The 57671-nt window shown below is 73.4% G+C and carries 33 protein-coding genes (2 of these 33 running past the window's edge); 18 read left to right on the forward strand and 15 right to left on the reverse strand.

Annotated features, from left to right (window positions below; translation table 11 throughout):
* The 3 genes in view from ACZ4SV_RS34445 to ACZ4SV_RS34455 are tightly spaced (at most 55 nt apart) and all read right to left on the reverse strand, a layout consistent with a single transcriptional unit that may run on beyond the window.
* Positions 1–2318, reverse strand: the 5' portion of a protein-coding gene (locus ACZ4SV_RS34445) for a non-ribosomal peptide synthetase (protein WP_468010236.1). The gene continues 1012 nt to the left of window position 1, outside the view; the window shows 2318 of its 3330 coding nt (coding positions 1–2318); its start codon is at positions 2316–2318; its stop codon lies beyond the left edge, outside the window.
* A 55-nt stretch (positions 2319–2373) separates the two neighbouring features.
* The gene (locus tag ACZ4SV_RS34450) at positions 2374–4146 is read right to left on the reverse strand and encodes an acyl-CoA dehydrogenase family protein (RefSeq protein WP_468010239.1); all 1773 of its coding nucleotides are present in this window, start codon (positions 4144–4146) and stop codon (positions 2374–2376) included.
* 35 nt (positions 4147–4181) lie between these two features.
* On the reverse strand, positions 4182–10184 hold the full coding sequence (locus ACZ4SV_RS34455) for a type I polyketide synthase (RefSeq protein ID WP_468010242.1): 6003 nt from the start codon (positions 10182–10184) through the stop codon (positions 4182–4184).
* A gap of 560 nt (positions 10185–10744) precedes the next feature.
* Here ACZ4SV_RS34455 and ACZ4SV_RS34460 point away from each other — a divergent pair.
* From ACZ4SV_RS34460 to ACZ4SV_RS34475, 4 genes are all read left to right on the forward strand, one after another.
* Complete coding sequence (locus ACZ4SV_RS34460; RefSeq protein WP_468010246.1) at positions 10745–12535, forward strand: asparagine synthetase B family protein; 1791 nt, start codon at positions 10745–10747, stop codon at positions 12533–12535.
* 521 nt (positions 12536–13056) lie between these two features.
* Positions 13057–19155: an amino acid adenylation domain-containing protein gene (locus tag ACZ4SV_RS34465; protein ID WP_468010249.1), complete on the forward strand. Its 6099-nt coding sequence runs from the start codon at positions 13057–13059 to the stop codon at positions 19153–19155.
* Between the two features lie 58 nt (positions 19156–19213).
* The gene (locus tag ACZ4SV_RS34470; protein WP_468010253.1) at positions 19214–19978 is read left to right on the forward strand and encodes a thioesterase II family protein; all 765 of its coding nucleotides are present in this window, start codon (positions 19214–19216) and stop codon (positions 19976–19978) included.
* A gap of 1 nt (position 19979) precedes the next feature.
* Entirely contained in the window at positions 19980–21131 is a 1152-nt protein-coding gene (locus ACZ4SV_RS34475) for an LLM class flavin-dependent oxidoreductase (protein ID WP_468010257.1), read from the forward strand.
* Position 21132: 1 nt separating this feature from the next.
* Here the strand turns inward: ACZ4SV_RS34475 and ACZ4SV_RS34480 are convergent, their stop codons facing one another.
* Positions 21133–21762 (reverse strand): DinB family protein, encoded by a 630-nt coding sequence (locus ACZ4SV_RS34480; RefSeq protein WP_468010260.1) that lies wholly within the window; start codon positions 21760–21762, stop codon positions 21133–21135.
* Positions 21763–21951: 189 nt separating this feature from the next.
* On the opposite strand from ACZ4SV_RS34480, the gene ACZ4SV_RS34485 reads away from it, so the two are divergent.
* Entirely contained in the window at positions 21952–22338 is a 387-nt protein-coding gene (locus ACZ4SV_RS34485; protein ID WP_468010264.1) for a VOC family protein, read from the forward strand.
* Between the two features lie 103 nt (positions 22339–22441).
* The gene (locus ACZ4SV_RS34490; protein ID WP_468010268.1) at positions 22442–23455 is read left to right on the forward strand and encodes a 2-hydroxyacid dehydrogenase; all 1014 of its coding nucleotides are present in this window, start codon (positions 22442–22444) and stop codon (positions 23453–23455) included.
* A gap of 23 nt (positions 23456–23478) precedes the next feature.
* On the opposite strand, the gene ACZ4SV_RS34495 is transcribed toward ACZ4SV_RS34490, so the two are convergent.
* From ACZ4SV_RS34495 to ACZ4SV_RS34525, 7 genes are all read right to left on the reverse strand, one after another.
* Positions 23479–24582 (reverse strand): sensor histidine kinase, encoded by a 1104-nt coding sequence (locus ACZ4SV_RS34495; RefSeq protein WP_468010272.1) that lies wholly within the window; start codon positions 24580–24582, stop codon positions 23479–23481.
* Positions 24579–25232, reverse strand: coding sequence for a response regulator (locus ACZ4SV_RS34500; protein WP_397936024.1), 654 nt, complete (start codon positions 25230–25232; stop codon positions 24579–24581). Before ACZ4SV_RS34500 ends, ACZ4SV_RS34495 begins: the two co-directional genes overlap by 4 nt.
* 140 nt (positions 25233–25372) lie before the next feature.
* Positions 25373–26032, reverse strand: coding sequence for a histidine phosphatase family protein (locus ACZ4SV_RS34505; RefSeq protein ID WP_468010278.1), 660 nt, complete (start codon positions 26030–26032; stop codon positions 25373–25375).
* A 268-nt stretch (positions 26033–26300) separates the two neighbouring features.
* Positions 26301–27485 carry a lanthionine synthetase LanC family protein gene (locus ACZ4SV_RS34510; RefSeq protein WP_468010281.1) on the reverse strand — a complete coding sequence of 395 codons (1185 nt, stop codon included), beginning with the start codon at positions 27483–27485 and terminating at the stop codon, positions 26301–26303.
* A gap of 70 nt (positions 27486–27555) precedes the next feature.
* Complete coding sequence (locus tag ACZ4SV_RS34515) at positions 27556–27708, reverse strand: hypothetical protein (RefSeq protein WP_468010283.1); 153 nt, start codon at positions 27706–27708, stop codon at positions 27556–27558.
* 17 nt (positions 27709–27725) lie between these two features.
* Complete coding sequence (locus tag ACZ4SV_RS34520) at positions 27726–30374, reverse strand: lantibiotic dehydratase (RefSeq protein ID WP_468010287.1); 2649 nt, start codon at positions 30372–30374, stop codon at positions 27726–27728.
* Between the two features lie 2 nt (positions 30375–30376).
* A complete protein-coding gene (locus ACZ4SV_RS34525) occupies positions 30377–31345 on the reverse strand; it encodes a thiopeptide-type bacteriocin biosynthesis protein (protein WP_468010290.1) in 969 nt (322 codons plus the stop codon).
* 313 nt (positions 31346–31658) lie between these two features.
* On the opposite strand from ACZ4SV_RS34525, the gene ACZ4SV_RS34530 reads away from it, so the two are divergent.
* The 4 genes from ACZ4SV_RS34530 to ACZ4SV_RS34545 all read left to right on the forward strand — a co-directional run bounded on the left by ACZ4SV_RS34530 (position 31659) and on the right by ACZ4SV_RS34545 (position 35821).
* A complete protein-coding gene (locus ACZ4SV_RS34530) occupies positions 31659–32300 on the forward strand; it encodes a CatB-related O-acetyltransferase (protein ID WP_468010294.1) in 642 nt (213 codons plus the stop codon).
* A 244-nt stretch (positions 32301–32544) separates the two neighbouring features.
* Positions 32545–33243: a tectonin domain-containing protein gene (locus ACZ4SV_RS34535; protein ID WP_397946493.1), complete on the forward strand. Its 699-nt coding sequence runs from the start codon at positions 32545–32547 to the stop codon at positions 33241–33243.
* An 809-nt stretch (positions 33244–34052) separates the two neighbouring features.
* Positions 34053–35018, forward strand: a complete 966-nt coding sequence (locus tag ACZ4SV_RS34540) for a dihydroxyacetone kinase subunit DhaK (protein WP_468010301.1) — start codon at positions 34053–34055, stop codon at positions 35016–35018.
* 29 nt (positions 35019–35047) lie between these two features.
* Entirely contained in the window at positions 35048–35821 is a 774-nt protein-coding gene (locus ACZ4SV_RS34545; RefSeq protein WP_468010304.1) for a DAK2 domain-containing protein, read from the forward strand.
* 819 nt (positions 35822–36640) lie between these two features.
* Here ACZ4SV_RS34545 and ACZ4SV_RS34550 read toward each other — a convergent pair.
* Together ACZ4SV_RS34550 and ACZ4SV_RS34555 are read right to left on the reverse strand one after the other, a co-directional pair.
* A complete protein-coding gene (locus ACZ4SV_RS34550; protein ID WP_468010308.1) occupies positions 36641–37390 on the reverse strand; it encodes an HAD family hydrolase in 750 nt (249 codons plus the stop codon).
* 237 nt (positions 37391–37627) lie between these two features.
* Positions 37628–38644: a ScbA/BarX family gamma-butyrolactone biosynthesis protein gene (locus tag ACZ4SV_RS34555; RefSeq protein WP_468010313.1), complete on the reverse strand. Its 1017-nt coding sequence runs from the start codon at positions 38642–38644 to the stop codon at positions 37628–37630.
* A 112-nt stretch (positions 38645–38756) separates the two neighbouring features.
* Between ACZ4SV_RS34555 and ACZ4SV_RS34560 the strand changes: the two genes are divergently transcribed.
* The 6 genes from ACZ4SV_RS34560 to ACZ4SV_RS34585 all read left to right on the forward strand — a co-directional run bounded on the left by ACZ4SV_RS34560 (position 38757) and on the right by ACZ4SV_RS34585 (position 54817).
* Positions 38757–39443, forward strand: coding sequence for a ScbR family autoregulator-binding transcription factor (locus ACZ4SV_RS34560; RefSeq protein WP_365942242.1), 687 nt, complete (start codon positions 38757–38759; stop codon positions 39441–39443).
* Between the two features lie 363 nt (positions 39444–39806).
* Positions 39807–40661, forward strand: a complete 855-nt coding sequence (locus ACZ4SV_RS34565; protein ID WP_468010319.1) for a MerR family transcriptional regulator — start codon at positions 39807–39809, stop codon at positions 40659–40661.
* A 160-nt stretch (positions 40662–40821) separates the two neighbouring features.
* The gene (locus tag ACZ4SV_RS34570) at positions 40822–42633 is read left to right on the forward strand and encodes an acyl-CoA dehydrogenase family protein (protein WP_468010323.1); all 1812 of its coding nucleotides are present in this window, start codon (positions 40822–40824) and stop codon (positions 42631–42633) included.
* 726 nt (positions 42634–43359) lie between these two features.
* Positions 43360–47748, forward strand: coding sequence for a LamG-like jellyroll fold domain-containing protein (locus tag ACZ4SV_RS34575; RefSeq protein WP_468010327.1), 4389 nt, complete (start codon positions 43360–43362; stop codon positions 47746–47748).
* A 151-nt stretch (positions 47749–47899) separates the two neighbouring features.
* On the forward strand, positions 47900–54268 hold the full coding sequence (locus tag ACZ4SV_RS34580) for an RHS repeat-associated core domain-containing protein (protein WP_468010330.1): 6369 nt from the start codon (positions 47900–47902) through the stop codon (positions 54266–54268).
* A 108-nt stretch (positions 54269–54376) separates the two neighbouring features.
* Positions 54377–54817, forward strand: a complete 441-nt coding sequence (locus tag ACZ4SV_RS34585; protein ID WP_468010334.1) for a hypothetical protein — start codon at positions 54377–54379, stop codon at positions 54815–54817.
* Positions 54818–54859: 42 nt separating this feature from the next.
* On the opposite strand, the gene ACZ4SV_RS34590 is transcribed toward ACZ4SV_RS34585, so the two are convergent.
* Positions 54860–55258 carry a nuclear transport factor 2 family protein gene (locus ACZ4SV_RS34590; protein WP_468010338.1) on the reverse strand — a complete coding sequence of 133 codons (399 nt, stop codon included), beginning with the start codon at positions 55256–55258 and terminating at the stop codon, positions 54860–54862.
* A 98-nt stretch (positions 55259–55356) separates the two neighbouring features.
* On the opposite strand from ACZ4SV_RS34590, the gene ACZ4SV_RS34595 reads away from it, so the two are divergent.
* A complete protein-coding gene (locus ACZ4SV_RS34595; RefSeq protein ID WP_468010342.1) occupies positions 55357–55980 on the forward strand; it encodes a TetR/AcrR family transcriptional regulator in 624 nt (207 codons plus the stop codon).
* 119 nt (positions 55981–56099) lie between these two features.
* The gene (locus tag ACZ4SV_RS34600) at positions 56100–56798 is read left to right on the forward strand and encodes a hypothetical protein (RefSeq protein WP_468010345.1); all 699 of its coding nucleotides are present in this window, start codon (positions 56100–56102) and stop codon (positions 56796–56798) included.
* A gap of 14 nt (positions 56799–56812) precedes the next feature.
* Here ACZ4SV_RS34600 and ACZ4SV_RS34605 read toward each other — a convergent pair whose 3' ends face one another.
* Positions 56813–57671, reverse strand: the 3' portion of a protein-coding gene (locus ACZ4SV_RS34605) for a LysR family transcriptional regulator (protein ID WP_468010349.1). 104 nt of this gene lie beyond the right edge of the window; the window shows 859 of its 963 coding nt (coding positions 105–963); its start codon lies beyond the right edge, outside the window — the gene reads right to left on this strand; it ends in the stop codon at positions 56813–56815.

The following is a 57671-nucleotide window of genomic DNA, read 5'->3' on the forward strand; positions in this document are numbered from 1 at the left end:
GGAGGCGTCCTCGTCAGGGCGGCGGCACCGACGATGAGCTGGCGCAGCCTCGGCAGTGCCGCCCCGGACGCCCACAGTGCCTCCGCGAGCGGGGTGGCGAGCAGGACGACGGAGACCCGCCGCCGGGTGAGCCAGTCCGCCAGGTCGTCGGCGGCCGGTGCTCCCTCGTGGGGGACGACGCAGCCGCCGGAGGCGAGGGCCGACCACACGTCCCACTGGGTGGCGTCGAAGGCGACTCCCAGGAGCTGCCCGGTCCGGTCCTCGGGTCCCAGGCCGAACGACTCCCGGCCCCACGAGACGAGCTGGGCCAGGCCGCGGTGGCGGACGACGACGCCCTTCGGCCTGCCCGTCGTACCGGAGGTGTAGACGATGTACGCCGCCGCCTGCGCCGAGGCCAGGTGCGGGCCGACGGCGTCCGTGCCCGTCGCCGGCCGGTCCTCTCCCGGCCGGTCCTCTCCTGGCCGGCCGGCCACGGCACCCGGCACGTCCAGGACCGGGAGGCCGGCCGTGGCGGGGTGCGCCGCGCCGGAGGGGCCGTCGGCGATCACGGCGCACGCGCCCAGGTCGTCGAGCAGCTCGCCCACCCGGGCCGCCGGGGCGTCCGGGTCCAGCGGACAGAAGGCGGCGCCCGCGTACCAGGCGGCGAGCATCGCGACGACGAGGTCCTCGCCCCGGCGCAGCAGCAGGGCCACCACCGGGTCGTCGGCCGGGCACAGCGGCCGCAGGCGCGCGGCGAGGGCCAGGGCGCGCCGGTGCAGTCCGGCGTAGGTGAGGACGCCGCGCGCGGTGTCCACGGCCGGGGCGTCGGGCGTCTCGCGGATCCAGCGGCCGAGCAGTTCCGGGACGGTGGTCTCCGGGCCGGCCTCGCCGCCGTTCTCCCAGGCGTCCAGGCGGGCGAGTTCCGCGGCGTCGTCCGCCACCAGGTCGAGGGTGTCGAGACGGCTGCCGAGGGACTCCGGGAGCCGGGCCAGCAGCCGCCCGAACAGCGCCGCCAGCCGGGCGACGTCGGCCCGGTGGGCCTGGTCGCCGCGGTAGGAGAAGGCCGCCTCCAGGGTGTCACCGGAGACCGTCAGCACCACGGTCAGGCCGAACTTGGCCCGGTAGCCGGCGTCCTGCGCGGACAGCGGCAGCCTGACCAGCGTGCTCCCGCCCAGCGCGGGCGGCTCGGCGGGGACGGTCTCCAGGCTCAGGGTCACCCCGGCGTACGGGACGTGGCCGGGCCGGCGCGGCGGGTTCAGCCGCTCCACCACCTTCTCGAAGGGGATGCCGCTGTGCTGGTACGCCTCCAGGACTTCGTCGCGCAGACCGACGAGCAGGTCCCGCAGCGTCGCGTCGGCGGCGGGGCGCGAGCGCAGCGCCACCGTGTTGAGGCACGGCCCGATCAGCCCCGCGAAGCGCGGGTCGTCGCGCTGCGCGAGCGGGGCACCGAAGACGACGTCGTCCCGGCCGGTCCAGCGGTGCAGAACGGCGGCCAGCGCCGTCGCCGCGAGCTGGTACAAGGTGCAGACCTGCTCCTGCTGGACGCGGCGCAGCCGGGCGGCCAGGCCCGCGGGCAGGGGAACGGTCACGGTGCCGTTGCCCTCCGGGTCCGGTCCGCAGGGCGAGAGGTCCAGGTGGGCGGGCGCCCCGGCGAGGTGGTCGGTCCAGTACGCCAGCTCGGCGGCCCGCTGCCCGGCGTCGCCGCCGTCCTGCGCGGCGACGAAATCCCGGTACTGCGCGCGGCCGTCGCTTCTGCCGGGCACCGCCGGGTCCGGGCCGTGCCCGGGCGCCGGGCCGCCGCCGGACGCCTCCGCGTAGCAGTCGGCCAGCTCGCGCAGGAAGATCGGGGCGGACTCGCCGTCCCACACCAGGTGGTGCAGGCGGACGAAGAGCACCTGTCCCCGGGGGCCGCCCGTCTCCAGCAGCGCCGCGGTCAGCAGCCGGCCCGACGCCGGGTCGAACGGTTCGTCGGCGGCCCGGCCGAGCCACGCGTGCAGCGCGTCCTTGGGGGAGTCCTCCGCGCGCAGGTCGACCTGGTCCACCCGGGGGCTCCAGGGCGCGCCGATCCGCTGCCGCAGGGTGCCGTCCCGCTCCTCGAACCGGGTGCGCAGGATCTCGAACCGTGCCACCAGCAGCGCGAAGGCCCGCCGCAGGGTGTCCGCGTCGAGCGGCGGGCCGGCCACCCGCCAGGCCAGCGGCACGTTGTACGTGGCGGCGGCGTCCATCCGCTCCGCGAGCCAGATCCGCTGCTGGAACGCCGAGGCCGGGACCACCACCTCCTCGTCCGGCTCCGGGGCGCCGGACGGGCGGCCCTGGGTGGTGTGGTCGGGGACCGTCATGGCAACTGCTCCTTCGTCGAGTACGTGTCGGCCCGGCGGGTGCCGCCGCTCCCTCTCAGAGCAGGTCCTCGGAGAGCGGGTGGGGGCCGGTGGCCGAGAGCCAGCCCGTGCTCTGCCCGGCGTAGTCGGCGCCCTCCTCGTCGGAGGCGGCGTCCCGGAGCTGACGCAGGTGCCCGGCCACGCGGTGCCGGGCCGCCTCGCAGTACAGGTCGGCCAGGTGCTGGCCGTCCTCGGCCGCCGGCGCGGCGGTCCGGGTCATGCCGGAGGCGCGGGCCAGGACGACCGCCATGGTGAACAGTTCGGCGGAGATCCGGGAGAGCAGGACCAGCACGCGCTGGCGGGCGGCGAGCGCGGACCGGTCCGGATGGCGGCGGGCCAGCTCCCGGCAGGTCAGCCCGAACCGGTGGGTCTCCCCGACGACCGCCGCGAGATGGGCGCGGTTGCGGTCGGTCAGGTCGGCGTCCAGGAGGCTCGCGTCCGGCGCGGCCGGGGCCTGGGGTTCGTCGGGCTCCGGGTAGTAGTACGACAGGATGTTGCGGCCCGCGAGCCAGTAGTCGATCAGGAAGTCCACGCCGCCGGAGATCCGCATGTTCCGCACGTCGCGGACGGCCTGTTCCACCGGCAGCGCCGGTGCCCCGCGGCGCTTCTTGCTCGCCGCCGTCTCGTAACCCTCCGCCGCCAGCAGGGAGAGGGTACGGTCGGCCACGCGGCCGGCGACGACGGAGGCGATGTTCTTCGCGACGTTCTGCTCGAACGCCGTGTTGCGGCCCAGGTCCTGGTCCTCGTTGAGCAGGGCGGCGCGGGCGACGCTCTCCACGGCGAAGGTCTCCGCGAGCGTGTCGGCGAGTCGGCGCTGGATCTCGTCGTACTCCCCGAGCGGGCGCCCGTCCACGACCCGGCGGCTGACGAACTCCCGTGACCACCGGCAGCACAGCTTCGCCACGGCCAGCGACGGCGCCACGATCATGTGCAGCCGGCCCCGGGTGACGAGCCGGGAGACGGCGGGGGTCAGGCGGGCCTGCCCGTTCCCCTCCTCCAGGAGCCGGTGCTCGGCGGGCACCCGGACCTTGTCCAGGGTGATCCAGCCGTTGGGGAAGCCGCGGATGCCGGAGAACTCGTGCCACTGCCCGCGCGAGAACCCCGGGGTGTCGGCCTCCACGAAGAAGACCTGGTTGGTGACGGTGCCGTTCTCCCGGACGGTCGCGGTGACGCTGAACAGGGTGCCGAGGGGCGCGTGCCCCACGAAGATCTTGTGGCCGTCGAGCACGTACGCCGACCCGCCGTCGACCGGCACGGCGGTGGTGGCCCGGTGCTGGTTGGCGGCGCCGCCGGGCTCGGTGTCCGCGGTGCCGGACAGGCCGCCCAGCTTCTGGTGGCGGTGCAGCAGGTCCTTCAGCGGCCCGTCCGCCACCACCGGCCAGAAGGCGGGCGTGCCGACCGAGTTCTCGATGCCCATCACCAGGGCGACCGGGAAGCAGTGGCTCGCGGCGGCCTGTACGACCCGGAACACGTTGAAGTGCGACAGGCCCAGGCCGCCGAGCGACGGGTCGAGCTGCAGGCTCAGATAGCCCCGGGACCGCAACAGCGGGTACAGACTCTCGGGCAGCCGTCCCGAGGCCTCCACCTCGGCCGGGTCGACGTGTTCGCGCAGGAAGGCCCCCAGACCGGCGACGGCCTGGTCCCCGGCCGCGCGGTCGGCCGCGTCCTGTTCGGCGAAGGGGTGGACCAGATCCCAGCGGAAGCGGCCCTGGTACAGCTCCTCCAGGAAGCTGGGGCGGTCGGGGTCGGAGGAGAAGTTGCGCGGCTGGGCGGGACGTTGCTGCACCATGGGCAAGCCAATCGGGGTGGGGGGCGGGGAGTACGTCAGCGGCCGGAGGCCGGCGGCGCCAGGGCCTCGTCGATCGCGGCGGCGAGCGCGGGTACGTGCCGGCTGCCCAGGATGCTGTGGTGGTCGCCCGGCAGGGGGCGCACGGTCACCCCGGCGCCGTACAGCGGGGCGAGGCGCCGGCCCAGCCGCGTACGCCGGTCCTGGTCGGTGCCGGCCTTGAGCAGCAGCAGCGGTGCGCGGACCGGCCGGGGACGGTGGCGCAGCATGGCCCTGATGCTGGTGTTGTGCAGCCGTACGTAGTCCGGCACACCGGCGGTGAAGCGCAGCCCGGCCAGCTCCCGCACCCGGGGCAGCTCGCCCTCGGGCCGGTCCGGCACCAGGCGCCGGGCGCGGGGGCCGCGGAACCGGGCCTCCCACTGCAGGCCCAGGCTGGGCACCAGCCAGTGCGGCAGGGCGCCGACCGGCAGGCCGCCGGTGGCGGGCAGGAAGCCGTCGATGCCCACAAGGAGCTCCACCGACTCGCCCATCGTCTCCAGCAGGCGGGTCATCTCGTGGGCGACCATCGCTCCGTACGACCAGCCGCCCAGCAGGTACGGCCCGGTGCGCTGCACCTGCCGCAACACGGTGACGTGGTGCGCGGCGATGTCCTCCAGGCGGGCCAGCGGACGGCGGTGGTCGTCGAGGCCGGGCGCGTCCAGGCCGTAGACCGGCCGGCTGCCGTCGAGATGGCCGGCGAGCTGCCGGTAGCAGAGGGTGCTGCCGGTGGCCGGTGCCACCAGGAACAGCGGGCGGCCCGAGTCGGCCGCGCGGAGCAGCGTGAGGTGGTCGGGCAGGTGGGCGGGCGCGGCGTCGGCAGGCGCCGCCGGTGCCGTGGTGCCGGGGGCGCGGTGCTGTCCCGCGGCGGGGACGCGCTGCCGGACGGTGCTGACCAGCGCGGCGAAGGTGAGGTCGTGCGGCAGCGACGTGACGGGCACGTCGTGCCCCAGCCGGTGGCCGATCAGTCCGCTGAGCTGCACGAGCATCAGCGAGTCTCCGCCGAGCCGGTGGAAGTCGGCGTCGTCGCCCGCCGTGGGCGTGCCCAGCACCTCGCACCACAGGGCGGCCAGGTCCGCGGCGAGACCGTCCGTGCCGGCCGTGCCGGCCGTGCTGTCCGCGCCGTCCACGCCCGACGCGTCAACCGTGCCGGACGGTCCGGCCGGGGTCTGCGCGGCCGGTGTGACCTGTGCGGCCGGTGCCGGTGCCGGTGTTGGCGCCGGTGCCGTGAGCCCGGCGTCCGCAGCCGGGGCCGTCTGCTCCGCCTCGGGTGCGGGCGGGCCGTCCGGCAGCCGCAGGCGTCCGGGCGGCGGGTCCAGGGCGAGCAGACGCGCCAGCCGGCCGGGATCGACGCGGGGCACCTCCAGGTGCCCCCAGGCGGGGCTGTCCGGGGAGGGATCCAGACCGCGGCGCAGCCGCTCGCCCTCCCAGGAGTCGGGGTCCTCGGTGACCACCCAGGCGGGGGCGCGGCCGGGCTGCCGCTCGTGCACCTCCCGCCACCGGTCCGCGCCGGCATGGCCGGTGGCCGGCAGGTAGATCAACCCGTCGTCTCCTGGCGCCTGTTCGGGTCCGGGGCCGGCCGCGAAGACCACCAGGTGGTCACTGGTGAGGCTGGCGTCCACCGCCTTGACGTCGGTGAATCCGGCGTCGTCGATCGCGCGCAGCCAGGTGGGCGCGTCGAGGTGGATGGAGTCGGTGCGCAGCTCGTCACCGAAGTCCCACCAGCCCGGCGCCAGACCCCACATGACATGGGACCAGCGGGCGATCTCCGTGACCTCGACCAGACCCAGCCGGCCGCCGGGCCGCAGCAGCCCGGCGAGCCGGCGCAGCGCGGTGGGGACCGACTCGGCCACGTGGACGACGTTGTACCCGAGCACCAAGTCGTAACTGCCGAGCACAAGTTGCTCCTCGACCGGGTCCGTGCCGATGTCGTAGGTGGAGAACCGCAGGTCGGTCAGACCGAGTTCGGCCGCGCGCGCCTCGGCACGCCGGACGATCAGCGGACTGACGTCGGTGATGTGGTACTCGATGTTCCGCCGGCCGGGCCACTCGGTCAGCAGGGGCCAGGTCAGCCGGCCGGCTCCCGCGCCGATCTCCAGGACGCGCACCGTGCGGCCGGTCTCCTCGGCTCCGGCGGTCGCGGTGCGCACGACGTCGCGCAGGGCCTCCAGCGCGGCGGCGCAGTCGTCCAGCGGAATCCGGTTGTCACGCAGGCAGTCGTCGAGGAACCCGGTGTCGGCGTCGGGGTAGAGCACCGAGACGGGGGTGCGGCGACCGGCGAAGACGTCGGGGTAGGCGGCGGTGACATGGCGCAGCATCCGCTTCAGGCCCGGGAGTTCGTCCAGCCCGGAGCCGACGGCCAGCGCCGCGGCCAGCGAGGCGGTGAGGGTGCCGGCGGCCTGCCAGTGGTCGCCGTCCCGCGACAGCCAGCCCTCCTGCTCCAGTACGCGCAGGCAGAAGTCGGTCAGTGCGGGCAGGCGCCGGCCGGGATCGATGCGCCGGCGCAGCTCCTCGTCCGTCATCCGCCGGCCGTCCGTGAGGCCGGTCATCGCCACGATCTGCTGTCCGGTCAGCCCGGCGCAGTACAGATCCAGTGTCCGGCTCAGCTCGGTCCGCCGGGTGAGCGGTGTGGTCCGGCTGGTCCAGGCCACACCGTCCGCGGCGGCGTGCACCGGTGCGGTGAGATCGGGCAGCGGCGCGGCCTCGACGTACTCCCGTACCGGCAGGCCCTGTTCGGCCAGGTCGGCGGCCAGCGCGGCGGCGCGCGGGTGGCCGTCGCCGACCACGGTCCAGGCCGGGGGCGCGCCGTCCGCCGCGGCGGCGGAGAGCGGCAGGGGCCGCGGTGCGAGATCCCACCAGACCCCGCCGCGCCAGGCGTGCGCGCCGGCCTCGGGGCCGGGCAGCCGGGGCGGTGCGGCGCCGTCGCCGAGGTCGAGCAGGGCGACGGGCTGTCCGGTCCGGGAGTGGTGCGCGGCCCAGGCGTCCCAGTCGGGGGCGGCGGCCGCCGGGGCGCTGGTCAGCACGTCGGTCAGTCCGCGGCCCGCGACGAACAGGGGGGCGCCGAGCCGCCCGGCGGTCTCGGCCGCTTCGGCGAGCACCGGGGCGACACCCGGCGCGTCCGGGCCGGGCAGCGCTTCCCGCTCCGGTGGGACGGCGATCACCAGGGGGCGCCGACCGGCCCGGACCGCGAAGTCGCCGGCCGCCGCCGCGAGGGCACCGGGCCGCCAGGCGACCGAGGTGACCCCGTGACCGGACAGGGCCGGGCCGAGCCCGGCGGAGTCTCCGGCCAGCAGCACCTCGTAGGCGTCGGGACGGGTGGCGGAGGCCTGCGTCCACACCGGGGTGACGGCCTGCGGAGTGCCGTGCGAGGCGGACGGGGCCGCGGTCGGCGGGGCCGCCGGCGGACGGAGCGGTGCCGCGGGCGGGGCCGGCACGGCGGTACGGGCCAGCGGGTGGGGCGGCAGGGAGCAGATCCGTCCGGCGCGCACGGGCGGCAGGGACTCCCACTCCACGTCCACCCCTTCCTCCCACAGCCGCGCGAGACCGCCGAGCAGGGTCCTGCGCTCGTCGGACGGGGAGCGGCCCAGAAGCGGGACGGCGACGAGGTCCGCCGACCGGCGGACCGCCTCCCGGGTCAGCGAGTCCCCGGGACCCAGCTCCACCAGGACCGGCGCGCCGCCCTCGGCGAGCGTGCGCATCCCGAGGTCCAGCCGGATGGTGCCGGTGAGCTGCCGGGCCCAGTAGTCGGGGTCCTGCGCCTGCCCAGGGGCCGTCCGCTCGCCGGTGAGCCCGGAGATCCACGTCCCGTGCGGTGTCTTCCCCGGCACGTCGGCCACGGCCTTGCGCAGGTCCTCGGCGGCGGTCGCCATCAGCGGGGAGTGGAAGGCGTGCGCGGTCGGAAGGAGCCGGCTCGCGGTGCCGGCGGCCTGCCGGCCCGCGGCGAACGCCTCGATCCGCTCCGCAGGGCCGGACACGACGACGTAACCGGACCCCACCGTGGCGAGCGACAGGCTGTCGTCCAGCAGCGGCGCCACCTCGTCGAGCGGTGCGCGCACCACGAGCATCCGGCCGGGCGGCGCCTGGTGCATCGCGCTCGCCCGCGCGTGGACGAGGTCCAGGGCGTCCTGCCAGTCCCAGCCGCCGGCGACCGTGGCGGCGACGTACTCGCCGACGCTGTGACCCAGCGAGGACTCCGGGGTGACGCCCCAGGCGGACAGCTGCCGGGCCAGCGCGTAGCCGTACACGAACAGGCCGAGCTGCTGGTGGCGGGTGTCGAGGAACCAGTCGGGGGAGGTGCCGGGGTCCAGCGCCGGTGCCAGGTCGATGTCGTGGCGGGCGCGGACGTGGGCCCGGCAGGTCTCGAAGACCTCGCGGAAGACCGGGAGCAGTGCGTGGGCGGCCCGTCCGTGACCGGCTTGCAGGGCGCCCTGCCCCGGGAAGAGGAAGGCCATCCGGGGGGTTTCCGCGGCCTGGGTGGTCCGGTCGCCGCCCCGCAGCAGCGCGGCGGCCTCGGCGGCGGTCCCGGCGACGACCGACAGGCGGTACGGGAAGCGCCGGCGCGCGGCCAGGGTCCGTGCCGCGTCCGCCGGCCGGGGCGCGTCGGCCGCGCCGAACCGGTCGGCCAGCCGGGTGCGCATCGTGTGCAGCGCCTCGGGCGTGGCGGCGGACAGGCAGAGGGCGTGTGTCCCGTCGGTCTCCCCGGGGTCGCCCGGCTCGGTGCGGGGCGGTTCCTCCAGGACGAGGTGGGCGTTGGTACCGCCGATGCCGAAGGAGCTGACGCCGGCGAGCCGGGCGCCGGTCTGCTCCCAGGGCCGGTACTCGGTGCTGACCCGGAACGGTGACGCGTCGAGGTCCAGGGCCGGGTTGGGGCGGGAGAAGTGCGGGGTCGGGACGAAGACGCGGTGGTGCAGCATGAGCGAGGTCTTGATCAGGCCGGCGATGCCCGCCGCGGCGCCCGCGTGGCCGATGTTGGCCTTCACGGTGCCGAGCAGGCAGGGACCGGTGCGGGAGCCCTCGCTCTCGGCGGCGAACGCCGCGGTCAGCGCGGCCGCCTCGACCGGGTCCCCGACGGGTGTGCCGGTGCCGTGCGCCTCCACGTAGCCGATCTCGTCGGAGGAGACGCCCGCCCGGGCCAGCGCCATCCTGATCACGTCCCGCTGCCCCGCCACCGAGGGCGCCGTGTAACCGACCTTCTCCCGGCCGTCGTTGTTCACCGCCGAGCCCCGGATCACCGCGATGATCCGGTCGCCGTTCTCCAGCGCGTCGGTGAGACGTTTCAGCACGACGACGCCGACCCCGCCGCTGTTGACGGTGCCCGAGGCGTCGGCATCGAAGGCGCGGCAGCGGCCGTCCGCGGAGAGGATCGACCCCTCCTGGTGGAGGTGACCGCCGACCTGCGGCAGGTGGAGCGTGGCGGCCCCGGCGAGAGCCACGTCGCACTCGTGGCCGAGCAGCGCCTGGCACGCCTGGTGGACCGCCACCAGCCCGGTCGAGCAGGCGGTCTGCACAGTGATCGCCGGGCCGCGCAGGTCGAGTTTGTAAGCGGCCCGGGTGGCCAGGAAGTCCTTCTCCCGCCCGATCAGACGCTGAGTGGCCGTGGCGGTGTCGACGCGGCCCGCCGGCGGCGCGGGCGTGTGGTCACCGCCCGCGAACAGGGCGGTCCACCTCCCCGACCGGTCGGGGTCGATGCCCGCGTCGTCCAGGGCCTGTGCGGCGCACTCCAGGAAGACGCGGTGCTGCGGGTCCATCGTCGCCGCCTCGGCGGCGCTGTATCCGAAGAACTCCCGGTCGAAGAGTTCACCGTCGGGCACCACTCCGCGCGCGGGAACGAACCGGGGATCCGTGACGAGCGCGGCGTCGATTCCGGCCGCGTCGAGTGCGGGCCGGTCGAAGCGGCTGATGCTGTCGATGCCCGCGCAGAGGTTTCTCCAGTACTCCTCGAAATTGTGAGCACCGGGGAATCGGCAACTCAACCCGACTATGGCGACAGAGTTCTCCTGCGTCATCGGATCTCCGTAAGCTATGCGGCGTACCTGTTCGTCGCGCCCGCGCGCCGCCAGAACCATGCGGCGCATTACTTATCGCCCCGTTGAGTGATCAAGTATTGCAAGATCCGAACCTGTGTCAACCCCGAGGAACCTCCGCTCGCGCGCTATTGCCTCGGCATTACGGCGGTCACTTCCCGGAGTCTTACGGCAATCTTTCCCTGTTGTTTGCCGACACTGGATCAGGTTCAGGTTTGTGAGTTTCCCCAGGTGAACTGTCGTCATTGTCCGGAATGCAGTACTGCGTGCTGAAGGATGGCGTGTTCCCTTGTGGGGGCACATGGGGGACCGAGGGTCGATTGGCGGCGTCTCGGTGTTCGCCTCGACCTGGGCACATTTAATGTTTCCGCAACATCGCCGATGGGTGACCGGGTTAGATTGCCGTGAGGTTCCAAAGGGTGACGGCCCGGGCCCGGCGCTCAATGAGGCGGTCATCGAAAAAGCTGGCATACATGGCAGGTGTAGCGGACATCATTCGAAGCGGGGAATTATGTGAGGCTGTATGACGTCGCGAGGTTTCAATGTCTAGTTTTGCCGGATGGTCGGCTCGTTCCACGGCTGAGATACGCGAAGCGGACTTCCACCGCGTACGGACGGATCTCGCCGTGCGCGGCAGAGCCGGACACGGGATATGGCGGCACGAGCGTGCCGCCCTTGTGCAGACGGTCGGCCCCACCTGGACCGGGCCGAAGGGGCCGGCCGTGCTCGAGCGGGCCGGGGCCCCGCCGGTGGCCGTGGTCTTCGACGGCCACCTCGCCAACGCCACCGGCCTCGCGGCCTCGCTGGCGCTGCGCCCGGGGTACTCGCCCTCGGAACTGGTGGCCCACGCCTACCTCAGGTGGGGGCGGGCCGCCGTCGAGCGGTTCCAGGGCGACTTCGCGTTCGCCGTGCTGGACGCCGACAGGGTGCTGCTCGGACGCGACCGCCTCGGCATCAAGCCGCTCAGCTATCTGGAGACCGAGAACGGCCTGCTGTTCTCCTCCGACCTCGCCACTCTCGCGCGGCACCCCTGGGCCCGGCCCAGGCTCACCGCGGACGGCCTGAGCGCGTTGATCACGCAACTGCGCCCGCCGGGACGCGGGGTGCTCGCGGACGTGCGCGAGGTGGTGCCGGGAACCACGGTCGAGTTCCGGGCCGGCGGTGCCGGCTCCGAGGCGCGGTACTGGTCGCTGCAGGATCCGCCGGAGGCCGTACCGGACCGCCCCGTCGAGCAGGTCAGAGAGCTGCTGGACGATGCCGTGCGCCGTGCGCTGGGCGACGCCGAGCCCGCCGTGCTGCTGTCCGGAGGACTGGACTCCAGTGTGCTGACCGGCCTCGCCGCCGGCCTCGCGAAACGCCCCCCGCGGACCTTCACGGTCGTGTTCGACCAGACCGGTGTCCCGGTTCCGGACCGGCCGTACGCACAGGAGGTCGTCGACTTCCTCGGGTGCGAGCACCACGAGGCCGAGATCGACCCCCGCGAGCTCTCCGCACCCGGTCTGCTGGCCGAGGTGGCCGCGGCCAAGGACCACCCGACCCCGTTCGGCGACAAGAACATCACGCCGTACGTCTTCGGACGCCGGGTCGCGGAGGCGGTGCCGGTGGTGCTCAGCGGGGAAGGCGCGGACGCGGTGTTCACCGGGCTCGGCGGGGATCCCGACCCCACCCGCACCCTGACATCGTTTCCCTGGATCGAGCGTTCCCGGCGTTTCGGGCTGCCGTACGGCATCGGTGCCGGGCTGTTCGACGCCGGTCTGCTCACCGCCATCGACGTGTCCGGCTGGATCGACTCGCTGTTCCGCGAGGCCGTCGCCGAGGTACGGCACCCGCCGGGCGCGTCCCGCACCGACCGCCTCGCCCGCGAGATCGATCACCTGACGATCACCCGGCTGCTGGAGCAGACGGTGCTGCACTCGGAGCGGATCTCGACGGCGGCCGGGCTGGAGGTGCGCTTCCCGTTCGCCGACCCCGAGGTGGTGTCGGCCGTGTACCACTTGCCGGCGCGGGAGAAGTCCTTCGACGGCAGGGAGAAGAGCCTGCTCCGCGCCCTCGGGCACCACCTGGTCCCGGAGTCGGTGCGCACCCGGCCGAAGGTGCCCTACCCGATCACCTATGACAGGTACTACAAATCCGCTCTCGTGCACCGCCTCCGGGCGCTGCTGGACGACTCGGCGGCCCCGGTGCACGCGCTGCTGGACCGACGTGCCGCCGTCGCTGTCGTCGACGATCCGAGCCGGCTCGACCGTGGCGGCTGGCTCGGCCGCGCGGACGCCGAGATGGTGCTGCAGCTCGACGCGTGGCTCAGGCGGCTGCACGTGCGGATCGAGCTGTGATCCAGCGGTGGAAGGAACGGGTCCAGGGGTGATCCGGCGGCGGAACGGGCGAAGAGGGTGAGACGGGAAACCACGGGACGTCCACCGCTCCCTGGCCCGTGCGGGCTTCCCGGAAGAGTTCCGTGCCGGCTTCCCGGAAGAACCCCGACCGGATAAGCCGCCGCCCGCCGCCCGCCGCCCGCCGCCCGCCGCCCGCCGCCCGCCGCCCGCCGCCCGCCGGAACCCGAACACGCCCACGCACCACTCGCCGACGCGGCGCCGCCCACACCGTCCGGGCAGCGCGCCCGGAGACCCGCCGCTTCGGCCGTACCCGTCTGCCCCCGGCCCCGCTCCTCGCCCGCGCGAGGAGAGCCACCGATACCGGCACCCCGGGGCCGGCAGACGTCTCCCGTTCTCGCGCGCGGCAGCGCGCGACGTCCCCCACATCCGGCTGTCCCACCACGGACCGACCTGACTGCGCCGCACCGGACAAGCACCGGGGCGGCGAAGAAGAAGCCGGACACGACGGAAATGAGGCACTTGTGAGTGACCCGAAGCAGGTCCCGCTCTCGGTCGGGCAGGAAGCCATCTGGGTCGCGTGGAAACGTGACCCGGCTGCCTGGACGAACATCATCCCGACGCCGTTCGAAGTGACCGGCTCGCTCGACGTGGCACGCCTGCGTGCGGCGGTCGGAGAGATCGGCGAACTCTACCCCCAGCTCCGGGGCCGGGTGCTGGCCACACCGGGCGGCCTGGTCCTGGACCGTTCGGGCGGCCCGGAGATCCCGGTGACGGAGACGGCGACGGACCTCCCCAGGGACGAGGCCGTACGCCGAAGCTGGCAACGGCCGTTCAACCTGCGCCGCGGACCGCTCGCCCGGGTGGAGCTGCTGCGGGGCGCGGACTTCACCGTCCTGGTCCTGGCCGTGCACCACCTGGTGTTCGACGGCGCGTCGATCCTCGTGCTCCTGGAAGCGCTGAGCAAGACGTACGCGGGTGCCGCCCCGGTCGTCCCCGACCACGGCGCACTGGTGCACTACGCCGAGCGCTCGCACGCGCTGGCCGACGGTCCGGAAGGCGAACCCGACCGGGAGTACTGGCGGGAGACGCTGGGCGGGCAGGATCTCGACTTCCGGCTGCCGCCGAGCGTCGACGAGACGCAGTACACGGTGCTGGAGGAGCTGATACCCGCGGAACTCGCCGCCCGGCTGCGCTCACGCGCCACCGAGATCGGCGTCTCCTACACCTCGGTGCTCCTGGGCAGCTACTTCGCGTTGCTGCGCCGCTACGGCGGAGGCGCGGACGTCCTGTCGTTCGTGCCCTACCACGGCCGGTCCTCGGCGTCGCTGCGCGAACTCGTCTGGGACTTCGTGAACCCCCTGCCGATCCTGGACCGGCCCACGGCGGACGACACCTACGCCTCGCTGTCGCGCCGGGTCCACGGCCGTGTGCGGGACGCCGTCGCGCACGGCAACCTGCCCCTGCCGGCGATCATCCGGGCGGCCGGCCTCACCGGGCCGGAAGCGGGCGCGCGCACCCACCAGACGGTGTTCCAGGTCTGGAACGCCGGCCTGCGGACCGGGGTCGACGTGCAGGATCTGCCCCTGCACCACGGCGGACACCGGGCGTCGCTGCGGCTGCTCGGCATGGAGAGCTCCGCCGGTTTCCTGCTGGCGACGATGGTGCGCGAGGACAGCGCCGGCACCCATGTGCTGTGGAAGGACCCGACCGGAGCCGTCGGCCCCACCCGCGTAGCCGAACTCGCCCACGACTACCGGTCCATACTCGAAGCGGTCGCCGAGAACCCCGACTCGCCGCTGATCGACGTCCGGCGGGACGTGCAGGCGGACCCCGAGCCCGTCGCACAGACCCGGCCCGGCCCCGCCCAACAGAGGGCCGCCGACGAGTCGGTGGCGGAGATGGCCGGTCTCTGGGCCGAAGTGCTCGGCGTGCGGGAGATCGACCCGGAAGACTCGTTCTTCGAGCTGGGGGGCCACTCGCTGCTGGCGGAGAAGCTGGTGCTGGCGGTCAACAAGCGCTACGGCGCCGAGGCGGCGTCGATCCGGACCCTGTTCGACCACCCCCGGCTGCACGACTTCACGTCGGTGGTGGCTCCGGCCGCCGCCCCGCAGGAGACGGACGACCCGCCGGCCGGGGACACCGTGCCGCCCGAGCCGGACCGTGCCGCCCCGGGGACAGCGTCCGCCGTCCTCGTCCGGCCCGCCTCCCCGCACCAGCAGCGCATGTGGTTCGTGGACCGGTTCGAGAACGGCGAGATCTATCCGGCGGCGCCGACCTACCACAACCTCAGGCTCGTCCTGCGGCTCCCCGAGACCCCCGAACGGTCCCGGCTGGACGCCGCCGTCACGGCGGTCGTGCGGGCGCACGAGGCACTGCGCACCACGTTCGACCACGTGGACGGCCAGGTGGTGCAGCGCATCCACGCGAGCGTCCCGGTGCGCGCCGAGTGGCTGCCCGCCGGCACCGGCCCGGACGCGCTGCGCGCGGCCGCCACCGCACCGTTCGACCTGGTCGGCGGCCCGCTGCTGCGCGTCACCGTGCTGCCGCACGAGGACGGCTCGGCCTGGCTGGCGCTGACCGCCCACCAGGCCGTCGCGGACGACCACTCGCTGCGGCTCCTCGCCCGGCAGCTCCTCGGCGACACCCCCGAACCCAGCAGCTTCAGCACCTGGCACGAGGGGACACCGCACGAGGCACGGCGCGCGGACATCGAGGCACGCGCCGCCGTGCTCAGCCCGCCGGCCGAACCCCTGCGCCTGCCCGAACGGCGCCGCCGCGACGCCGTCCACGTCTACGAGGAGGCCACGGCCGGCTTCTCCGTCCCGGCGGACACAGCGGTCGACGCGCTCGCCGAACGGCTCGGCGTCGCCCCCACCGACGTGCTGCTGGCCGCCTTCACCGCCGTCCTCGGCTGGTACACCGGACAGACCGACCTGGTGCTGGGCCTGACCCACCCGGGACGCCACGACGCCGACCGCCACGTCGTCGGCCCCCTGTCCAACCTGCTGCCGCTCCGCTTCGAGGCGCGGCCGGACACCGCCTTCGGCCACCTGGCGACCGCGGTCGCGGCCGAGCGCGCGCACGCCCAGCGGCACGAGCACGCACCCTTCGACGAACTGGTCCGCCGGATCGACCCGGTCAAGGACATGAGCCGCACCGCCCTGTTCGACGTGCTCGTCACGGTCCTCGACGGAACCGGACCGCAGGAGGAGACCGGCCTCGCGGGCGGCTACGGCAAGTACGACCTGCACCTCGTGCTGCGCGCGGAAGACGGCGGCCACCGGGGCGTCCTCGTCTTCAACGGCCGCTACTTCGACCACGACCAGATCGCCGCCCTCGCGGAGCACTTCACGGCGGTCCTGCGGCAGCTCGCGAAGCAGCCGCACACCGCGCTCGGCGACCTCGACCCGCTGACCGACGACGAACGCCACACCCAGCTGGCGGTCTGGAACGCCACCGGCGCCGCGTACCCGGAGACCACCGTCCACGAACTGGTCCGGCAGACCGCCGGGCGCCGGCCCGAGGCCGTGGCGCTGACGCACGAAGGCACGGAGATCACCTACGGACAGCTCCTCGCCCGCTCCGAGCGGCTCGCCAAGGTCCTCCTCGAACGCGGCGTGCAGCCCGGCGAACTCGTCGCCCTGCTGCTGCCGCGCGGGCCACGGCAGATCGAGGCCATCCTCGCCGTGCTGTTCGCGGGGGCCGCGTACCTGCCGGTCGACCCGGCGGGGCCGGCGGAGCGGGCGGCCTTCATCCTGGAGGACTCCGGGACCCGGTTCGCGGTGACCCCGGACGGCGCCGGCCTCCCCGGGTTCCCGGGGACCGTCGTCGCCGCCGACGCCGAACCCGGCACCGACCCCGCCCTGCCTGCGGTGGCCGCCGACGCGCCCGCCTACTGCATCTACACCTCCGGCACCACCGGGAAGCCGAAGGGCGTGGTGATCACCCACCGGAACCTGGTGCGGCTCGTCACCAACGAGCGCTTCCCGTTCGCGTTCGGACCGAACGACGTGTGGACGATGTTCCACTCCTACGCCTTCGACTTCTCCGTCTGGGAGGTCTTCGGCGCCCTCGTGCACGGCGGCAGGCTGGTGCTCGTGACCGAGGAGCAGACCCGCGACCCGGAGCAGTTCTGGGCGCTGCTGCAACGCGAAGGGGTCACCGTGCTCAACCAGACCCCGAGCGCGTTCGGCCGTATCGCGGACCGGGAACCGTCGACGCCCACGGGGCTCAACCGGCTGCGGTACGTGATCTTCGGAGGCGAGGCCCTGCGTCCGGCGCTGCTGGGCGACTGGCTCGAACGCCGCCCGCACGTACGGCTGGTGAACATGTACGGCATCACCGAGACCACGGTGCACGCCAGCATCCACACCGTCACCCGGGCGGACGCCGACGCGGACGCCAGCGTCATCGGCCGGCCGATCCCCACCACCCGGCTGCTGCTCCTGGACCGCCTCACGGGCCGTCGGCTGCTGCCGGTCGGCGCGGTCGGTGAGATCCACGTCGGCGGCGACGGAGTCGCGGGCGGCTACGCCGGCCGGCCCGAGCTGACCGCGCGGCGGTTCGTCGACTCGCCGTTCGGCGACGGGAAGCTGTTCCGCAGCGGCGACCTGGCCCGGTACCGGCCGGACGGCACCCTGGAGTTCATCGGCCGGGCCGACGACCAGGTGCAACTGCGCGGATACCGCATCGAACCCGGCGAGGTGCGCGCCGCGCTGCTCGAACACCCGCAGGTCCACGACGCCGCGGTGCTGGCCGAACCGGACCGCCTCATCGGGGTCGTGGCCACCACCGCCCCGCTCACCCGGCGCGACCTCTACGACCACCTGGCCACCAAGGTGCCCGGCTACATGATCCCGGGCGAGTTCCGCACCGTCCCGGAGATCCCGTTGACGCCCAACGGAAAAGTGGACGGGGAAGCGCTGCGCCGCCGGCCGGGGACACCTCCGGCCGAACCGGCGGCCGCGGAGCCGGCCGGCACCGGCAGCGGCACGGCGGCGGTCCTCGGGCGGCTGTGGTCCGAACTGCTCCGTGTCTCCGCCGTGCAGCCCGACGACTCGTTCTTCGCGCTGGGCGGGCACTCGATGAACGCGGTCTCGCTGATCGCACGGATCCAGCAGCACTTCGGTGTGAAACTGCCGATGCGCGCCTTGTTCGAGCACCCCCGCCTGGGCGACCTCGCCGCGCTCGTCGACCGCGAACTCGGCGACCGCGCCCCCGCCGTCACTCCGCTGCCGGCGGCGGCCGCCGACGAACCCGGCGACCGCGCGCCCGTCGTCACCGGGCACGCGGCGACGGCAGCCGACGCGCTGCCGGCGGCCGGCCCGCTCCAGCGACAGCTCTGGCTCGCGGAGCAGGTCGAGGAGCGCTCCCGCAACACGGTCCTGCTGTCCTGGAAGGCCGAGGGGCCACTCGACCTGGCGGTGCTGAACCGTGCGCTGGCCGAACTGGTCGCGGGACACGAGATCCTGCGCACCGCGTTCGTGACGGACGGCGGCGTGCTGCGCCAAGCCGTCCGGGAGCCGTGGCGGCCCCGCATCGAGCTGGTCTTCGTCGCCGACCCCGCCGAGCCGGACGAGGAACTGGCCCAATGGCTCGACGAGACCGCGGAGCAGCCCTTCGACCTGGAGTCCGGGCGTCTGCTGCGGTTCGCCGTGGCGGACCTCGGACCCCACGGGCACGCGCTGCTGGTGTGCGCACACCACCTCGTCATCGACGGGGAATCGGTCCCGACACTGCTGTCGGAACTCGACCGCTACTACCGTGCCGTAGCCGACGGAGTCCCCGCCGAGCCGCCGCGCACCCAGTACCGCGAGTTCGTCGCAGCGGGCGAAGCGGCACGCGGCGGCGAACGGCACCGCCGTGACCTCGACTTCTGGCGCGCACGGCTCGACGGCGCCGGCAGCACGGTGGAGTTCCCCGAACCGCCGGTGCCGCCCGAGCCGGACGGGGCGGTCACGGTGCCGCTGCCGGCCGGCCTGGGACAGCGGCTGCGGCACCTCCAGACCCGCTCCTCGGTGTCCTGGTTCATGGTGGTGGGCGCCGCGCTGGTGACCGCGGTGCACCGCTGGACCGGCCAGTCGGCTCTGACGGTGGGCGTCCCCGCCGTCCAGCCGGAGCGGGGCGCCTTCCCGGACCTGCTCGGCCCCTCCCTGAACACCGTCGTGCTGCGGTCCGACGTGACCGCCGGCACCTCGCTCGGCGACGTACTGACCGCGCTGAGGACCGAGACGCTCGACGCGTTCGCCCACGCCGGCGCCCCGTTCGAGGACGTCCTGGCGGAGCTGGCCCCGGCGCGACAGGCAGGACGCTCGCCCTACACCGATGTCACGCTGAACATGAATCTGCGCAGCGACCGCAAGGCGGAGCTGGGCGGCACGCGTCTGCGGCCGGTCTTCCTGGACCGGCTCGGTGCCAGGGAGGCCAAGACGGGCATCACCCTGACCGTGGCCGAAGAGGACGGCGAGCTGGCCGCCGTGCTGTCCTACCAGGGGACGCGGGTCTCGGCGAAGCAGGCCGGCGTGCTGGCCGCGGCGGTCGGCGACCTGCTCGCCGGCCTGGCGGACGCCCCGGAGCGGGCCCTGGCCGACCCCGTCGACCCGCACCGGCCGTGGCGGTGAGCGGCGAGGTGACACGGGCGTGCCGCGCGACCCGGCCCCCCGAGAGACGAGACGCGTCATGAGCGGACCACGCAGCGCCTGGATCATCGGAAAACCTCTGGCGGACCGCCCTGTGGTCACCCTGTACTGCTTCCCGCACTCGGGCGCGCTCGTCAGCGAGTTCGTCCGGTGGGGCGCGCGGCTCCCCGGGGTGCAGGTCTACGGCATCTGCCCGCCGGGGCGGGGCCCCCGCTCGCGCGAGCGGGAGCCGGACACCGTCGCGGAGTTCGTCAGGGATCTGGTGGACGAGACGGAGTTCGCCGAGCCGGCCGTGTTCTTCGGACACAGTCTCGGCGCCCTGACCGCGTACGAGACGATCCGGGAACTGCGCGCCCGCGGCAAGCCGCTGCCCCGCAGGCTGATCGCCTCGGCGCACGCCGCCCCGCAGCTCGGACGCACGGCCACCGGGCTCTCGGGCCTCAGCGGCCCGCGGCTCATGGCGGAGATCGAGGCCCGCTACGGCGCGCTGCCACCCCACGTGACCGCCAACCCCGAGCTGACCGCCCTGGTCGTGCAGGCGTTCCGCGCCGACTTGCGGCTGCTCGACTCCTACCGCCACCAACCCGGTGATCCGCTCCCGGTGCCCATCGAGGTCTTCGGGGGCGAACAGGACACCTCGGTGCCGCCCGGCACCCTCCTGGCCTGGCGGCACCGGACGGCCGGGGACTTCACCGCCCGGTGGTTCACCGGGGACCACTTCTACTTCCGGCACGCACCGGAACCGGTGTACGCGGCGCTCCGGAACGCACTGCTCCGACCTCTCCCCTCGAAAGCGGGCCTTTGACATGACGACAGACGCCCAGATCCGCCTCCACTGGTACCTGCCGAGCTCCGGGGAGACCCGGCAGTTCCGGCAGGGCGGCACCAACGTCGTGCTGCCCGACCGGGGCTCCGCCGGACCCGGCGGCTTCCGCGCACCGACACTGTCCTACCTGACGGAGATCGCCCTGGCGGTGGAGGAGGCCGGGTGCACCTCGGTGCTCGTCCCGACCGGGTCCTCCTGCGAGGACCCCTGGATCGTCTCCTCCGTGCTCCTGGCGCACACCCGCACCCTGCGGTTCCTGGTGGCGCTGCACCCCCGCACCCAGCACCCGCTGCTGACCGCGCACCACGCGGCGACCTTCCAGCGGCTCGCCGGCCACGACCGCCTGGCGCTGAACGTGGTGACCGGTGAACCGGGCTGGGAGGCACGCCGTTACGGCGACCACGGCGACAAGGCCGTGCAGTACGCCCGCACCGAGGAGTTCCTGCGGGTCGTCCGGCCCCTGCTGGCGGGCGAGTCGGTGGACCACAGCGGGGAGTACTTCGCGACGCAGGACGCCTCCGTGACGGCCCCGGGGCGCGACCTGCCCGCGGAGCCGCCGGAGATCTGGTTCGGCGGGTCCTCGGAGTACGCCCGGCCGGTCGCCGCCCGGCACGCCGATGTCTATCTGAGCTGGCTCGAACCGCTGGACATGATCGTGGAGAAGATGAAATGGCTGGCCGAGGCGGTGCCCGAAGGCCGCCCGGCACCACGGTTCGGCCTGCGCGCCTGGCTGCTCAGCCGGGACACCACCGAGCAGGCGTTCGCGGACGCCGAGCGGCACCTCGCCGGCATCGACCCGGCCCACGCGGCACAGGCCCGCGCACTGCTGGGCGCCCGAGGCTCGGTCGGCCAGGCCAGGGGCCAGAGCCTCCTCGACGGAGCCAGCATCGAGGACCCGGACAGTCTCCACGTGGCGCCCAATCTCTGGGGCGGCTTCGGGCTCCTGGCCGGAGGCTCGGCGCTGGCGTTCGTCGGCAGCCACGCGGAGGTCGCCGACCGGCTGGAGGAGTACCGCGAGATCGGCGTCAGCGAATTCATCCTCTCCGGGTTCCCGAACCTGGAGGAGGCCCACTGGCTCTCGGACGGCCTGGCCCCGGAGCTGCGCAGGCGGGGACTGCTGGCATCGAGGTGACTCACTCGACGGCCTGGGAGCGGGCCCGGTAGAGGTCGCGCAGCAGGGCGATCTCGGCCCCGTGGTGCAGCAGTTCCTGGTTGACCCACCACACGACGCCGATGAAGGGCTCCTCCGGGTCGCTGCCGTGTGGGTAGCCGCAGTACCCGACCGTGTCGAGCGCCGCGTCGTCGGCGCCCAGCAACGCCGTCCGCCAGGCCGCCGCCCCGGCGTCGAAGGCGGCCACCGCCGCCGCCGCGCCGCCGGGGACGGGAACGTCGTCCCGGGTCAGCCGGTGGCCGCCGGCGGTGTGCTCGGCGCGCAGCGTCAGCATCTCGCCGAGGTGGCTCAGGCGCCACGCGAGGGTGGTGAACGGCGGCGGCCAGGGATGCGGGTAGGCGGCGGCGTCGCGTCCCCACTCACCGGCGCCCGCCAGGAAGGTGGCGCGCGGCCCCGGCCCGTCCGCGCGCCGCCGTACCGACCAGCAGTCCGGCACCGGCTCCCACAGGTACTCCGCGTCGGTCAGGGGAGCGACCGGGGTGTCCGTCCCGTCGCCGCTGTCCATGACGGGACCCGTCAGCCGGCGGGTGAGGCGCTCGCGGGCGAAGTCGAACTGTTCCAGCAGCGGCAGCAGGCGGGGCGGCACCGTCATCGAAGGCTCCTGTGTCGGACCGGTTCCGGACGATCCGCCACCCTGGCACAGCCGCCCCCGCGACCGCCTGCCGATTTTCCGTACGGCGGCCCGCAGGCGTGGACACGCGGCCGGTGGCCACGGTTCCTCTCCGATTCCCTGATAGGCAGGTCTCCACCGGCTCAGCCCCGACAGACCGGAGAGCATCCCATGAAGATCCACCTCACCAGCGTCTTCGTCGACGACCAGGAGAAGGCCCTGCGCTTCTACACCGGGCCGCTGGGCTTCGTGAAGAAGCACGACGTGCCGCTCGGCGAGGACCGGTGGCTGACCGTGGTCTCACCGGAGGACCCCGACGGCCCCGAACTGCTGCTGGAGCCCTCCGGCCATCCCGCGGTGGGCCCGTACAAGACGGCGCTGGTCGAGGACGGCATCCCGGCCGCCTCCTTCGCCGTCACCGACGTACGCGCGGAGTACGACCGGCTGCGCCGGCTCGGGGTCCGCTTCACCCAGGAGCCGCTGGAGACGGGCACGGTCACCACGGCGGTCCTGGACGACACCTGCGGCAACCTGGTCCAGATCGTGCACACCCACTAGGACGACGCCCAGGTCACCGGCCCGGCGGATCTCGCATGGCTGCGCCGGCCGGCCACGGCCTACGGTGGGGGCGTGCGGGCCCGACCGGACCGGAGGAGTGCACGTGGAGATCGTTGCGTACGGCGTCCTGTCCGACGAGGAGCCCTTGCTCCGGGCCGCGTTCGACGAGGCGTTCGACGGCCGGCACGGACTGCGCTGCCTGGGGCTGTTCCTGGACCGGGACACCGCCCCGACGGCCGTCGGCCACGAGGTCGTGCTCAGCAGCGTCAACGACACCCTGGACGCGGGTGTGCTGCGCGCGCTGGCCGACGGCGGAGCCCGGATGATCGCCCAGCGCTCCACCGGCTACAACAACATCGACCTCGCCGCCGCGCGGAAGCTGGGGCTCACCGTGGCCCGGGTCTCGTCCTACTCGCCGTACTCGGTCGCCGAGTTCGCCTGGACCCTGGCCCTGGCCGTCAACCGCCGGATCGTCCGCGCCGCGCACCGCACCCGGGAGTTCGACTTCCGGCTCGACGGGCTGATGGGCCGCGACCTGCGCGGCCGGACGGCCGGCGTGGTCGGCACCGGGAAGATCGGCGCCGCGTTCACCCGGATCGCCCACGGGTTCGGGATGAGACTGCTGGGCTGGGACATCGCGGAGAATCCCGACTGCCTCGCGCTCGGCATGCAGTACGTGCCACGCGAGCGGCTGTTCGCCGAGGCGGACCTGGTCAGCCTGCACGTGCCGCTGCTGCCGGACACCCATCACCTCGTCGACGCCGACGCGCTGGCCCTGATGAAGGACGACGCGATCCTGGTCAACTCCAGCCGGGGCGGCCTGGTGGACACCGACGCCCTGCTGGAGACGCTGCGCGCGGGACGGCTCACCGGAGTGGGCCTCGACGTGTACGAGGAGGAGGCCGGCGTGTTCTTCCTGGACAAGTCGCTGGAGGTGATGACCGACGAACGCCTGGCCCGGCTGATGACCTTCGGCAACGTCCTGCTCACCTCGCACCAGGCGTACTTCACCGAGGACGCCGTGGGCCAGATCGTCCGGACGACCGTGTCCAACGTCGAGGACTACCTCGCCGGCCGCACCGGAGAGAACACGCTGGTCGGCGCCGTAACCCCCTGACGCCACGAGCGCCGCCCGGCTCGTCACCCGGCGTCGGCCGCCGGGAGCACCACGCGCAGTTCGTATCCGCCGTCGGCGGTCGGACCCGAGGTCATCGTGCCGCCGAGGAGTTCGGCGCGCTGGCGCAGACCGATCAGACCGTGGTGGGCGCCGGGCAGCGGCAGCGGCGGCTGCGTCGGCGCGCTGTTGGTGACCGTGACGTGCACCGAACCGTCGCCGTGGGTCAGCTCGATGCGCGCGGTGGCGCCCGGAGCGTGCTTGCGGGTGTTGGTCAGCGCCTCCTGGACCGTGCGGTAGACCGCGCGCTGCACGGTCGGCGGCAGGCCCTCGGGCAGCTCCATGCGCAGTTCGGTCCGGATGCCGCAGTTGTCGGCCAGCCGCCGGATGTCGCTGAGCGCCGGCTGCGGGGTCAGCTCCGTGGGGTGGCCGCTGGAGGCGCGCAGGACGCCGACCATGTGGCGCAGCTCGTCCAGCGTCTGCACGCTCAAGCGCCGGATCGTCGCCGCGGCCTCCTTGGTCTCCGGATCGCCCGCGCCGACCTGGAGCGCCCCCGCGCGTACGGCGATCAGACTGACCTGGTGGGAGACGACGTCGTGCATCTCCCGCGCGAGCTGCGCGCGCTCCTTGGCCAGCGCGGCCTGGGCCGTCAGCAACTGCTGGTGGTCACGCGCCTCGGAGATCTCGGTCAGGCGCAGCGACAGGGCACGGCGGGTCAGCACGAGCTGCCCGAGGAAGACGGCCGCGGCCGCCGTGGCGAAGCTGTAGCCGAGCGGGATCAGCGTCGAGGTACGGGTCGGATCGAACCGCGGCGACGGCAGGGACGTGGTGTCGCTGACCGCGAAGACCAGGGCGCAGGCGACCAGCAGCGTCCGCGGCCGGCTGAACGAGGCGAGCGTGTACAGCGCGGCCAGGCAGGCGACGACCGCGTCCGACAGCAGCACGGCGGGCAGGGTGAGCACGAACGTCAGCAGCGGCTGCCGCCGGCGCAGCAGCAGGACCACCGCGGCGCCCAGCGCGCAGGCCATCCGCAGCCGCTCCTCGATGTCCCAGTGGGCCCACACGTCGAGGAGCGCCATGGCCACGGCCACGCCGTCCAGGAGCAGCGGGGACGGGCGGCGCCGGGTCATCCCGTGCCCTCGGCGAGGAGTCCGGCCCGCTGGGCGAGGAGGGCGGCCTGCACCCGTCCGCTGACCTCCAGCTTGTTCAGGATCGCGCTGACATGGTCCTTGACGGTGCCCGTGCTCAGGTGCATCCGGGCCGCGATGTCCGTGTTGGACAGGCCCTCGGCGATCAGGACGAGCACCTCGCGCTCCCGGGAGGTCAGCCGGTCCAGGGCCTTCGGCGGGCGGTCCTGCGTCCCGGCGCTGAGATAGCCGTCCACCACCGTGCGCGTGACCTTCGGCGACAGCACCGTGCCGCCCCGGGCCAGGCTCTGCACCGCGGGCGGCAGCGCCTCCGGATCGGTGTCCTTGAGCAGGAAGCCGGCGGCGCCCGAGCGCAGGGCCGTCTCCACGTACTCGTCCATGTCGAACGTGGTCAGCATCGCCACCACCGGCGGCTCCGGCAGCCGGCGGATCTCGCTGAGGACGGTCAGGCCGTCCACGTCCGGCATGCGGATGTCCAGCAGGACGACGTCGGGACGGGTCTCGCGCACGGTCCGCAGGGCCTGCCCGCCGGAGACCGCGCCGACGACCTCGATGCCGTCGGCGGCGTCCAGGATGCGCTGGAAGCCCGTGCGGATCAGGGCTTCGTCGTCGACCACCAGTACCCGGATCACGTGTGCTCCAGCCTGTGGGGGAGTACCGTGTCCGATTCGTACCACGCCGGGGGCGACCGCGCCGCCGGGCGCCGGGGGAGTGGTGCGAACCGGGCGGCCGAAGCGGTCTCACCCGGGCCGGGAACGGGCCCCGGCGGGTGTCACCGGCCCACGAGGCACAACTGACGGGGGACGGCCGGCGGCACCGGCACGGCGACGGGCGAGGACCCCCAGGCCGGTGACGGCCGGTGCTCCGCCGCCGCGGGCTGTCCGAGCCGGACGGACCAGAGTCCGTCGCGCAGGGTCAGCGTCACTGTGGCCAGGCGCGGCACCCGCAGGTGCCAGAAGGACCGGGCGGGTACGGCCAGGGCATGGACCAGCGCGGCCCGGACCACGGTGGCCTCGGTGATAGCCAGGACGTGTCCCTGGCCGGCCGGCAGCGTCCTCAGCCAGGCCGCCGTGCGTGCGCACAGCCGGGCGACGGACTCGCCGCCGTGCGGTGCGGCGTTCGGATCGGTCAGCCAGACGGACAGGGCGTGGGGGTCCTCGGCGGCGATGTCCCGGAGCGCGCGGCCGTCCCATGCGCCGTAGTCCAGATCGCGCAGGGCGTCCTCGGGGACGGCCTCGACCGCGAGGGCCTCGGCGAGCCGCGCGCAGGGAGCGGAGGGTGTCCGCACGGCCCGGGCGTACGGCGGGAGGGCCGCGTGCGCGGCGCTCACCTCGCGCCGGCCCGGTTCGTCCCGGGTCCCGTCTCCGAAAACCTGGTCGCGGTTGCCCGGCGAGGCGGTCGCGCACAGCATCGTCAGTCGCACGGTCACCATCCGGGACCTCCTTCTCGACCGGGACGCACAGGGCCGGCCCGGTCGGGTCGTCAAGCGGGAGGCCGGCCGGAAGCACACCGGACTGCTCTCCCTTCCCTCCCCACAGTCCTGGAACGGCGCCGCCACGACCATCCGGCACCCGGCCGGACCATCCCCGCCGGATGGCGGGAACCTCGCGCACCGGTACGACGGCTCCGCCGCTCCGGTACCGGCCGTACCGGTACGACGGTTCCGCTCTCCCGCCCGGTCAGCGGATGATCGCCTCCGCTCAGCGCAAGCCCAGGCAGGGCAGCCAGACGCGGGGCGCGCCGTGGGCCGCGGTGAGCAGCGCGGCCAGGACGCCCGGCAGCCCCGTCAGCAGGTCCGCCGGCCAGTCGGCGGCAGCGGGGGAGCCGAGGCGCTCCGTCACGTGGTCGGCCAGCCGCCGCTTGAGCGCGCCGGCGGCGGGCAGCCGCGCGTGGCGATCGAAGGCGTCGGCGACGGCCAGCACGCCCGCCGCGCCGTGGCACAGCCCGAGCCGGTCGGCCGGGGTGTCGCCGTAGAGGTGGAACTTCTCGTCGTAGTGCTCGGCGAGCGTGGTGAACGCGGCCAGGGCCCAGTCGGCGGCGGCGGTGTCCCCGAGGGCGTCGGCGGCGTCCCACAGCGCCCAGGCGACGCCGGGGGCGCCGTAGCACCAGGCCTGCCGGGGCATGGCCGTGCGGGAGGGCGGGCGGTCGAGTCCGGCGCCGGGCCAGGTGCGGACGGACCGCTCGTCGTCGTACGCCTGGCGGACCAGCCAGCGGGTGGCCCGGCCGAGCGCCGCGGTGAGGGTGTCGGCGAGGCCGGTGCCCGGCCGGGTGCGGCGTAGTGCCGCGGTGAGCGCGGTGACCAGCCCGGCGACGCCGTGCCCCATGCCGGTGTTGACCCGGCCGTGCATCCACGCCAGGTTCGGGTGGTGCGCGTACTGGCCCGTGCGCAGCCGGCCCAGCTCCTCCTCGTCGCACAGCAGGGCCAGGTGCGCGGCGAGCGGACGCGGCACGGGTCCGGCCGGACCGGCCGCGCACAGCGCGAGCAGGGTGCCGGCGGGCCCGGAGATCAGGTCGTAGTCCGGGAAGGCGACGTCGCGGGTGCGGTACCGGGGCGGGCGTCCGCCGAGGTGGGCGGCGAGCCGGTCCGCGGCGGGCCGCAGCCCGGGGTGGAGGCGGGTGCCCAGCCGCAGGCCGACGAGCGTGCCGGCCAGCCCTCCGTCGTACAGGGCGGGGTGGGCCGGTCCCCGGCCGGCCGTGCGGGACCACACGGCCACGGCGGCCGGCGCCGCCTCGTCGTCGGCGACCAGGTGCGCCAGCACGGGGATGCCGGGATCGCAGCGGTGTCCGCCCCGCTCGGGCGAGGCGGCCCACTCCCGCAGGTACCGGACGGCGAAACCGTGGACGTCGTCGAGCGGGGTGGGCGGTGCTGCCGTGTCGTACGCCATCGTCCTCCTCACTTCCTGGGGGCGGGCAGGAGCCGCCCGCCCGCGCGGACGGGCGGCTCCTGGAGAAGGATCAACAGACGACCGCCGTGGCGCAGATGATGATCGTGCACAGGCCGCTGCATCCCTCGGTGTACGCGGAGACCGACGGCAGGTCCTCGTCGGTGATCCGCTCTTCGAGGTCGCTGATCAGCGTGTCGAGTTCGGTGATGTCGTTGCCGGGCATGGGACTTCCCCTTTCACTCATCGGGTGTGGGCCGCCCCGGCGGACCGCCTGGCGGGCGGGCCGGGGACGTGGTGCCGGCCGCCGCGGACCAGGACGTCGGCGGCGGCAGCGGCGAGCCGGCCGGCGCTCTGGTCGTGGGGGAGCCGGAGCAGGAGTTGGGCGGCGACGGTCGCGCCGCCGTGCAGCGGGTCGCTCACCAGCAGTTCCCCGGGTGCCGGCAGCATCTCCTCCACCAGCAGCGCGGTGCCCGCCTGCCGGGCGCACAGCCGCTCGATCAGGTGGATGGCCGTCAGCGACTCCAGGTCCACGGGCACCGGTTTCGCGCCGGGCGCGGTGCGGGCGAACGCGTGCCGGGGCAGACCGGCGGTCCGGCGCAGCAGGGCCAGGGCGCGGACCTTGGCGAGCAGGTCGTCGCCCGGCTGCCACAGCCGGCCGCGGTCGATCCGCCAGGTGGCGGGGGCGAGGACGAGGTCGCCGCCCGCGGTCAGCCGCGGCAGCCTGGCCAGGTCGGGCAGGGCGGCGTCCAGGGCGTCCAGGCGGATGAGGCAGGACGCGGCCGGATGGCTCGCGGCGAGCAGCAGGCGCAGGAGCGTGTCGTAGGGCGGGGCGGGGGAGCGGGTGGCGTGGTACACGGGGATCAGGCGGCGGCCGTCCGCCTCGGCGACGATCCGGCCGTGCTCGCGCCGCAGGCTGATCCGGTCCAGCGGGAGGTAGCGCGCGTGCGGGCCGTGCGGGCCGTAGTACGGCGTGGGGTCCGGGTCGCCGGTCCACCAGCGGGTCGTGACGGGACGGCGCACCGCGTTGGCGGACCGCTCGGCGAGCGGCGGCACGAGCAGGTCCACGAAGCGGACCCCGGTGCGGTCCTCGACGGCGGCGAGGAAGGCGCGGTAGGCGTCGGCATTGCCGTATCCGCCGTGCAGGGCGCGCAGTCCGTCGGCGAACCGCGCGTCGAGCACCCCGGCGGGCGAGGCGGTCTCCAGGACGGCCACCGGACCGTCGGCGGCGGACGGGGCCAGCGGGCGCAGCAGGCAGTCGACGGGCCAGGGCGGCAGCGTGTCCGCGCCGGGCGGGGCGCCCAGCGCGTCCAGCAGCGCGTCGTCGACGTCGACGCGGGCCGCGCCGGAGCGGGCGGCGGCCGCCAGGTGGTCCAGCAGCCGGCCGTAGCCGCCGGCGCGGTCGCGGGCGGCCGGCCAGCCCGTGTAGCGGCGGGCGGCGGGCGGCGGCTCGTCGGTGCTCAGCCGGTCGGCGAGGATCTCGCTGATGGGGCGGGCCCGCTCGGTCAGCCCGGCGAACCAGGCCTGCCGCTCCGGAGGGTCCGGGGGGCGGTCGGCTTCGCGGAGGGCGGCGAGCCGGGTCGCGATCCGCAGCCCGCGCTCGACGCGTGCGACGGCCGCGACGGGCACGGCGGCGTCGGCGCCGAGACGGCGGTGGGAGTCGAGGAACCAGGCGTCGGACCCGCCGCCCGCGGGCGCCGCCGGCAACGTCCCGCCGGCGGTCACCGCCTCGGCCGGCACCCAGCCGCTGCAGTGCCGGCGGGGTTCCCGGCAGATCTGTACGACGCCCAGCCGGTGCAGGTGCTGGAGGAACCCGCGCAGCACCTCCGGGGCCAGCGGCGGCCGGCCGGGCTGCGCGGTCAGCGGCGGCAGCAGCCGGTCCAGTTCGCCGAGCGGACGCGGCCCGTCGGCGAGGAGGGCCAGGACGCCCTCCAGCACGCGGGTGCGGCGCAGCACGATCTGCCGGAGCCGGCCCGGCTCCCGGGAGTCCACGACGTAACACCGGACCTGGCCGGGCAGGTCGCCGGGCGCGGCGGCGGGCGGCTCGGCGAAGTGCAGGGGCGTCGGCGTCAGCAGGGTCTTCGGGCCGGCGGTGCGCAGGTCCGCGGGCCCGCCGCGTGCCCTGAGCAGGTGCACGTTCTCCACGGCGACCGCCGCCAGGGCCCCGAGCGAGGTGCCCGGCACGAGGAGCGGCGGACACCCGTCCGCGGCGCCGGTCACCGGGAGCGCGGCGATCTGGCCCGCCCAGCCGCGGGGTGTGGTCTTCGCGGCGGCCCGGCCCACGATCCGCCACAAGTAGGCGGCGCGCTTGCGCAGTTGCCTGCCCGACCAGGACTGGCCTTCGGCGAGCCGCCGTTCGGTGTCCTCGGCGAGTCCGGGAGCGGCGCTGTCCAGGAACGCCCGCAGCACCGGGCTGGAACACACCGTGCGCCACGCCTGTTCGGCGACGCGCCGCTGCTCGTCCACGACCGCCTGCCGCAGCCCGCTCAGGGCCGTCTCCGCCGACGCCGCCTCATCCAGCAGGGCGCGGGCCTGCTCCGCGAGCGTGGCGGGCACGGCGGGCGAACGTTCCAGCAGTGCGCAGTCCGCCGCCCGCGGCGCCGCACCGGAGTGCAGCCGCCGCCGGAGGTCCAGCACGGGACCCCGTTCGGCGGAGGACAGCGACGGCTGCGGTACGACCTCGGCACCGAGCCGGTCGGCCAGCGCCCCGGCCCGCGCGGCGAGCCGGTCGACGGTGTCGGCGTGCCGGGCCGCGTCCGCGAACAGACGGGTGGCGGCGCCGGCCGTCCACGCCGCGCCGGGCATCCCGCCCAGCCGCAGCAGCGCCGTGGTGCCGAGCGCCGCGTTCCGGACATCCGCCGTTCGGGCCGCCTGTGCCGGTACGGGTTCCATGCTCAGTCCGCCCCTTCCCGGCCGTCGGCGGCGAGTGCCTCGGTGAGCAGGCACTGCCGTGCCGTGCCGAGCGCGCCCCGGTTCCAGTGGAAGACCACGTGGTGGGCGGCGGCCCGGCGCGGGCCGATGGTGGCCTCGCCGGACGCGAAGTAATGGCGGTGCCAGCGCTCCGCGGCCCGTCCGACCGCCGCCACGTGCTCGCGCACGAGGTCCCGCCACGGCTTCGGCAGCGCCCCGAGCCGGTCCTCGGCACTCAGCTCCCACCACGCACGGATACCGGCGGCGGCCCGCTGCCGGTCCGGGTCCTCCGGCGCCCCCGGCAGCCTGCGGCCGGTCTCCTCCCGTACGACCTGCCAGACGCCCCGGTGCTCCCAGCCGACGATGCCCAGTCCGTCGAACACGGCGTGCAGCAGCGCGAGGGACACCCGCCAGCCGGCCGGCGCCGGATCACCGGCCGCGGCGGTGTGGACGTCCAGCCACGCCCGGGAGTCGGCGGTGAACAACGCGTGCACCCAGGGCATGGAATGGGGGCCGCCGAAGAGATACGTCTCCGGTTCGTACACACCGGCCACGGGCTGCGTCCGGGTGCCGTCCCGCCGTCCCGGCTCAAGCCGCCGCAGCAGCGCGGCGCGCAGGTCCGGTGCGCGGGAGGGCTCCGCCGCGCGGAACCGCACGCGCAGTCCCGGGGGTTTGTGCATGAAGAAGAAGTCCCGGGCCTGCCCGCCGTCGAGCAGCTCCCGCGCCGTCGCGGCGAGCCGGCCGTACGGCAACGCGCCCGGCGCGCCGGCCAGGCCGAGCTGCACCCACCCGCCCTCGGGCGTATGGTCGCGCAGGGCCGCCAGACCGGCCGCGAGGAACGTCCGGCGCGCCGCCGCGTACCCGGCGTCCTCCGCCGCCAGGGCAACGGTGCCCAGCGGCCCGGTCCGCGCGTCATGGAGGCAGTCGGCCAGTAAACGCTCGATTCGCACCATGCGGCCTCCTCACCGGGAAGGACGATCCACTGCTGTGATGTCCCGTCCGCACCGGTGCCGAAGCATCACAGCGAATTGGTCATATGATCAACAGGAGTGCGCTGGTGTATCCCGCTGTCCGCACCGGACCGCTCAGTGCGCCGCTCTCCCACCGGAGCCGCCGACGATGTCTGCCCCACGCGTGCGGCAACGCGCCGCTGGCGCGGCGGAGTCGGGTACGAGCCGGGCCGGGCGGAAATTCGGTGTCGCTTGGGCCGGATCGACACGATCATGGACCGGTCACCCGCACCCGGCCCCCGAGGAACCACCTGCCATGCCTGTGCCCGCCGACCCCACCGTCCTGCACCCGATGCCCGGGCAGCCGCGGGTGGTCCAGCTCAAGCCACTGGTCACGTCCCCGCTGATCGAGGTGGGGGAGTACTCGTACTACGACGACCCGGACGACGCCACCGCGTTCGAGACGCGCAACGTGCTCTACCACTACGGACCCGAGAAACTGATCATCGGCAAGTTCTGCGCGCTGGGCACGGGCGTGAAGTTCGTCATGAACGGCGCCAACCACCGTATGGACGGCCCCTCGACCTTCCCGTTCCCCACCCTGGGCGGCTCGTGGGCCGACCACTTCGACCTGCTCACCGGCCTGCCCGACCGAGGGGACACCGTCGTCGGCAACGACGTCTGGATCGGCCACGGTGCGACGGTGCTGCCGGGCGTACGGATCGGACACGGCGCGATCATCGGCACCGGCGCCGTGGTCACCGGCGACGTGCCCGACTACGGCATCGTCGGCGGCAACCCGGCACGCCTCATCCGCACCCGCTACGACGACCGGGACATCGCCCGGCTGCTGGCGGTGGCCTGGTGGGACTGGCCCGTGGAACACCTCACCGAGCACGTGCGCACCATCATGTCGGGCAGCATCAGCGAACTGGAGGCCGCCGCCGGCTCGTGCTGAACCGGGGGACGGCGTCGCGGTCGTCAACTTGTCGGGTGCTTGTAGTTCGTTCGGGTGACGTCACTTCGCGTCACTCTGCCTCGTCGCGGCACCCTTACACCCCTGTCGTATACAGCCGTCTCGCCTGGAAACGCGGTCTTTAGGACAGTTAAGAAGATCATTCCTTAAATCTGCTTACATGGTGAATCGTTCCGTCTGGAGAGCATGCGGAGGCAGCACTCCCGAACGGAAAGGAGTCGGCGCTATGGCCGACTGGAAGCAGATCTCCGGTGCGCTGGTGCGGATCGCGGTGGGTTCGCGGACGAATGTGTGGGGTGTCAACTCGGGCAGCAACATCTACCGTTACACCAACAACGACGCCAGCCCGTGGGTGCAGATTCCCGGCGCGCTCAGCGACATCGGGGCGGGTGCGGACGGGACCGTGTGGGGGGTGAACTCCGCCGGCAACATCTACCGGTACACCGGCGACCAGGAATCCGGCCACTGGAAGCAGATCTCCGGTGCGCTGGTGCGGATCACGGTGGGTTCGCGGACGAACGTGTGGGGCGTGAACGCGGGTGGGAACATCTACCGTTACACCGGCAACGACGCCAGTCCGTGGGTGCAGGTGCCCGGTGCGCTGAGTGACATCGGGGCGGGTGCGGACGGCACGGTGTGGGGGGTGAACTCCGCCGGCAACATCTACCGGTACACCGGCGACCAGGAATCCGGCCACTGGAAGCAGATCAACGGAGGCCTGAAGGCCATCGCCGCCGGCTGGCGGACGAACGCCTGGGGCGTGAACTCGGGCGGCAACATCTACCGTTACACCAACAACGACGCGAGTCCGTGGGTGCAGGTTCCCGGTGCGCTGAGTGACATCGGTGCGGGTGCGGACGGCACGGTGTGGGGGGTGAACTCCGCCGGCAACATCTACCGGTACACCGGCGACCTGCCCGCCTGACCGGCAGCGCCCCGGATCCCACTCGCTGAGTCCGGGGCGCGAGGGTGCCGCGGAACACCGTCCGCTGTTCTTAGGGCCGCCGGGCCGCGCGGGTCCGGCCCGGTGGCCGGCGCGGTCGAGCCGATGGCCGGGGTGGGCCGGGCGGCGGCGCCCGGGACGTGCGCTCCGCGCGGTCGCCTGCCCGTCGCGGAGGCATCGGTGGCCGGACCGGCCGGACGGTGGTGACGGCCCGGCGCGTTCGCTTCGCGCGGTCATCGTGCCCGTCGTGGCGGGAGCCGTCGGCCTCGCCCGCACGGGACGGACGCGCGCGGTCGGTGTCGCCTCCTCGGCAGAGATGTCCGGCTCTCCGGCAGAGATGTCCGGCACGCCCGGCCTCCTCCGCTCATTGTCCCCGCACTTCGCCGCAGAAGCGCGTCGGCGGCGACCCCGCCCCGCCGGCCCGCGCGTCGTACGCCGTCCGGCCGTACCGGATACCCGCCCGGACGTCGGCCCGCCACCGTCCGCGCGGGGCGCCGGGCCCCGGCCGGCAGCCGTCGTGCGGATCATGCCGACTTGCCGCCGGGGCCGGTCGGCCGCAGCATGGCCGGAAGACGTACCTGAGGGCGACAGCCGTCAAGGTACGCGAGATGTCGAAGGCAGGTGAGACCCGGAGAGAAGTGAGGCAGCATCTCGGGTTGCGCGTCCCTGGGGGATGTGCCTGTGAACGACCCACCGTTGTTCACGGCCCCCGTCCCGCACCCGGGGCGCTGGGAGGCCGAGGACGTCTGGGAGGCCGGCCAGTGGTGTACTTCACGAATTCACTCGACCGTATGGTCCCCGACGCGCTGGCCGGGTTCGCCCGCGTCCACGCCGATCTCGCGGTCTACGACGAACAGGCGGGGTTCCTCCGCGCCCGGAGCCCGTCGCCCGGCCGCCGGGTGGCGCTCGTGTCGGGCGGGGGCTCCGGGCACGAGCCGCTGCACCTCGGTTTCATCGGCGCGGGCATGCTCGACGCCGTCTGCCCCGGCCAGTTGATGGCCTCGCCGCACAACCGCCAGGTGTTCGACGCCTCCCGCGCCGTATCGCGTGGCGACGGCGTGCTGCACCTGGTGAAGAACTACACCGGGGACAGGATCAACTTCGGTATCGCGGCCGAGCGTCTGGCCCACGAGGGCATCGAATGCGCCCGGGTGCTGATCGACGACGACCTGGCGTCGGAATCGGCCGACTCCGCCACCGGCCGCCGGGGCACCGGCGCCGCCGTGCTGGTGGAGAAGGTGCTCGGGGCCGCCGCCGACACGGGGCTCGGACTGCGCGAACTCGCCGATCTCGGTACCGACTTGGTGGGCCGCTGTCGCAGCCTGGCGGTCGCGTCGGCCGCACACCACTCACCGGCCACGGGACGCGTCGCGTTCGACCTCGCCGACGGTGACCTGGAGTGGGGCGTCGGCATCCATGGTGAGCGGGCTCGTCGTACGGAGACCCGGCCGGCGCTGGACGAGCTGGTCACGAAGATGACGGAGGCACTGCTGACGGCGCTGGGCCGGACGGCCGGCGAATCGGTCATCGCCCTGGTCAACGGGCTCGGCGGGGTGACGCGGCTCGAACTGTACGGCGTGGCGCGGCAGCTCGCGCTGCGGCTGGAGCGGTGGGGACTGGTCCTCGAACGCGTCCTGGTGGGCGACTTCGTGACCGCGCTCGACATGCGAGGGTTCTCGCTCACGCTCATGGGGGCGGATGCCGAGACGGTCAAGTGGTTCGACGCGCCGGCGCACACGGCCGCATGGCCCCGGTGAAGGACCGAGGGCGGGCAGGAGGTGGCACGATGCTGGAACACTACTCGGCGGAGGACGACACGACATCAGCCAACACCGGGATCATCGAGACGACGTCGACGCACATCCCGGCCACGGACGCCGTGTTCACGGAAGGCTGGATACGGAGGTTCGCCGCCACCGTCCGGGCCACCGAGGCCCAGCTCACCGCGCTCGATCAGCGGGTGGGCGACGGTGACTTCGGCACCAATCTCAGGGCGGGACTCGACGCGGCCGTCCGCGTTCTGGACCAGCAGGCGGCGGTGTCCGCGCTGGCGGCCGGCCGGGCCGCGCAGGCCGGCGGACCACTGCGCACGGCGGCAACGGCCTTCCTGGACGGGGTCGGTGGCACCAGCGGACCGCTCTTCGGGCTGCTGCTGGAGGAGTTGGCACTGGCAGCGTCCGGACCGGTCCTGGACGTGACCGCGCTGCGGGCGGGCCTCACCGGTGGACTCGCCGCCGTACAACGCGTCGGTGAGGCGCGGCCGGGAGACAAGACCCTGGTCGACGCGCTGTACCCGGCCTGCGAAGCACTGCGGGTGTGCCCGCGGGAGGCCGGCAGCCGGGTGGCCCTCGCCCACGCGTCGCGCGCCGCGTGGGAAGGGGTACGTTCGACCGCGCGCCTGCGTGCGCGCCGGGGCAGGGCCAGTTACGTCGGCGAGCGGGGCAGGGGCGTGCCGGACCCCGGTGCGGTGGGCATCGGCCTGCTCCTCTCCTCGGCCGACGCCGTGGTCACCGAACTCCCCCCGTCCGCAACGAACCCGGTCCCGGAACAGCCGGGTTGAGCCGGGCACGCCCCCGGTGCCGGGTCGTCCGGTGCCCGGCCGTCCTGTGCCGGATCGGCTGGCGTGGGCTGTCCGGCGCCAGGCCGGTCCGCGCCAGATCGGCCGGTGTGAGGTGGTCCGGTGCGGGGCGTCCGGGCCGGACGGGCGGTCCGGTGCCGCAACGACCCAACCGGGCCGCACTGTCCAATGCCGCAACGGACGGGCAAGGAAGGCCGTTTGGCGCGAGCCCGACCGGGTCGAGCCGGGGGCGTCCGTGCCAGCCAGTCCGGGCCGGACGGGTGGCCCGGCGCCGTAACGCCCCAGCCGGACCAGACCGTCCGGCGCGAGATCGTCGGATGCCGGGGCGCCCCAACCCGGGCGGCGACCCGACGCCCAACGACCGTGCCAGGAGCGGACGTTCGGCCGACCATGCTGAGCCAGGGGCTCCCGTCCCAGGCCGTCCGACGCCGGAGTGCCCCGGCGGATCGGGCGGTCCGGAGCCGCAACGACCGCGCCGCACCGCGTATTCGGTGTGACGTCGACCGGGCCGAACCGGGTGCTCGGTGTGGCGCCGGCCGAGCAGGACTCGGTGCTCGGTGTGGCGTCGAGCGGGCCGAGCCGGGTGTTCGGTGAGGTGCCGGGTCGGTCGGGCCGGATCTTCGGTGTGGTGTCGGGCGGGCCGGGTTCCGGTGTGGTGTCGGCCTGCTGGGGCCGGCGGGGGATGTCGGTCCGCGTGGGTCCACCGGGCGGCGCGGGACCCGGGTGGGTGGAGGGTGCCGCGCCGGCCGAGAGTGGGACCGGGCCCGCTTCACGGGCCGGCCGGGTGGTCCGCCGCCGTGTTCACTGCGCCGCGGTGCGCAGCCCGGCCCCGGTCGGCGAGGGCGCCTGCGCGGGCTTGGGCGGCGAGGTGCGCAGCGGCGTCCGCTCCGTGGCCCAGCGGATGATCCGCGGGTCGTCCAGCGTCTCGACCCACAGGTCGGTCAGGCCGGCGGTGTCGTCGCCCGGCCAGGGGCCGACGCCGAGTACCCGCAGTCCGGCCCGGTTCGCCGCGAGGATCCCGCACCGGGTGTCCTCGACGGCCAGCGTGTCGGCCGGGTCCGCCCCGCAGTGCCGGGCGGCCGCCAGATAGACGTCCGGTTCCGGCTTGGGCCGCACCGTGTCGTCCGGCACCACCACGGCGCGGAAGTGACGGAGCAGCCCGGCCGTCTCCAGACCGGGTTCGACCACCTCTCGGGGGCAGTTGCTGGCCACGGCCAGCGGGGCGAAGGCGGCGGTGGCCCGCACCACGTCGCGGGCGCCCGGCATGGTCACCGGGTGTTCGCAGACGAGGACACGGAAGTGCCGCAGCAGCCGGTCGGCGAGGTCCCGTCCCAGATCCGGACGGCCGCCTTCGTCGGCCATGAGCTGCCCGCACTCGGTGTAGTGCAGGCCCTTGGAGCGTTCCGCGAAGCCCGCCGAGACGGCGAGTCCCACGTCGTCGAGGACGCGCTGCCGAGCGGTCTCCCAGTGGCGTTCGCTGTCCAGCAGGGTGCCGTCGCAGTCGAAGACGACGGCCGCCGGGGTCCAGGAAAGGATGCGATGAAGCGTCATCTTTGTGCTTTCCGTTCGGAGGGGCCGCGTGACCGCGGGCCGGGCCGCGACGTCCTCTCACCGAACGAAGGCGAGGGGTGCCGACGGGTCACCCGGTGCGCGGAGCGGCACAGGGTTCCGGCAGGGCCGGGAGCCGTACGGACGGTCAGGAGCGCCGTACGAACCTGTCCCACCAGGGAACATAACGATCGTTACGCTAGGTTTGGTCACCTGTGGGAGTCAAGTGATCGCGCTGGGTTACGCTCGCACGAGTGACGGGTAGTGCAGAACACCGAAAGCGCGTTGCTGTCCGTCCTGGACGAACCGGAAGACACACGTGCGGTGATGCGGTACGCAGACGACCCGTGCGGGCGGGGCGAACTCGGTGAAGCGCCGCGCCGTCAGCCGCGCACCGGTCGGCTGGGACAGCGCTCCGTCGCTCGCCAGCGCGGCGGCCTGCCGCGCCGCTTCCAGCAGGACCATCCCGGGGACGTGGTCGGTGTCGTGGTCGAAGAAGAAGGGATGCCAGGGGTCGGCCGCGTCCACCAGCACCTCCCGGGCGGGCGGCCGGAGCCGGGGGTGCCGGCCGTCCGCGCCGTCGGGCAGGGCGCGTCGGTGTTCTCCGGACAGGGCACGTCCGTGTTCCCCGGCGAGCCCGACGACCACGTCCCGGGCGTGGGGCACGCCGAGGCGCGCCGGGTCGGGCCGCAGCAGTGCGTCCGACGCGGGCGGCTGGCGGGCGCCGGCGAACGGCCCGCGCAGGGCGGCGTACCGCTCGGGGGAGAGGAACCGCGCACCGCCGCCGGCCCTGGCGAACACCGCGCCGTCGGCCAGGAACTCCGTGTGCAGCCGCAAGCCGCCGGTGGCGCCGTCGGCACCGGTGCGCAGCCCGGTGACCCGGACCCGGCAGGTCACCTCGGTCGCCGCGGGACAGGCCCGCGGCTGCGCGTCGGGTTCCGTGGTGAAGAAGACGTCGGTGATGAGCATCCGGGTGTCCACCGGCAGGCCGAAGTACCGCAATGGGATGAAGATGCCGAGCTGCCGCAGCGTCTCCACCACCATCAGCGGATGATGGACGGCACGGCCGTCGACGGGGAACGTCGGGTGCGACCGGGACCAGCACGCGGCCGCCGTGAAACGGGTTTCGTCGAGGCGCAGTACGTCGGTGAGCAGCACCTCCGCCACCGAGACCCGGTGGACCAGCTCCCGGGCGACCGTGCGTGACCAGCTCAGGGCCCGCGGCTCTTCGACGGTGCCACGGATTCGAGCGTCCATTCCCCCAGCAGACCGCAGTTCGGCTGGTTCCGCACACCGACTCGACCCGTCCGGCGGTTTCAGGTATTACATTGCCTACCGGCAGGAGAGGTACGAGAACCCCGGAAAAAGGTTGCGACGCGTGCAAGCGAATCTGACACGGCGGGCTCTGCTGGAAACCGCGGCACAATTGTTCGATGAACGGGGTTACGCCGGGACCAGCATCAGCGATATCAGCGCCCTTTCGGGGCGTACCAGCGGCGCCATCTACTTCCATTACGCCAGCAAAGAGAAACTGGCGCTCGCCGTGGTCGAGGAGCACTTCGCTTCGTGGCCGCGCATGATCGAACGCCATCGGTCCACCGACGGCCCGGCCCTGGAGAAGCTGGTGGGGCTGAGCTTCACCGTCGCCCGCGCCTTCCGCGACGACGTTGTCGTACGGGCCGGTTCACGCCTCTGGATGGAGCGCAAGGCCATCGCCGCCCCGCTGCCCACCCCCTTCGTGGACTGGATCGAGGTGGTCGGCGAACTGCTCGCCGAGGCGGGCGCCCACGGTGAACTGGCCCCCGGAGTCGACCCGTTCACCGCCGCGCACAGCGTGGTCTGCGCCTTCTTCGGCATCCACACCGTCTCCGACGCGCTGGACGGCCGCGAGCACATCGAACAGCACCTGCACGACCTGTGGCGGCTGCTGCTCCCCGCGCTCCAGGCCGAGCCGGACCCGGCGGCCCTGCTGGACCGCGTCCCCGCCCAGCCGCCGGCCGCCGCGCCGGAGGGGCCGCCGGCCGACAGCGCCGTCCTCGCGCGGACGGAGGCGTAACCCTCCCGCGCGGCGCCGGCCCACCTCCGTCAGCCGCGGATTCCCCGGACCCGGCCGGCCACCGCCGGCCGGGTCCGGCGCAGCGGCGACAACCTTTCCGGTCGGCGGGTCCGGCACCGTGCGCTGCCCGGAGTCCGTCGGCGGTTCCGGTACCGTGGGCTGCCCGGGGTCTGCCGACGGTCCCGTACACCGCGCGCCCGGAGTGCGCAGGCGGGTCCGCACCACGTACGCGCTGCCCGGAGTCGCGCGGCCGTAGCGGCCGGGGACAGTGGCCCCGTCCGGCACACTGGTCGGGCACGCGCCCCCGCCCTGGTCCGGCCTCTTGACCCTCACACCGTGTCAGGCGGTCGACTCGGAGACATCATGTTCACCATCGGAGACTTCGCCCGGCACGGTCGCGTCTCGGTCCGGATGCTGCGTCACTACGACGCGACCGGCCTGCTGCGCCCGGCCCACGTCGACCCGGCCAGCGGTTACCGCTACTACACGGCCGCCCAACTCGCCCGCCTCAACCGGATCATCGCGCTCAAGGAACTCGGCTTCACGCTCCAGCGGGTCCACGACATCGTGGACGACAAGGTAGGAGCCGAGGAACTGCGCGGCATGCTGCGGCTGCGGCGGGCCGAACTGGAGACCGCCATGACCGCCGCGGCGGCCCGGCTGGTCCAGGTCGAGGCGAGGCTCCGAGCGATCGAGAGCGAGGGGCACATGCCCACGAACGACGTCGTCATCAAGCCCGTTCCCGCCGTCCGGGTCGCGGAACTGACCGCGACGGCCGCGGGATTCCAACCCGAGGACATCGGCCCGGTCATCGGACCGCTCTACCAGGAACTGTTCCGGCGCCTCGACGCGGCGGGCATCACGCCCACGGGTCCCGGCATCGCCTCCTACGAGGACGACCCGGAGGGCGGCGGCAGGATCCGCGTCCACGCGGCCGTCCAGGTCTCCGCGCCCGTCCAGGACGGCGCCTTCCGCGTCCTCGACCTGCCGGCCGTCGGCCAGGCGGCGACCATCGTGCACCGCGGCCCGATGGACACCGTGGTCCCCACCGCCCAGACCCTCGCCCGCTGGATCGACGCCCACGGCTACCGGGCGACGGAATATCCGCGGGAGGTCACCCTGGAATGCCCGGAGAACCTCGCCGACTGGGTGACGGAACTCCAGGCACCGGTGACCGCGGTGACCACGGAACCCCCGGCACCGGTGACCGCGGACTGACCGGCCATGCCCTGAGCGGGGCCCGCTAAGGGTGGGAAGCGGCCTTCGGCGGGCGTCCGGGAGCCGGTGTGCCCCCGGGCCGCTTCCACACCTGGCCCGCGGCCAATCGTGTTGATCGTCACGCTGTTGGGGAGTGATCGATTCCACTATCTTTTCGATCGTGACTGCCTCTCAACTGCCGTACATACCAGGGATATCAGCAGAATTCGTCCGTATTCTGTTCGGGCCGCACGCGGAGCAGCTCCACGAGCCCTGGAGGCGTCTGTTCGACGGGCCCCGGTTCGCCTTTCAGGAGGGCCTGGGTCCGCAGGAGCGGACGGCGCTTTCCTACGAGCGGCTGCACTTCGTCAACGACGCGTTAAGGGATCCGGTCGCCCTGGCGTCGGACATCGAGGCGCTCACGGCGATGCACGAATGGGCCGGGGTCGTCGACCCCGGCATGGCGACGATCGCGAGCATCCACTGGAACCTGCACCTCGGCAGCCTCCTCGACCACGACCCCGGTGGCCGGGACCTGCACCCGTACAGGCGGATGGAGCGGGTCGGGACCTTCCTGTGCACCGAGCTGGACCACGGCAACGACGCCGCCTCGCTGGAGACGACCGCCACGTTCGACCGCGGGACGGGCGGGTTCGTCCTCGACACCCCGACGCCGGGTGCCTGCAAGTGGATGCCGAACACCTCCGGCACCGGTGGCGCCAAGAACGCCGTCGTGGCGGCGCGCCTGGTGGTGGACGGCACCGACCACGGAGTCTTCCTCTTCCTCACCCCGCTCACCGACAGCGAGGGCCGGCACTACGCGGGCGTGGAGGTACGGCCCCTCCCGCAGACCGCCAGCGCTCCCGTCGACCACTGCGCCACGTCCTTCCACGGCGTGCGGCTCCCGTTCGAAGCCATGCTCCAGGGCGAACACGGACGCCTGTCGCGCGACGGCGAGTTCGCCAGCACGCTGGGCAACCGGCGCAAACGGTTCCTCGCCTCCGTCCGGCGCGTCCACGCCGGGAAACTGTGCATGAGCGCCTACAGCCTCGGTGTGACGCGGCACGCCCTGGCCGTCGCCATGCGCCACTCCCACCGGCGGCTCACCTCCGGGATGACGACCGGCCGGAAGGTCTCGCTCATCGAGCACCGCAGCCACCACGCACCGCTGCTGTCCGCGGTCGCCACCACCTACGCGGCCACCTTGCTGCACCGGGAGGTCGTGCGGCGGTGGACGAACGGCGCGGAGGCCGAACGCGAGGAGACCGAGCGCCTGGCCGCCGTGGCCAAGGCGTGGATCACCTGGCAGGCCAGGACGGTCATGACCGAATGCCGTGAGCGCTGCGGAGCGCAGGGCCTCCTGCTGTCGAACGGCATCGCCTACCAACTGGCCGCGAACGAGGGGACCATCACCGCCGAGGGCGACAACCGGGTCATCTGGGTGAAGGCCGCCGGCGAGATGCTCATGGGCGGGTTCACTCCGGCCCCGCCCTCCGAGGCGCCCGCGGCCGGCCGCCGCCTGGACGACTCGGGCCATCTCCAGGAACTGCTCGGCGACATCGAGCGGATCTGGCACGGCAGGGCACGCGGGCGACTGCGCGGCGGGCGCCGCGGTGACCCTCTCGCGCGCTGGAACGGCACCGTGACACCGGCCCTGCAGCTCGTCGAAGCCCATGTGCACCGCCTCGCCGCGCAGGCGTTGCTGGACGCCGTCGGCAAGGCGTCCGACCCGCAGGCCCGGGTGGTCCTCGCGCGACTGCACCGGCTGTTCGCCCTGCGCCAGGTGAAGGCGCACAGCGGCGACCTGCTGGCCGCCGGCCATCTCACCGCGGAGCACATCCACCACCTGCCCGACGCGGAGGAGGCACTGATGGAGACACTCGTGCCGTACGCCCTGCCGCTCACCGACGGTTTCGCCGTCCTGGAAGGTGTCATGGACGGGCATCCGGTGCTGGGTGCCGCCGCGCCCGCCGCCGAGAAGGTGCCCGCGTAACCGCACCACCCCGGCCACCACCCGCCGGCGCTGCCGCCCGTCCGCGGCAGCGCCGGCCGGCGTGCCGTCCGCACGCGGCGGAACGGAACGCGCCGGAGGTCATGTGCTTTCCCGGGACCAGCGGCAACTCACGCGCGGGCCCGGTCCCCTGACTCTCGGCAGACCATGGGGCAGGAGATCATCCCGGTGCCGGGACCGTTCACACCGGCAGACCCAGGCCGCTCAAGAGGGCCCCGGCCTGAGGCGCGATGCCGTTCACCGCACCGAGCAAGATGCCGATCACACTGTCGATCAAACCGCCGACGACGGGCAGACCCATGGCCACTCCTTCGTTGTGCACCGCAATACCGTCGGGTGAACTTATCACCATATTGTCCATTTAGCTGGCGTTTCGAGACCTGTGTCCTGTGTGGCCGCAAGAGGAGGCGCCATCACCGCCGGCCGGTCGGCCCCACGGTGTGGCGCCCCGCTCGGTGACCGCGCCCCGGCAGCGGCCAGAGGCACCGTCGTCCGGACGGTACGCGTCGGCCGGGAACTCCCGCGGGAGCGCTCGCTTTAAGCCAACGAGCCTTCATCGTCAAGGGTGTTCAGCGTCACTTGTGCCTCGGTGTAAATGCCCGATATGCAGCGCGGACGCGAGTAGCTCTTAACTTTTTCCTTACGTAGCATTCGCCCGTTGATCATTTCTTCAGTGGTTTCTCACTGATCTCTCACCAAGGGGCTTGAATGCGGGGGCGCGTGCTGACGCGAAGACATAGCCGGATCGTGGCCTTGGCGCTGACGCTGATGACGGCCGCGGGGACCGCGCCCGCGGCCTCGGCGGCCGCCGGCCTCGGGGCGGTCCCGCTCCGTGCGGACACGGCGGCCGGGACCGGGACCGGTGCCGGCCCGGCCGCGCCGTCGACCACGGACGAGGCCCTGGCCCAGGCCAAGGAAACGGGCAAGAAGGTCGAGGTGGCCGCGCTGCGCTCGGAGAGCGCCGACGTCTACGCCACACCCGACGGGAACCTGGAAGCCCGCGAGTACCTGCGTCCCGTGCGGACCCGGGTCGACGGCGCGTGGAAGCCGGTCGACACCGACCTGTCCAGGACGGCCGAGGGGACGGTGGCCCCCGGCGCCACCACGGTCGGGCTGGAGTTCTCCGCCGGCGGGGACGCCCCGCTGGTGCGCATGGAGAAGGCCGGCCGCGAACTGAGCCTGTCCTGGCCGGGCAAGCTGCCCGCTCCCGTCATCGACGGCTCGACGGCCACCTACCGGGACGTGCTCCCGGACGTGGACCTGCGCATGGGCGCCCAGGAGGACGGCTTCACCCAGTTGCTCGTCGTCAAGTCCGCCGAGGCCGCCGCCAGCGAGCAACTGGCCCAGCTACGGCTGAAACTGTCCGCCGACGGCATGGACGTACGAGAGAACGCGCAAGGCGGTCTCGAAGCGGTCGACCCGGGCGCCGGGAACGCGGTGTTCGAGGCGCCCCGCCCGGTGATGTGGGACTCCAGCCCCGGCGCGGCCACCGCCCAGGACACCACCGGACAGACCGCCACCCGGCAGCCGGCCGCCAAGACCCCGGCCGTGAAGTCCGCTTCCCGCACGGCCACGACGGCGAGGACCGCGTCCTTGACGGCCACGGCCGCGCCGGCGAGCACCGCCGCCCCGGTGGACGAGCCGGCCGCCGGACCGGGCGACGAGCCCGCGGCGGGGGAGTCGGCCAAGCTGGCGCCCGTCGCCGTGGACGTCCCCGCCGGCGACAAGGAACTGGTGCTGACCCCGGACGCGAACGTGCTGAGGGGCAAGGACACCGTCTACCCGGTCTTCATCGACCCGCAGTGGTACTCGCCGCGCGCCTCGGCGTGGACCATGGTCTCCAAGTACTGGGCCTCCTCCCCGCAGTGGAAGTTCAACGGCGAGGACAACGCGGGCCTCGGCTACTGCGGCTGGTACTACTGCAAGCCGTACGACACCAAGCGGCTCTTCTACCGCATCCCGGTGTCGAAGTTCGCCGACAAGACCATCCTCGAAGCCGAGTTCGTGGTCCGCAACGTCTGGTCGGCCTCGTGCAGCGCGCGCAGCGTGGAGCTGTGGCGGACCAAGGACATCTCCTCGTCGACCACCTGGAACTCCCAGACGGCGAGCGGCTTCTGGATCGACAAGCTGAAGACGGACTCCTTCGCCTACGGCTTCGAGGGCTGCTCGGCCAAGGACGCGGAGTTCGACGTCAAGTCGGCGGTGCAGTCGGCCGCCAACGCCAGGTCGGCGACGATGACGTTCGGCATGCAGGCATCCAGCGAGACCGACATCTACGGCTGGAAGCGCTTCTCCGACAAGGCGTACCTGCGGGTGAAGTACAACCGCCCGCCCGCCCAGGTCAAGATGAGCCAGCTGACCATGGAGTACGGCGGCACCTGCAAGAAGCCGGAAGCCGCCGCGCGCGTGCGCACCCTCGGCAAGATCTACGCCAACGACATCACCGACCCCGACGGCGACACCATCGCCGTGGAGTTCCAGGCCGCCTGGGACACGGGCGACGGCAAGGGCAGCGTCGCGCGCTGGAAGCCGGCGCGCACCGGCTACAAGAAGTCCGGCTCGGACTTCGTGATCACGCTGCCCTCCTCCATCCCGGAGAACAAGCAGATCGGCTGGTACGTGCGCAGCTACGACGGCGCGCAGTACTCGCCGTGGTCCTACACCGGCGACCCCACCTCCTGCTACTTCGTCTACGACACGAAGGTGCCGAAGGCACCCTCGATCACGTCCAGCGACTATCCGGCCTCCGACCCGGAGGACCCGGAGGACCCCTGGTACGACGGAGTGGGCCAGTACGGGGCGTTCACCCTCAAGGCCGCCGACACCGACGTGACCAAGTACTGGTTCGGCGTCAACGGCGACCCCACCTCCGCCAACGCGATCACCACCGCCTCCGGCGCCGCCAAGGTCGCCCGGATGCTGCCGGCCAAGCCGGGCCTGAACTTCGTCACCGCACGGGCCTTCGACACGGCCGGCAACGCCGGTGAGATCCGCACCTACCAGTTCCGCGTCAAGGCCGGCCAGCCCGAACGCGCGTCCTGGCAGCTCGACGACGCCGCCGGTTCCGCCGCGGCGAAGGGCCAGGCCGCGGAACGCACCGCCGAACTGCGCGGCGGCCCCACCCCGCAGGCCGAAGGGGCCAAGGGCACCGCGGTGTCCTTCGACGGGACCGACGACTACGCGGTCACCGACATCCCCACCGTGGACACCTCCGGCAGCTTCTCCGTGTCGGCGTGGGCGAAACTGTCCGCCCTGCCGGACCACGCCGCGGTCATCGCGGCCCAGCCCGGCAACCACTCCCCGGGCTTCGAGCTGTACTACTCCAGCAGCCTCGACCGCTGGGTGTTCAACCAGTACACCGCCGACAGCCCCGACGCGGGCATCGTCCGCGCCATGCCGTCCGTCGCGGGAGGCGCCAAGGCCGGGGAGTGGACCCACCTGGTGGGCACCTACAGCTCCGGCAGCGACCAGTTGAGCCTGTACGTCAACGGCACCCTCGCCGGCACCACGGCGTACAGCACGCCGTGGAACGCGCGCCGCGGTCTGCAGATCGGCGCCGGTTCCTACAACGGTCGTCCGGGCTCCTTCTTCCCCGGCGCGATCGACGAGGTGCAGCTCTTCGACAAGCCGCTCTCCGGCGGCGAGGTGACGCGGCTCTACGGCAAGGACTCGCTCATCGGCGGCCGGGGCGCGCGAGCCCGCTTCCCGATGGACGAGCCCGCCGGCGCCACCAGCCTCACCGGCGCCGCCGAGGTCCCCGACGCCACGTTCTACGGCGGCCCGTCCGCGGGTACCCAGGGCATCGCCGGCAAGGCGCTGACCCTGGACGGCACCGACGACTACGCGAGCACCGGTCGGCCCCTGCTGAACAACCAGGCCAGCTTCGCCGTCTCGGCCTGGGCGAAACTGCCCAAGACCAAGCCGGACCACGCCGCGGTCGTCGTCACCCAGGCGGGCGTGCACCGGCCGGGCATGGAGCTGTACTACAGCAAGTCCTACGACCGCTGGGCGTTCAACCAGTACGCGTCCGACGCCTCGGACGCCCAGCCGGTCCGCGCGCTCCAGGCCGAGGGCCAGACCGCGTACGGTGACACCTGGACCCATCTGGTGGGCGTGCACGACACGGTCGCCAACAAGCTCATCCTCTACGTCAACGGCGTCCAGGCGGGCTCCACGGACCTCCAGGCCGGCTGGTACGCGGGCGGCGCGCTCCAGATCGGCGCCGGCAACTACGACGGCGCGCCCGGGTCCTTCTTCCCCGGGCAGATCGACGACGTCCGCCTCTTCGACCGGCCCGTCTCGGCCGACGAGGTGCGCCAGCTGTTCCGGCAGCGCCCGCTGCTCGGCGCGCGCTGGAAGCTGGACGCCGGCGACAGCGCCGCCCCCTCGCCGGACGACGCCGGCCGCGCCTCCGCGCTCACCCTCCAGGGCGGCGCGAAGATCGGCACCGGCTTCATGGACGGCGGCCTGGAACTGGACGGCACCGCGGGCTACGCCAGCGCTCCGGCCGTACCGGTCGACACCAGCGCCAGCTTCACCGTGACCGCCTGGGCGCAGGCGGCCTCCACACCCACGCGGAACGCGACGGTGGTCAGCGCCGAAGGCACCAGCCAGAGCCCCTTCGCCGTACGCTTCGTACCCGATCCGGCCCACCCGGACGGCCTGGGCAACTGGGAGATCGCGCTGCCCGACAAGGACGGCACGGACGCCTCGACGGTACGGCTGGCCAGCACCGAGTTCAGCAGCGTCACCGACTGGAACCACCTGGCGCTGGTGTACGACGGCTTCTCCAAGCAGGCCAGCCTGTACGTCAACGGCATCCTCCAGGAGGTGCCGTGCGAGGACGCCGACGGTGACGGGCAGGCCGACAGCGCCTCCTGCCAGGACCTGGTCGCCTGGGGCGAGAACGTCCTGACCGCCAAGGCCGGCAAGTCCTTCCAGGTCGGCCGGGTCAAGACCGGCAGCACCGGAGCCGAGTACTTCCCCGGGCTGATCGACGACGTGTGGGTCTTCCAGGGCGCGCTCGACGACAGCCAGGTCGAGGAACTCGCCGGCTCCTGGTTCGACGTGCCCACCGAGGTACCGGCCGGCAGCTGACGCCCGCCGGCACGGGTGGGGCCCGCGGTCCCCTGAACGGTCCACGGACCCCACCCGCCCCTCCTTCCGCAATCCGCCCTTATCGCACGGCGCTGCCGGTGCGCCCCGACCGGCGCACCGGCACGCCACTCAGCCATGGACGGCATCACGCATGAAACGCACACCACCACCACGCCTCGCCCCGGCGGCACTGCACAGGCCCGTCTCCCTGGTCCTGTCCGCCCTGCTGGTCGGCGGACTGATCCAGGCCGCCGCCTCACCCGCCGCGGCGGCCGGCCACCCGATGCCGGGCGTCCCCGCGGCCGACAAGCCCGTGCCCGGCACCAACGGCCTCAAGGCCCGGCCCCGCACCCTCCCCAAGGGCCCGCGGACCCCGGCCGCACCGCCCCACCGCTCCTGGCCCCGGCCGGGCACCGCCACCGTGGAGATACCGCGGCACGGCTCCGGCCGGCCCGGCGGCCTCCCGCTGCGCGTCGCCGCGCCGAAGACCCCGAAGCACGCCGCCCACGGCACCGTCGAGGCCCGGCTGCACAGCCGCGCCCAGGCCCGGCGAGCCGGCGTCGACGGGCTGCTGTTCACCCTCAAGGCCAAGGACCACGCGAAGAAGACCGCCCCGGCCGGCGCCGGCCAGGTCGCCGTCACCGTCGACTACGCCGGCTTCGCCCAGGCGTACGGCGGCGGCTACGCCTCGCGGCTGCACCTGGTCGAACTGCCCGCCTGCGCCCTGACGACACCCGCCAAGGACGCGTGCCGCAAGAGCACCCCGCTCGCCACCCGCAACGACACCGGCCGGCAGACGCTGACCGCGAGCGCGGTGAACCTCCGCTCCGCCGCGGCGACCGTCCTGGCCGCCGAGGCCGAGACCGGCGGCGCGAAGGGCGACTTCAAGGCCACCTCGCTGGCGCCGTCGGCGACCTGGAGCACCCAGCTCAACACCGGTGACTTCACCTGGTCGTACGACATGCCCGTGCCGGACGTCCCCGGCGACCTCACCCCCGAGGTGGGCCTGGACTACTCCTCCGGCTCCATCGACGGCCGCACCGGCACCACCAACAACCAGGGCTCCTGGGTGGGCGACGGCTTCGAACTGTCCCCCGGCTTCATCGAGCGCCGCTACAAGCCGTGCGCCGACGACGGCGAGAAGAACGCCGACGGCAACAAGCCGGGCGACCTGTGCTGGGCCTACGACAACGCCTACCTGACCTTCAACGGCAAGGGCGGCGAGCTGGTCCCCGTCGGCAACGACGAGTTCAGGCTCCAGCAGGACGACGGCACCCGGATCGCCCACCTGACCAGCAGCGAACGCGGCAACGGCGACAACGACGGCGAGTACTGGCGGCTGACCTCGCCCGACGGCACCCGCTACTACTTCGGCTACCACCGGCTGCCCGGCTGGGCCGACGGCAAGGAGACCACCGACTCCGCCTGGACCGTGCCGGTCTTCGGCAACAACACGGGCGAGCCCTGCCACGGCACCGACTTCGCCGGCTCCTGGTGCCAGCAGGCCTGGCGGTGGAACCTCGACTACGTGGTGGACACCCACGGCAACGCCATGGGCTACCACTACGCCAAGGAGACCAACTCCTACGGCCGCAACCTCAAGGCCGACGCCGACACCCCGTACATCCGCGGCGGTTACCTCCAGCGCATCGACTACGGCCTGCGCTCCTCGCGCATGTTCGCCGACAAGCCGTCGGCCCAGGTCGTCTTCGACAGCGCCGAGCGCTGCCTGCCCCAGGACGGCGTCACCTGCGCGCCCGACACCATCGACACCAAGTCGTACTACTGGTACGACACGCCGTACGACCTGAACTGCAAGCCCGGCACCAAGTGCGACAGCGGCCGGCTGACGCCGTCGTTCTGGACCCGCAAGCGGCTGACCTCGGTCACCACCCAACTGCTGAAGTCCGACGGCACCTACGGCAAGGTCGACTCCTGGCAGCTCACCCACCGCTGGGGCATGGCCGACACCGACTACCAGCTCCTCCTGGACAGCGTGCAGCACTCCGGGCACACCGCCACGCCGTCGATCACGCTGCCCAAGACGACCTTCGCGTACACCCAGCTCGCCAACCGGCTGGACCGCACCGGCGACGGCTACGCGCCGTTCATCAAGGCGCGCCTGTCCACCGTGGCGGACGAGTCCGGCGGGCAGATCGACGTCAACTACTCCGCCCCGGCGTGCGACGCCGACGCGCTGCCGACGCCCGAGACCAACACCACCCGCTGCTTCCCGCAGTTCATCGGCGGTGACAGCAGCGACGCCCCGGACCGCGAGTGGTTCAACAAATACGTCGTCACCTCGGTGACCGGGACCGACCGCACCGGCGGAGCCCCGGACCAGGTCACCGCCTACGACTATCTCGACGGCGCCGCCTGGCACTTCGACGACGACGACGGCCTGACCAAGGAGAAGTACAAGACCTGGTCGCAGTGGCGCGGCTACGGACACGTCCGGGTCCGCACCGGCGGGCAGGGCGGCGCCGCGGCCATGAAGTCGCAGCAGGAGCACTACTTCCTGCGCGGCATGGACGGCGACCGCAAGACCACGACCGGCGGCACCAAGTCCGTCAGCGTCCCGCTCGGCACGGGCGAGGGCGACCCGATCACCGACGACGAGACGGCCGCGGGCTTCGAGTACCGCACGCTCGCCTTCGACCAGCCCGGCGGCAAGGTCCTGGAGAAGACCGTGAGCCGGCCCTGGCACCACGAGACGGCCCGCAAGGTCCGCGACTGGGGCACCCTCACCGCCGACTTCACCGGCACCTCCGAGACCAGGCACTTCACCTCCCTGGACGACGGCGCCGGCGCCAAGTGGCGCACCACGGCCGCCTCCACCAGCTACGACACCGTCGCCGGCCGGCCCATCCGGGAAGAGGACCTGGGCGACCTCTCCACGACCGACGACGACCAGTGCAAGCGCACCACCTACGCCACCAACACCGACAAGAACATCCTGCTGCTGCCCGCCCGGGAGGAGACCGTCGCCAAGGCCTGTGACGCCACGGTCGACCGCAGCAAGGACGTCGTCGAGGACATCCGCACCGCCTACGACGGCGGCGCCTACGGAGCGGCACCCGTCAAGGGCGACGCGACGGCCACCGCGCCGCTGAAGAGCCACGACGGCACCAAGGCGACCTACCTGGAGGCCGGCGCCGCCTACGACGACTACGGCCGCGAGACCGCCGCCACCGACCTGACGGCCAACGTGACCGTGACCGGTACCGCCGACCCGGTGCGCACCGCCCGCACCGACGGCCGCACCACCACCACGGCCTACCTCCCGGCCACCGGCCTGCCCACGCAGACCAAGACCACCACGCCGCCCGCCGACCCGGCCGACGCGGCGAGCGCGCAGACCACCACCAAGGACCTCGACCCGCTGCGCGGACTGCTGCTGAAGCAGACCGACACCAACGGCAACGTCACCACCTACGCCTACGACGCCCTCGGCCGCTCCACCAAGGTGTGGCTCGCCGACCGGGCGACGACCGGCGTGCCGACGTACGAGTACGGCTACTCGGTCACCGAGGGCAAGCCCGTCACCGTGGCCACCAGGCTGCTCAACAACGAGGGCGGCCAGATCACGTCGTACAAGCTGTACGACGGCTTCCTGCGGGAGCGGCAGTCGCAGGCGCCCGGCCCGGACGGCGGCCGGATCATCTCCGACGTCTTCTACGACGAGCGGGGACTGACCACCAAGACCTTCGCCCCGTACTACGCCACCGGCAGCCCCGTCGCCGAGCTGTTCCAGCCGGCCGACGCGCTGGGCGTGGAGACCCAGACCCGCACCTTCTACGACGGCCTGGGCCGCCAGGTCGAGGAGCGGCAGATCGCCGGCAACGGCGACGGCGGCACCGTCCTGTCCACCAGGAAGACGATCTACGGCGGCGACCGCACCACCCTGATCCCGCCGGTGGGCGACACCACCGTCACCTCGCTGGTCGACGCCCGCGGCAACGTCACCGAACTGCGCCAGCACCACACCCGGGACCCGCAGTCCGCCTACGACAGCACCACCTACGAACACACTCCCTCCGGTGACCTGGAGCGGGTCACCGACCCGGCCGGCAACCACTGGAGCTACACCTACGACCAGCTCGGCCGCCAGGTCTCCTTCAGCGACCCGGACCGCGGCGACACCGACACCACGTACGACGACCACGGCCAGGTGATCTCCAGCACCGACGACCGCGGCACCACCCTGGTCACCGCCTACGACGGACTGGGCCGCAAGACCGAGGTGCGCGAGGGCTCCGCCACCGGCAAGCTGCGGATCAAGTGGACCTACGACACCGTCACCGGTGCCAAGGGCCAGCTCGCCGAGTCGATCCGCTACGTCGACGGCCAGGCGTACACCACCGCCGTGACCGCCTACGACAAGCTGTACCGGCCCGTCAAGACGGCCACCGTGATCCCGGCGGCCGAGGGCGCGCTGGCCGGCACCTACCAGTCCGGCACCGCCTACAAGCCCTCCGGCCTGGTCGCCTCGCTCAGCTACTCCGCCGCCGGCTCGCTGCCGGGCGGCTCGATCAACTACACCTACGAGGACCAGACCCTGCGGCCGGTGTCCGTCTACGGCCAGGGCATGACCTCGACTGCCACCTACAGCCAGACCGGCAAACCGCTGGTGTACAGCTTCGGTCTGACCAGCGGCGGGAAGAAGACCCAGGTCACCAACACCTACGAGTTCGGCACCCAGCGCCTGGCCACCACGCGCGTCGACCGTGAGGGACAGGCCGGCGTCGACCAGAACGTCAGCTTCCGCTACGACGAGGCCGGCAACGTCCTCTCCCTGCGCGACGTCTCCCGCACCGGCACCGACAACCAGTGCTTCAGTTACGACTACCTGCGCCGGCTGACGGAGGCGTGGGCCCAGGGCGACCAGACCTGCGCCGCCGCCCCGTCCGCCGACAAACTGGGCGGTCCGGCCCCGTACTGGCAGTCGTACACCTACGACAAGGCCGGCAACCGGCTGACCGACACCCGGCACGACCTCGGGGGCGACTCCGCCAAGGACGTCAGGCACACCTACGCGTACCCGCCCGCGGGCACGCCCAAGGCGCACCAGCTGACCTCGCTCACCACCCAGGCGCCGACGGGCACCAGCCGCACCGACTACGTCTACGACGCGACCGGCAACACCACCGACCGCGGCAGGCAGCACCTCGACTGGGACGCCGAAGGGCTCCTGGCCAAGGTCACCGAGCCCGTCGACGGCAAGCCGGACAAGGTCACCGCGTACCTGTACGACGCCAACGGCAACCGGCTCATCGACCGCACGGGCGACCGGACCACCCTGCACCTCGGGCACACCGACGTCACCCTCGACAAGGGGGCGGCCAAGGCCAAGGCGACCCGCTACTTCGACCTCGGCAGCGGCCACCAGGCCGTGCGCGCCGACGACGGCAGCTTCTCCTTCACCCTGGCCGACCACCACGGCACCGGTCTGCTGGCCGTCGCCGCCACCGACCTCGCCCTGACCCAGCGCCGCGTCCTGCCCTTCGGCGAGACGCGCGGCACGGCACCGGCCTCCTGGCCCGGGACCAAGGGCTTCGTCGGCGGCATCGACGAGACCAAGGACACCGGCCTCACCCACCTGGGGGCCCGCGAGTACGACCCGCAGACCGGCCGGTTCCTCTCCGTCGACCCGATCATGGACCTGGCCGACCCGCAGCAGATCAACGGCTACACCTACGGCAACAACAACCCGCTGGTGTACTCCGACCCGGACGGGAAGTTCTTCGGCTTCCTGGACCTGTTCAAGCTGATGAAGAAGACGATCGACTTCTTCCTCAACAAGGTCCCGAACAAGAACCCGGGCTTCATGCAGCGCCGGGCGCAGGCGCCCGCCGTGAGCAACACCAGACTCCGCGGCGCGCTGCAGCAGATCTACCCGAAGGCGCAGGCCAAGCAGGTGTTCGGCAACGGCAAGCTGTCGACGGCCCTCATCCACGAGTTCAACACCGGCAAACCCCTGCCGTCCAAGACCCAGTTGCACCTGCAGAAGGGCTGGGAGACCATGAACGCCCTCTCGGACATCCTGGAGAACGACCGCAAGGCCAGGGAGACGGGCAAGAACACCAAGAAGACCCCCATGCTGTCCGACGCCGATCAGAAGGTGGCCAAGGCCGAGGCCCGGGAGCTGTGGGACGCGCTCAACTCCCGCGACGTCACCGGCAACATCAGGAAGCGGATGGACGCCGACACCAGCATGAAGGAGGCCGTCAAGACGGGCTTCGACGAGGTGGCCAAGACACCGGCCGTGAAGGACCTCACGGGAACGGAGTTCAAGCCGGTCAAGTTCAAGAGTCCCGAGCCGATCGGCCAGCCCACCCGGCTGCGCGGATTCTCCAGGACCCTCGGTATCGTGGGCAGCATCGCGACGGTCGCCGAGACGCCTTCCTACGTACGCCAGTACGGATGGAAGGACGGAGTGTGGGAGCTGACCAAGGACACCCTGGACCCGTTCGGGTTCCACGAGGCCCTGGAGCCTTCCACGACCGAGAACTGGGCCTGACCCCGATCACCGAGGGCTAGTCTGGCGATGAGAACGGGGTCCGCCGTGCACCTGGCACGGCGGGCCCCGCGTCGTTGGACCCGGCCACCGCACACACGACAGGAAGCCATGAGCGACACCCCCGCCGAGAAGATCCCGGTCGAGGAGATCCCCTCTCTGCTGCTGCGCATGATCCCGGAATCCGCCGACGCCATCGCCGAGCTGTACGACCGGCCCGCGGAGGCGGTCGTCAGGGCCGGGGACACGTGGAAGCGGCTGTACCGGCTGCTGGCCGAATGCTTCACGACACCCGTGCTGATGCCCGAGCTGGAGAGCGGCAGTCCCGACGCCGAGCTGCTCGGCCGGTGCTGGGACTTCGTGGAGCGCATCGTCGTCCACCCCAGCGAACTCGTCAGCGGCGCCGTCTACTTCGAGGTGCTCGAACAACTGCTGAACGCCGAGGGGCTGGTCGAGGCGGCCTGGCCCTATATGAAGGGCCGGACGCGGACCGCAACCCTGCGCATGCTGGACGGCTACGACGTACGGCTGCCCGGCATCAACCGCCGCTGAGCCGCCCGCCGCGGCCCGCCCGCCGCGGGACTGCCGGAGCGGTCAGACGAAGAACGCGTTCATGCCTCGGACGTCGGACAGGTATGTCTCGATGCTCGCGATCCTGCCGTCGCGCAGCCGGCAGACGGTGGACAGGTGCTCGTCGAGCCGGACGTCGCCGCGCCGGGCGGTGTTGTGCAGGGACAGCGCCATGTTCTCGCGGCTGACCAGGATGTGCAGCAGCCGGAAGTCGAGGCCGTAGGAAGCGATCTTCCTGGCCCGCTCCACGACCGCGTCGGCGCCCACCGCCGTGCCCGAGACGGTGTTGTCGCCGGGCAGCGTCCAGGTGGCGTCGTCGGTGAGCAGGCTGCGGATGCCGTCCCAGTCGCCGGCGGCGAGGAAGGCGTGGAACCGCTTGCCGAGCTGGTGGGCGGCCTCGTACCGGTCCTCGTGCTGAGGCATGTCTCCTCCACGGAAAGCAGTTAAAGCGGTGATCATTGCGTTAGTCAGCGTAGGACGTTCGCTCGCTAAAGCGCAAACTTTTGCTTTAAGCTGGGGGCATGCCCGCCAAAAGCAACGACAGCCGCCCCGGAGGCCGCAGTGCCCGCGTCCGCGCCGCCGTGCACCAGGCGGTGGTGGACCTCGTGCGGGAAGTCGGCGCCGACAAGGTGACCGTCCCCGCGGTCGCACGCCGGGCTGGCGTCAACCCCAGCTCCGTCTACCGCCGTTGGGGCACGACCGCCGCCCTCCTGGCCGACGTGGCCGCCCGGCGCCAGGACGAGGAGACGCCCGAGCTGCTCGGCGACCTCCGCCAGGACCTGGAGCGGGTGGCGGTGTGGACGCTTCGGGACCTGTCCCGGCCGGACGGCGTGGCGTTCTTCCGCGCCGAGGTGGCCCCGGACGTGGACGAACGCCGGGCCGGACTGCGCGCCTGCCTGGACCGGGTCAGCGCCCGCTTCCGGGCCCCGCTGGACGCCGCCGCCCGGCGGGGCGAGACGCCGCCCTCGCTGGAGCGCGTACTCGACCGGATCGTCGCCCCCCTCTACTTCCGCGTGGTGTTCTCGGTCCCCGGAACGGACGAGCGGTTCGCCCGGGAGCTGGTCGCCGAGCTGTGCGGTCCCGGCCGCGCGGCCGCCGCGTCTCCCGGCCCGGCCGGCGACAGCGACGTTCCTTCCTTCGGGTGATCTCCTCGCGGACCGGCGGCGCCCGGACCCGGCGGACGCGGATCGTGGGACGGGGGCGGTCCGTCGGCTGACCGCCTTCGGGACGGCCTCACCCACACCACCACCGCCGGGAGCACACCGTGACCCCCACCGCGGCCACCCTGGCCCAGGTACGGAGCAGCCTCGCCACGGGCCGGGCGGTCGTGCTGCCCAACCCCGCGCCGCTGACCCACGTGATCACCGCCACCGGGCCGCGGGCCGTCAACGAGGCCAAGGGCCGGCCCCCCGGACGGCCGGTCGCCCTCTGGGCCCACCACGCCGGCACCCTGCGCGCACTCGACCCGCTGTGGGACCTCACCCCGCGCTGCCGGACGCTGGCCCGGTGGCTGCTCGCCGAGGAGCACCTGACCGTACTCCTGCCGCTGCGCCCCCGCGCCACGTGTCCGGCCTGGCTCGCCCCGGCGGAGAAGGACGGCTGGATCCTGCTGTTCGGCGCCCGCTGGGACCCGCTGCGACCCGTACTGGACGCACACCCGCTGCTGTACGTCAGCAGCGCCAACCGCACCGGACGGCCGCCGGCCGCCACCACCGCCGAAGCCCTCGCCATGTTCCCCGCCACCGTGCCCGTCCTCGCCCCGCCGCCCGGCCCGGACACCCCGCGCGAGGCGGTGCCCCGGCAGGCGACCACCACCGTGCGGCTGCATCCCGACGGCCGGCTGCTGCTGCACCGCGACGGAGCCCAGAACCGGCCCTACCCCCGCCCCGAGGACTACCTCGCCCGCCTGCGGGCCCGCGCCGGCGGCCGGGACACCGGCCGGCCCGGCCCGCGCCGCACCTGAGCGGGAAGGCGTGGTCAGCGCGGGATCACCCAGTCCGGCGTCCAGGTCCCGGCGGCGTCGTGGCCGGCCGCCGTGGCGGCGAGGTGCGCGCGGAGCGTGACCAGCGCCGGGTGCGGGTTGTCGCGGTGCCACAGGAGCGCGTGCGGGTAGACCGGCGTCGGGTCGGTCACCGGGATGCGGCGCAGTCCGTGACCGGCGGGCCCGACGGCCTCGTCACCGGCCGGCGGCAGCCGCGGGAGGGTGTGCTCGCCCATGAAGGTGGCCAGGTCCGGGGTGCCGGCGATGGTGTCGAGCAGCGCGTCGGAGCCGAAGTTGGGCCCGGTCGCCTCGATCGTGAGACCGAACTCGGCGACCAGATCGTCGTAGTAGGCGCCCCACTCGGTGCCGGGGACGACACCGGGCATCCAGATCCGGTGCCCGGCGAGCCGCGCGAGGGGCACCGACCGGGCACCCGCGAGCGCGTGGCCGGGGCCGGTGAGGAGCTGGAGCGGCTCGTCCAGCACCCGGACGCAACTGATGTCCCGGGGGAGGGGCCGGCCGGGCGCGGCGACGGCGCGGAAGGACGCGTCGATGCTGCCGGACCGGAGGGCGGCGACGGCCGTCTCGACCTCGTGCAGCATCACCACGTCGAGGTCGGTCCCGGGGTGCGCGCGGTGGAAGTCGCGCATCAGGCCCGCCGGCGCGACGCGCGAGGCGATCACGTCGACGCGCAGGGGGCGGCGGCCGGTGTGCACGGAGGCGGCCGCGCGCTCGGCGACGCGCAGCAGCTCGCGCGCGTGCGGCAGGAACGCCTGTCCGTCGATGGTCAGCCCGGCGCCGCGCGCGCCGCGGGTCAACAGCCGCACGCCGAGGCCGCGCTCCAGCGCGGCGATG

This window comes from Streptomyces sp. NPDC027672 (assembly GCF_055566335.1).

Coding starts and splice junctions, on each gene's coding strand:
- ACZ4SV_RS34450 (WP_468010239.1), bottom strand. CDS start 4,146: ATGGTGCAGCAACGTCCCGCCCAGCCGCGCAACTTCTCCTCCGACCCC.
- ACZ4SV_RS34455 (WP_468010242.1), bottom strand. CDS start 10,184: ATGACGCAGGAGAACTCTGTCGCCATAGTCGGGTTGAGTTGCCGATTC.
- ACZ4SV_RS34460 (WP_468010246.1), top strand. CDS start 10,745: ATGTCTAGTTTTGCCGGATGGTCGGCTCGTTCCACGGCTGAGATACGC.
- ACZ4SV_RS34470 (WP_468010253.1), top strand. CDS start 19,214: ATGAGCGGACCACGCAGCGCCTGGATCATCGGAAAACCTCTGGCGGAC.
- ACZ4SV_RS34475 (WP_468010257.1), top strand. CDS start 19,980: ATGACGACAGACGCCCAGATCCGCCTCCACTGGTACCTGCCGAGCTCC.
- ACZ4SV_RS34480 (WP_468010260.1), bottom strand. CDS start 21,762: ATGACGGTGCCGCCCCGCCTGCTGCCGCTGCTGGAACAGTTCGACTTC.
- ACZ4SV_RS34485 (WP_468010264.1), top strand. CDS start 21,952: ATGAAGATCCACCTCACCAGCGTCTTCGTCGACGACCAGGAGAAGGCC.
- ACZ4SV_RS34495 (WP_468010272.1), bottom strand. CDS start 24,582: ATGACCCGGCGCCGCCCGTCCCCGCTGCTCCTGGACGGCGTGGCCGTG.
- ACZ4SV_RS34505 (WP_468010278.1), bottom strand. CDS start 26,032: ATGGTGACCGTGCGACTGACGATGCTGTGCGCGACCGCCTCGCCGGGC.
- ACZ4SV_RS34510 (WP_468010281.1), bottom strand. CDS start 27,485: ATGGCGTACGACACGGCAGCACCGCCCACCCCGCTCGACGACGTCCAC.
- ACZ4SV_RS34515 (WP_468010283.1), bottom strand. CDS start 27,708: ATGCCCGGCAACGACATCACCGAACTCGACACGCTGATCAGCGACCTC.
- ACZ4SV_RS34520 (WP_468010287.1), bottom strand. CDS start 30,374: ATGGAACCCGTACCGGCACAGGCGGCCCGAACGGCGGATGTCCGGAAC.
- ACZ4SV_RS34525 (WP_468010290.1), bottom strand. CDS start 31,345: ATGGTGCGAATCGAGCGTTTACTGGCCGACTGCCTCCATGACGCGCGG.
- ACZ4SV_RS34530 (WP_468010294.1), top strand. CDS start 31,659: ATGCCTGTGCCCGCCGACCCCACCGTCCTGCACCCGATGCCCGGGCAG.
- ACZ4SV_RS34535 (WP_397946493.1), top strand. CDS start 32,545: ATGGCCGACTGGAAGCAGATCTCCGGTGCGCTGGTGCGGATCGCGGTG.
- ACZ4SV_RS34540 (WP_468010301.1), top strand. CDS start 34,053: ATGGTCCCCGACGCGCTGGCCGGGTTCGCCCGCGTCCACGCCGATCTC.
- ACZ4SV_RS34545 (WP_468010304.1), top strand. CDS start 35,048: ATGCTGGAACACTACTCGGCGGAGGACGACACGACATCAGCCAACACC.
- ACZ4SV_RS34550 (WP_468010308.1), bottom strand. CDS start 37,390: ATGACGCTTCATCGCATCCTTTCCTGGACCCCGGCGGCCGTCGTCTTC.
- ACZ4SV_RS34555 (WP_468010313.1), bottom strand. CDS start 38,644: ATGGACGCTCGAATCCGTGGCACCGTCGAAGAGCCGCGGGCCCTGAGC.
- ACZ4SV_RS34565 (WP_468010319.1), top strand. CDS start 39,807: ATGTTCACCATCGGAGACTTCGCCCGGCACGGTCGCGTCTCGGTCCGG.
- ACZ4SV_RS34575 (WP_468010327.1), top strand. CDS start 43,360: ATGCGGGGGCGCGTGCTGACGCGAAGACATAGCCGGATCGTGGCCTTG.
- ACZ4SV_RS34580 (WP_468010330.1), top strand. CDS start 47,900: ATGAAACGCACACCACCACCACGCCTCGCCCCGGCGGCACTGCACAGG.
- ACZ4SV_RS34585 (WP_468010334.1), top strand. CDS start 54,377: ATGAGCGACACCCCCGCCGAGAAGATCCCGGTCGAGGAGATCCCCTCT.
- ACZ4SV_RS34590 (WP_468010338.1), bottom strand. CDS start 55,258: ATGCCTCAGCACGAGGACCGGTACGAGGCCGCCCACCAGCTCGGCAAG.
- ACZ4SV_RS34595 (WP_468010342.1), top strand. CDS start 55,357: ATGCCCGCCAAAAGCAACGACAGCCGCCCCGGAGGCCGCAGTGCCCGC.